We start from the raw sequence: 55,926 nt of genomic DNA, 5'->3' as shown, positions 1-55,926 counted from the left end.
GCGCGCGAGAGGAACTTCTGCGCGCCGGTCATCGACACGTCGGCCCAGTCCTTGTCGTCCTCCACCGGGCCGGCGAACGCCATGCCCACGCGCAGCGCGTCGGCGCCGAACTGCTCGAGCTCCTCCTGGAAGAGCACGAGGTTGCCCTTCGACTTCGACATCTTGTTGCCGTTCAGGATCACCATGCCCTGGTTGATCAGGCTCGAGAACGGCTCGGTGAACTCCACCAGGCCCATGTCGAAGAGCACCTTGGTGATGAACCGTGCGTACAACAGGTGCAGGATGGCGTGCTCGACACCGCCGATGTAGGCGTCGATCGGCGCCCAGCGACGGGCCTCTTCGGGGTCGAACGCCACGGTGTCGCTGTTCGGCGACAGGAAGCGCAGGTAGTACCACGAGCTGTCGACGAAGGTGTCCATGGTGTCGGCGTCGCGCAGCACCGGCTCGCCGGTGGTCGGGTCGACCGTGCGCACCCACGACTCGGCAGCGCCCAGCGGCGAGCTGCCCTTGGGCGACAGGTCGAGGCCCTCGACGCTGGGCAGACGCACGGGCAGCGCCGACTCGGCGACCGGCACGACGTCACCGGTCTCGGTGTGCAGCATCGGGATCGGGGTGCCCCAGAACCGCTGACGCGAGATCAGCCAGTCACGCAGCCGGTAGTTCTTGGCAGCACGGCCGACGCCGTCCTTCTCGAGGTTCTCGATCTGACGGGCGATCGCGGTGCGCTTGGTGAGTCCGTCCAGCACGCCGGAGTTGATCATGCGTCCGTCGCCGTTCAGCGCGATGCCCGTCTGGGCGGGATGCTGCTCATCGAGCGTCGCGACGGCCACGCCCTCGTCGTCGGTCTCGATGACCGGGATGGTGCCGGTGATCGGCGCCGTCGTATCGACGACGATCTTGACGGGAAGGTCGAAGGCACGGGCGAAGTCGAGGTCGCGCTGGTCGTGTGCGGGCACGGCCATGACCGCTCCGTGACCGTAGTCGGCCAGCACGTAGTCGGCGGCCCAGATCGGCATCCGCTCGCCGTTGACCGGGTTCACCGCGTACCGCTCGAGGAACACGCCGGTCTTCGGACGATCGGTCGACTGCCGGTCGATCTCGCTGGTCTTCTGCACCTGCTCCAGGTAGGTCTGGAAGCGCTGCTGCACCTCGCCGGAAGCACCGGCCGACAGCTCGGCGGCCAGGTCGGAGTCGGGCGCGACGACGAAGAACGTCGCGCCGTGCAGGGTGTCGGGACGCGTCGTGAACACCGTGACCGGCTCATCGCGACCCTCGATGCGGAAGTCGACGTCGGCGCCGACCGAGCGGCCGATCCAGTTGCGCTGCATCTGCAGCACCTTGTGCGGCCAGAAGCCCTCGAGCTGGTTCAGGTCGTCGAGCAGACGGTCGGCGTAGTCGGTGATCTTGAAGTACCACTGGGTGAGCTTCTTCTTCACGACCTCGGCGCCGCAGCGCTCGCAGCGCCCGTCGACGACCTGCTCGTTGGCCAGCACGGTCTGGTCGTTGGGGCACCAGTTGACCGGGCTCTTCTTGCGGTAGGCGAGACCGCGCTCGTACATCTTCAGGAACAGCCACTGGTTCCAGCGGTAGTACTCGGGATCGGAGGTGTGCAGCACGCGCGACCAGTCGAACGAGACGCCGTAGGACTTGAAGGCGGCCTTCTGCTGGTCGATGTTCTGGTAGGTCCACTCACGCGGGTCGGCGCCGCGACGGATGGCGGCGTTCTCGGCGGGCAGGCCGAACGAGTCCCACCCGATCGGGTTGAGCACGTTGTGTCCGCGGTGCCGCCAGAACCGTGCCACGACATCGCTGTAGAGGTAGTTCTCGGCGTGTCCCATGTGCAGGTCGCCCGAGGGGTACGGGAACATCGCCAGCACGTACTTGCGCGGCCGGTTGTCGTCCGCACCACCGGCGAGGAACGTCTCGTTCTCGGCCCAGTACTTCTGCCACTTGCGCTGGATGTCGTGCGCAGACATCGCCTCAGTGGACTCGGCGTGTGATTCGGACGAATGCTCGGACAAGGAACGACCAATCTGACGATGCGGGACAGCCCGGATATCGGGCCCCTCCAGGTTATCGTGACTTGTCACATCGCCGGCACGCCGGTCAGCCGCGCAGTACCGCCCATTCCGGGGGCAGCACCGCGCCCACCGCCGCCAGGGGCGCGTGCGCCTTGGTGGCCACCTCGGCCGTCTCGGCGCGCGCCTGCGAGAGCCAGGTGATGCCGCCTCCGGCGCCGACCACGGCCGCTTCCGTGTCGATCACGATCGAGCGGATCACCATCGCCAGATCGACCGAGCCGTCGAGACCGACGTGACCGAAGCACCCCGAGTACACACCGCGCGGCGCCCGCTCCAGCTCGTGCAGGATCGTCATCGCCGAGAGCTTGGGGGCGCCGGTCATGCTGCCGGCCGGGAACGCCGCGTCGCACAGGTCGCCGAAGCGCGCTCCGGGCCGCAGCTGCGCACTCACGGTGCTCACCAGCTGGTGCACGGCCGGGTACGACTCGACCTGCCAGAGCCGCTCGACCTGCACGCTGCCCGGCACGCCCACGTGCGACAGGTCGTTGCGCATCAGGTCGACGATCATCACGTTCTCGGCGCGCTCCTTGGCATCCGTCCGCAGCTCCTCCGCCAGGCGCGCGTCCTCCTCCGGCGTCGACCCGCGGGGCCGGGTGCCCTTGATCGGGCTGGTGGAGACCACCCCGCCGCTCACGGCGACGAACTGCTCGGGGCTCGCGCTCAGCAGGTGCCGCTCCCCCGCTCGCAGGTACCCGCCGTGGTGCGCGGGTGTCGCGGCGCGCAGTCGCAGGTAGGCGGAGAACGGATCGTCGGGCCGCGGCACGGTGAAGCGCGTCGTGAGGCAGAGCTGGTAGGCATCACCGCGCTCGATGGCGGCACGGCATCGCTCGACGAGCTCGCCGTACTCGGTGACGCCGTGGCGCGCGTCCGCGGTGACGGGAGCGGCGGCATCTGACTCCCCGCGCGAGACGGAGCGGATGCCCTCGGCGAGCGCGTCCCGCACGCTGTCGCACCAGGTGTCGACGTCGTCGGTACCGGCGAGCGCGTACACGGTGCCGGTGTGGTGATCGATCGCGATGGCGCGCGTCGCCGCGACCCAGACGGGTGCGTCATCGGATGCCGCGGTGGGCGCACCGCACGCCGCGGCGCCGGTCTCGTACGGGAGCCACCCGACCCACCCGCCGCGGAACGGTACGGGGGCCTCGGCTGCTCCTCCAATAGGGCGATCCAGGCGCACCGCGCGCACGCGGGCAGGATCGGTCTCGATCGCGCCGGTGCCGAGGATGCTCCAGCCGCTGTCGGCGTCGGCGCCGGCGTCGAGCCAGAACGCGGTGGAGGCGTCGCCGAACAGCCGATGGAACAGATCCGCCGCGTCGACGCGAGCCCGCTGCGGGCCATCGGCCAGTGGCAGCGCGATCAGCGGAATCGGTTCGGGCACGTTCACAGCGTAGGCCCCGGCGGCACGTTCTACGCTCGTGGGGTGGACGACTTCGTGCAATGGGCGATCGCGATGGTGCAGTCGGTCGATCCGGTGCTGCGCACCGTGCTCGCGGGCGTCGCCGTGATGCTCGAGACGAGCATCCTGATCGGCCTGATCGTGCCGGGCGACACGGTCGTGCTGGTCGCGTCGATCGGCGTCGCCTCGTGGACCGAGGGCGTCGTGCTGGGGGCCGTGGTGGTGGTCGGCGCCCTGATCGGCGAATCCATCGGATTCTGGCTGGGTCGGTGGGTCGGTCCGCACATCCGCAGCTCATGGCTCGGCCGACGCATCGGCGAGGAGCACTGGGTGCGTGCCGAGCGGTATCTGCTGCGTCGTGGCGGTGTGGCGATCTTCCTGTCGCGGTTCCTTCCGGTGCTGCACTCCCTCGTACCCCTCACCGTGGGGATGAGCGGCTACGCGTACCGCCGGTTCATCGCGTGGACGCTGCCGGCGTGCATCCTGTGGACGACGATCTACGTCGGTGTCGCCGCCACCGCCGCCGGCAACTACGACGAGCTGTCGGCCCGGGTGCACAACGCCGGGTACATCTTCGTCGGCATCATCATCGCCCTGCTGGTGGCGGTGGTCGTGGGCAAGAAGGTGCTCGCACGCATCGAGGCCAGGCACATGGCGCACGACCACCACGCCGATGCCGACGATGCGCATACCGAGGACGGCCCGCGCACCGAACCATGAAAGACTGAAGGCGATGTCACCCGCCGCCGCGGCCAAGATCCATTGGTTCGCACGCCTCGAACACCGCGTCCACGTCTGGCGCGAACGCCGCGCCCGCAGGCGCGGCCGTTCGGCGACCGCTGTGCCGTTCCCCGGGTACGGCGGCACCGGCTGGGTCCGCGTCGTCGGACGCGTGCTGATCGTCCCGCCGCTTCCCCGGCGTGCACGCGGTGAGGGCGCCAGCGTGCGCGGCTGGCGCTCGTTCGCCAGCATCCCGGTCAGCTTCGCCTCGGTGCGCATCGAGATCGGCGGGCGCAGCCATGATGTGGTGGCCGATCGCGGTGGCGTGATCGACACGGTGGTCGACGCCGAACTCGCGCCGGGCTGGCAGACGTTCACGATGTCGGTCGAGGGGCAGGAGCCCGTCGAGGCGACGGCGTTCATCGTCGCCGAAGACATTAGGTTCGGTGTCATCAGCGACGTCGACGACACGGTGATGGTCACCGCGCTGCCGCGACCGCTGGTGGCCGCGTGGAACTCGTTCGTCGTCGACGAGCACGCGCGCACACCGGTGCCGGGCATGGCCGTGCTACTCGAGCAGCTGCGCCGCGACCACCCCGGATCTCCGGTGATCTACCTCTCCACCGGCGCGTGGAACGTCGCACCCACGCTGCGACGGTTCCTCAGCCGCAACCTGTTCCCCGACGGCGCCATGCTGCTCACCGACTGGGGGCCCACGCATGACCGCTGGTTCCGCAGCGGCCGCGAGCACAAGAGCACCAACCTGCGGCGTCTGGCCGAGGAGTTCCCCGAGGTGCGCTGGCTGCTGATCGGAGACGACGGTCAGCACGACGAGGGCATCTACGCGCAGTTCCAGAAGGAGCACCCGGATTCGGTGGCCGGTGTCGCCATCCGCCGGCTGCTGCCGGCCGAGGCCGTACTGGCGGGTGGACGCGCCGCGACCGTGCCGCACCGCGCCGACGAAGCGCCGTGGGTGAGCGCCGAGGACGGCGCCGGGCTGCGTGACCTGCTCGGTGAGGTCGGCATCCTCGACGCCGAGGACTGAGCGCGGCATGATCCGGTGGGAGCGCGAGGAGTGGACGGCTCGCGCCGAGGCGCACGCCGCGCGGGCGGATGCCCTCACCGCTGCACATCGCGAACGGGCGCAGCGGCACGAGAAGCACCCCGTGCACGACTTCCTGTTCACGTACTACTCGCACAAGCCGTCTCAGCTGCGACGCTGGCATCCCGGGGCGGGCATCACCCTGCGCGACGCTCCGGAGCGCGCGGAGTGGCGCTGGTACTCCCGGGGCCCGGCACCCGACGAGGTGGTGCCCGATGCAGACGCGTTCCGCGCCGCGAAGCCCCAGCTCGCCGCTCTCGTCGAGACGATGCTGCGACGCACCGCATCCCGCCCCGCGCAGTTCGGCTGCTTCGGCCTGCACGAGTGGGCGATGGTCTACCGCACGGCCGAGCACCGGCATCCGATCCCCCTCCGACTGGGCACGGCGGGCACGGATGCCGTCGTCGAGGCGAACGAGCTGCGGTGCACTCATTTCGACGCGTTCCGGTTCTTCACCGACGACGCCGTGCCCCGCAACCGACTGGCGCTCACCCGCGAGTCGCAGCCCGACCTCGAGCAGCCCGGCTGCCTGCACGCCGGCATGGACGTCTACAAGTGGGCGGTCAAGCTCGGCCCGCTCGTGCCGGGCGAGCTGCTGCTGGACGCGTTCGAACTGGCGCGCGACATCCGCATGCTCGACATGCAAGCGGCTCCCTACGACCTGTCCGCGTGGGACGTGCGACCGGTGCCCATCGAGACCGCGGAGGGCAAGGCCGAGTACGTGCGCCGGCAGCGCGGATTCGCCGACCGCGGCGCCGCGCTGCGTCGGGAGCTGCTGACGGCGTGGCTGGGGACATCCGGCTCGTCCGCAACCTCCCGTTAGGGTTGACGGCGGAGGGATGCACGAGTGAGTCGGACCGGAGAGGCGAGCGCGCACGCTCGCGCACGCCTGCGCAGCTTCAACGGCGCGGTGACCGTGCTCGGTCTCATCAGCATCCTCGTCATCGGCATCGTCGTCTTCGCGAACACCGGCGGCGACGCCGCGGGTTCCGGCCCGGTCACCACCTCGGAGGACTACTACTCGCCGTGGGAGGACCCCGCTCCGGTCGCCGCCACCGCAGAAGGTGAGACCTGGAGCGGACGCGGTCAGCAGTACATCCCGCTGACCGGGCTGACCCCCGGCGAGCCGCTGACGCTGACCTTCCTGGACGACTCCGATTTCTCGGACTTCTTCCTCACCCCGGGAGGCCCCGGCGAGAGCGAGGCGGCCGTGTCGTTCGACAGCTACAGCGACATCGGCGACTACCTGATCCCGTCGGCCTCCGAGATGACGCTCTGGCCGCGGACCCGCTCCGCCGATCCGTGGTCGGTGCGTGTCAAGCCCGTCACGCTCGACACGGCATCGGGCGCGATCTCGGCCACTTCTGCGCGCACGTTCCTGTACACCGGTTCCGCGACGGCCGCCCGTGTGACGGTGAGCGGTCGCGCGTCCATCGAGATCGTCACGGAGCAGGGCATCGAAGACACGTACCCGTGGTTCGAGGACGGATCACAGAGCATCGCCTGGCCCGACACCAGCAGCGCGGTGTTCATCGTCGACTCCTCGGGAAGCTCGAGCTGGACGATCTCCTTCTATGAGCCCGATCCGCAGGCCACGCCGACGCCGACGCCCGCGCCGACCGAGGGCGGCGGTGCCGATGAGTGATCCCGCGCTGGCGCGCATCCGCACCTTCTCGCGCTACACCTGGATCGTCGGTGCTGTGGGCGTCATGGTCGCCGCGTTCTTCGTGGTGCCGAACATCACCCTGCTCGGAGACGGCGTCGTGGTCGCCGGCGGCAACGGCGGGTACGGTGAGCGCATCAACCCGTACTACGAGGACGACCCCGTGGAGCTGACGATGGCGGACGGCGTCATCCCGGGTGATCGGCAGGGTGGCTGGATGACGTTCGACAAGGACTCCGAACCGCTCGAACTGCGCCGCCCGGCCTCCCACGACGACACCGACCACTACGGCAACGACTACATCAGCGTGTACCAGACGCCCGGCGCTCCCGGCGAGCACCCCGCACGTGACGGTCTCCCGATGCTGGGCTCGCTGTGGGACAGCGAGGACGTCGTGTACGCGACCCCGGCGCTGACCGACAGCCGACTGTGGTTCGGCGCCATCGACGACGAATGGCAGGTGCTGGCGGAGCCGGTGCGCTCCACCGCGATCGTCGACGGCGTCGCCGAAGGCTCGGGCGATGAGATGCTCTCCTACCGCGGAGACGCGCTCAGCGCCCGGTTCACGCACACCGGCTCGGGGTATCTGCGGGTCACCGCGTTCTCGCCGGAGTTCGAGTACCGGGGAGAACCGCATGTGAACGACGTCGACGACTTCACGACCCGCGCGTCGTGGCCCGTGCCGGGCACGGTGCTGTTCCGGATCGAATCGAGCGGCGGCGAATGGTCCGTCACCGTGGACGAATGAGAGAGATGGCATGACCTTCGCTGAGACGCTCGACGAGGCCTTCAAGGCCCGCCTGCCGCTGCTGTACCTCGAGACCGGCGAGGAGGTGCGCGCCATCGAGGCGATCTCGCAGGCCGCGGCCGCGCAGCGGCATCCCCGTCCGATCTGGACCTGGACCAGTGCGCTGGGGTTGATCGGCCCCGACGGCAAGAGCGTCGCGAACACGACCAACCCGGCGCGTGCGCTGTCGCACATCGCCGGGCTGCAGGATGCCGGCGTGTTCATCTTCTGCGACCTGCACGCCTACTTCGGATCGGAGCACCGGCAGGGCGAGCCGCTCGTGGTGCGCACCGCCCGCGAGACCGCCCTGGACTTCCGGCACGGCGACGCGTCACGGCTGCTCGTGCTGATCTCGCCGGTGCGGACGATCCCGCCGGAGCTGAACGAGCTCACCCACCTGCTGGAGTTCCCGTTGCCCTCGTCCGACGAGATCCGGCAGCTGCTCGACACGATGATCGAGCGCAACTCCTCGGGCCCCGGCCGCATCCGCGTCGATGCCGACGACGCCGCCCGCGAGCAGCTCGTACATGCCGCGCTCGGGCTGTCGATGGCAGAGGCCGAGAACGCATTCGCCCGCGCGATGGTCAACGACGGAAGACTCAGCGCGGGTGACGTTCCCGTGGTGCTCGATGAGAAGGCGCAGATCGTGCGCAAGTCGGGGCTGCTGGAGTTCATGGACTCCGACATCGATCTCGATGATGTCGGCGGCCTCAACAACATGAAGCGCTGGCTGTCGCGCCGCAACGGATCGTGGATGGCCGGCGCGAAGCAGTACGGGCTGCCCGATCCCAAGGGCGTGCTGATCACCGGCGTGCCCGGCTGCGGAAAGTCGCTCACCGCCAAGGCGACCGCCGCCTCGTGGGGGCTGCCGCTGCTGCGGCTCGACATCGGCCGGGTGTTCTCGGGTCTGGTCGGCTCGAGCGAGCAGAACCTGCGCACCGCCATCGCCACCGCCGAGGCCGTCGCGCCGTGCATCCTCTGGGTGGACGAGATCGAGAAGGGCTTCTCGAACACGACCGGCAGCGGCGACTCCGGCACCTCGGCGCGCGTGTTCGGCACGTTCCTGACGTGGATGCAGGAGAAGAAGCGGCCGGTGTTCGTCGTCGCGACCGCGAACAACATCGACGCCCTGCCGCCGGAGTTCCTGCGCAAGGGGCGCTTCGACGAGATCTTCTTCGTGGACCTGCCGACGTCCGCCGAGCGCGAGGTGATCTGGCGACTGCAGCTGAGCGCACAGGCATCCGATGCGAACGGCCTCGCCGCCCTCTCCGCCGACGACGCCACCATCGACGAACTCGTCGGCCGCAGCGAGAACCACTCCGGCGCCGAGATCGAGCAGGCCGTCATCTCGGCCCTGTTCGAGGGTTACAGCGCCGGGCGACCCGTGGACGCGGCGATGCTCGAGCAGGTGGTCGACTCGACGATCCCCCTCGCCGTCACGCAGGCCGAAGAGGTGCGCCGCATCCGCGATTGGGCCGCGGAGCGCGCGGTGCGCGCCACCGGCACGGAAGACCTGGATGCCACAGAGTCCGGCTCCCGCGAGTCGGCGGGCGTGCTCTCGGCGCGTCGCGGCGGCCGTACCGTGGACTACTGAGACGCCCAGGAGCACAGGAGCAGAGCATGCAGAAGCAGCTGATCGTGAACCTACGCCCCGACGGCTCGGTCGCCGCCGAGACGCTCGGCATGACCGGGGACGAGTGCCTCACATACATCGCCGCGCTCGAGGATCTGCTCGACGCCACCACCACGTCGTCGTCTTTCACGGACGACTACGCCGGTGTCACCGCCGAGACGACCACTGCGCTGCGCGACGAGGACCGCACCGGATGATCGTGCACGCGCAGTCCCCCGGCATCGATGTGCCCACGCTGCTGGGCACCGTCGAGCCGGCACCGAGCGATGGCCCGCTGCGGTGGTCGCGTTTCCTGCCCGCCACCGAGGCGGAGGGGCCCGGTCGGCGTGCCGCGCTGTGGGTGCAGGGATGTCGCGTGCACTGCCCCGAGTGCTTCAACCCGCACCTCTGGGCCACCCGCGGTGGGGTGCTGTCCGACCCGACGGACGTCGCCGCGCAGTGGCTCGACGCCGCCCGTGCGGCCGGATCGACCGGCATCACGCTGCTCGGGGGCGAGCCGTTCGAACAGGCGGCGGCGCTCGCGCCGATCGCGCGCGTGTTTCGTGACGCGGGCATGTCGGTGATGGCCTTCAGCGGGCACACGCTCTCGGACCTCGTCCGCTGGGCCGCGCACCGCGATGACGTCTCCGCGCTGCTCGAGGCCACCGACCTGCTGTGCGACGGCCCGTATCTGCGGGAGCACCCCGACACCAGGCGCCCGTGGATCGGTTCTGCCAATCAGGGCATCCGCGCGCTCAGCCCGGCGCACGCCGAGGAGGTGCGTCGCATCGCATCCCAGGGCCGCGCCGACACGCTCGAGGTGCGCATCGGCGCCGACGGTCTCGTGAGCGTCAACGGCTGGGCATCCGACGCCGCCCTCGCGGCCCTTCTCGACGATCTCGGCGTGCGCGCCGACCGACCCCAGGAGCATGTCGCATGAGCGTCTCCCTACTCCTCATCCCCGCAGCCCTCGCCGTCGCCGGCGTCGTCGGTGGCATCGGCGTCGCGGGCGTGCAGTCGCAGTCCGGCACGGACGCATCGCAGAAGTCCGGCAAGAGCGCACCCGGCCGGGAGATCCCGGCGGATGAGACGGTGACGCCGCTGCAGGTGCAGACCCGCATGAAGAACGCCGGCCTGCTGGCATCCGCCCTGCACGATCTCGGGGCGACATCGATCGACACCGTCGACGGCGAGCTCACCGCCGTCGTCGACGATCTGTCGCTGCGCATGACGCGCGACGCCGACGGCATCTGGACCGCGCACGTCACCGGCACCGACGGGCGCGAGGCGGACGTCAGCGACGCGACCGCCCTGATGACGCGGATCGACGGCGCGTACGCCCGACGGGTGCAGCAGGAGGTCGCCGCGCGCATCCGCGCCCGCGCCGCCGACGCCGGGTTCGAACTGGTCTCGGAGTCGCGTCAGTCGGACGACAGCGTGACGATGGTGCTCAGCGTGCGCAGCGGGCTCTCATGAGCACCTCCCGCACCGCCCAGGCGCCCACCATCGGCTGGATGCTCGGCATGAGCACCTGGATGATCTCGGCGTTCATCCCCGGCTCGTACCTGGCGTGGCTGGGCTTCCTGATCGTCGGCATCGTCGGGCGGAGGATGTGGTGGACGATCGTCGGCGTGGTCCTCGGAGCGCTGGCCATCCTTGTGCATCTGCCGATCTGGGGACAGTGGCAGCCGTTGGTGGCCGCCCTGCTGTACATCGCCGGGATGCTGCTGGCGCTGATGGCCAACCCCGGGTGGCTGCGCGCGATGTGGGAGCGCCGCACGGGTGGCGGCGCGCAGGTCGCCTCACCGGCGACGGCGTCCGGCGGCAGCCGCGCGGCCCGTCGCGCGAAGGCCAGGGAAGAGGGGAAGAGGGAGGCCCGCGCGGCGCAGCAGAAGGCGGACCGCGATGCTGCCCGGAAGAAGCCGACCCGCGCGGCGGCGAAGAAGCCCGCCGCTGCATCGGCGAAGGAGCCGGCCCGTTCTCCGCGGCAGGAGCCGACCGAGGCGGATCGGCTGGCGGCGCGCGCCGGCGCCACCACCGCCGAGTTCTTCGCGCCGTCCGGCCAGCCGACCGCGCCGGCCGAGCCGGTCGACGTCAACACCGCGGAGGCCGATGCGCTGGCCACACTGCCCGGTATCTCGGCCCGGCGGGCGCGCAGACTGGTGAAACAGCGCGATGCTGCGGGCGGCTTCGCCTCGCTGGATGCGTTCGCGACCGCCGCGGGTCTGCAGCCCCATGAACTCGTGCGGCTGCGGGGCGCGGCCGTGTGCTCGCGTCCGCCGCGCGGCCCACGTCAGTTCGGTCGCCGCGTCGACTACTGACCTGGGCTATCCGTCGGGCTGGTCTGCGACCTGCATCCGCAGGGTCATGACGCGCGTGGCCGCGTCGCGCAGGCGCTCGGCCGGCAGACGGCCGTCGGCGACGGCGGCGGCGATCCCGTCGACCATCGCCGGTGCCGTCTCCGACGTGGAGCCTGCGATCATCAGCACCATGTCGCTGCCGGCGATCAGCGCGTCGACGGCGTTCTCGACCGGGTCGGCGTAGTCGGCGACGCCGGACGAGGTGAGCATGCCGAGGTCATCGGTGATGATCACGCCCTCGAACCCGAGTTCGTCGCGGGCGATCTCGTGCCAGCGCGCGGAGAGTGAGGCCGGAGCGGCGTCGACGGAGCTGTAGGCGAGGTGCCCGAACATGAGCAGTTCGGCACCCGCGTCGATGCCGGCGGCGAAGGGCTTGGCGTCGGCGTCCTGCCACTGCGCGAGGGTGAGTGCGGTGCTCGGGATGCTGTGGTGCGAATCCCCCGGTGCTGCGCCGTGCCCGGGGAAGTGCTTGAGCGTCGAGAGCACGACTCCCCGCTCCCCCTGCACCGCTGCGGCGGTGCGCTGAGCAGCCGCGTCGGGGTCGGTGCCCAGTGCTCGGGAGGAGATGAACGAGCCCGCGTCGGCGGGCACGTCGGCGACGATGCCGAAGTTGACGTTCGCCCCGCTGTCGGCCACGAGGGCCGCGCGCTGCGCGAAGGCATCCCGGGTCTGTGCGGGCTCGGCCCGCTGCAGGGCGCGTCCGGCGGGCAGATCGTCCCAGGGCATCCGAGAGACGACGCCGCCCTCCTGGTCGATCGCGATGAGCGGCGGCAGCTCGGCATCGATGGTCAAGGCGGCGGTCAGAGTGCGCAGCTGATCGGGACCGCCGGTGACGTTGGCGCCCATCAGGATGAATCCGCCGAGTCCCGTGGCCATGTACGCGCGCACCGCGTCGGGATCGTCGCCGGGGATGTGCCCCATCACGACGCTGGCGGCCAACTCGGCGGTGCTCATGCCGCTCAGCGCCGCATCGACCGGGTCGGCAGTGGGCGTCGGCGTGCTCGTCGACGTCGCCGGCCGCGAGGAGGGCGGGAGCGTGGATGACTGGGACGTCGATGGTGCTCCGCTGGGCGCGCATGCGACCAGCAGCGCGCCGGCCAGCAGGGCGGCCGCCGCAGCGCGGGTGGTTCGACGACGCATGTCTTCGAGGCTACTCGCCCTGAGTGCGTCGACAGAGGGCGGATCAGGCGAGGACCGCGTCGACCCGGTCGGACGTCGCCGAGTCACGCTGCGCAGCGCGCGTGAGGTACCGCTGCACGCCGCGCGCCGCGGTGCGCCCGGCGCGGTTCGCACCGATAGTGCTGGCTGACGGCCCGTAGCCGACCAGTTGGATGCGCGGGTCGGCGACGGCCGTGGTGCCGCGTCCGGCGCGGTCGAGTCGGATGCCCCCGTGCGGGCTGCGCAGATGCAGGGGTGCCAGGTGCGCGATGGCGGGTCGGAATCCGGTGGCCCACAGGATGACGTCGACCCGCTCGAAGCTGCCGTCGGCCCAGCGGACGCCGTCGGGTTCGATGCTCTGGAACATCTCGCGCCGTGCGGCGTAGGCGCCGAGCCGATCGGCTTCGCGCTCCTGCGGTCGCAGCATGAGTCCGGTGACGCTGACGACGCTCTCGGGCGCGAGTCCCTGCGCCACGCGCTGCTCGACGAGCGCGACGGCGGCGGCCCCTGCTTCGGGGGTGAAGTCATCAGTGCGCCATACGGGTGGCCGGCGGGTCGCCCATAGCGTGTCGGTGATCGGGGCCAGCGCTCCGAGGAACTGCACGGCGGATGCTCCCCCGCCGACGACCAGCACCCGCTTGCCGCGGAAGTGCTCCGGCCCCGGGTAGTCGGCGGTGTGCAGCTGCTCGCCGAGGAACAACTCCATGCCCGGGTAGTGCGGCAGGAACGGCCGGGTCCAGGTGCCGGTGGCGTTGACAAGGGTTCGGCTGCGCCATTCACCGGCATCCGATCGCACCACCAGCACGCCGTCCTCGTCATCGACGGTGTGCACGGTGACGGGGCGGATGACGGGCAGGTCGTTGCGGCGTTCGTAGTCGGCGAAATAGGCGGGGACGATCCGATTCGCGCGTTGCTGCGACAGGGGCGGCGCCTGTTCTCCGGGAAGCTCGGCGACCCCGTGCACGTCGTTCATGGTGAGGGCGTCCCAGCGGTGCTGCCACGCGCCGCCCGGATGCGCGTCGGCGTCGAGCACGACGTGATCGATGCCGAGGCGGCGCAGATGGTACGAGGTCGACAGGCCGGCTTGACCGGCTCCGATCACGATGCTCGACAGGATGCTCACGTCTGATCCAACGCCGACGCCGTGGCGGATGTTCCATGGCTCCGGATTGCTACACTCGCGGTAAGGCGACCCGCGGGACGACCCGCGGGCGATGTCATGAGCAGGGACGACCCCGCAGATTCGGAACCACGTGTCCGCTCTCTCCTCTCTTCGGTCATCTCTTCGCGATGTCCTCGCTCCGACGGCGATACTGCGGCTGGCACTCGGCTGGGGCGCATTCCTCGCGCTGCTGGTGTGCGCGCCGCTGCTCGACGTCGCACTGCCCACGGGCGTGCTCTGGCTGGTGCTCGGTGCCATCGTCGGAGTGATCGTCGTCTGCGCGTTCGGCGTCGTCACCGAGGCCGAGCACCTCGCCCGGCGGATGGGCGACCCGTACGGCACGCTGGTGCTCACCCTGTCGATCGTGCTCATCGAGGTGATCCTCATCTCGGCGGTGATGCTCGGTCCTGGTGAGCATGCGACGATCGCGCGCGATTCGGTGATGGCCGTGTCGATGATCATCCTCAACCTGGTCGCCGGTGTCGCGCTGCTCGTGGGCGGATTGCGGCACGGCGCGCTCCGCGCGAACCGCACCGGGGTGTTCGCCTATCTGGGGATGCTGGTGGTGCTGTTGTCGGCGGCCTTCGCCTTACCGGCGCTGATCGGCGTCGACGGCTCGTACACGGTGGCTCAGGCTGTGCCGATCAGCGTGATGACGGTGGCGCTGTACGGGTTCTTCCTGGCGCGGCAGATGGGAGCGCAGCGTGCGGATTTCCAGGAAGTGGTGACCGCGGGTGCCGGAGGCGCGGGGACTGACGCCGCGGGCGCTGGGCCGCAGGCGGATATCCGGGCTGTGCTGCGACGACACCGCGGTGAGCTGATCTCACGCACGGTGCTGCTCGTGGCGACGGTGACGCCGATCGTGCTGCTCTCGCACGACATGGCGACTCTGCTGGATGACGCCCTCGATCGTCTGGGGGCGCCGGTGGCGCTTTCGGGGGTGCTCATCGCGATGATCGTGTTCCTGCCCGAGACGATCACCACTGTGCGCGCGGCGTACACCGGTGAGCTGCAGCGGGTGAGCAATCTCTGTCATGGGGCGCTGGTGTCGACGGTGGGGTTGACGATCCCGGTCGTGCTGACGATCGGGATGCTGACCGGGCGGCCGGTCGTGCTGGGCGAGAGTGCGACATCGCTGACCCTGCTCGCTGTGACGCTGCTGCTGACTTTCGCGAGCTTCGGCAGTCGGCGCGTCGGTGCAGTGCATGGCGCGGCGCACCTGATGCTGTTCGCGCTCTATGGAATCGCGCTGTTCGCGTGACCGTGGGCGTCCCACTCTGTGTCAGAACGGTGCGGCTGACGCCTGGCCCTGTTCGGTGGATGTTGCTTCTTCGGTGAACACGACGGTGTTCTGGGGCGGGGGTCGGTCGATGTAGATCCGCCCGGCGGGGCTCGTCCACTCGACCAGTCCGTCGCCGAGCTGTTCGACATGCCAGGGCGCATGGTGTTTGAGCACGTGATGTCGTCGACACAGTGCGCCGAGGTTGTCGACCTCGGTCGCCCCGCCCAATGCGGCGTCGTGCGTGTGGTCGAGGTCGCTGTCGCGCGCCGGCATCCCACAGGTCGGGAATCGGCATCGCTGGTCGCGAGCTCTCAGATGTCGTCGCTGATACTCGCTGGGTCGGTATCGGTCGACCGCCAGCAGCGTGCCGGTGACGGGATGCGTGAGCACCCGGTCCCACCCGGACGCGGCGCCGGCGAGCAACCGCGCCGTCTGCGGATCGATCGGGCCGTGACCATCGAGTTCAGCGGGCTGCGCCGTCACACTCTCCGTGCCGATCCGGAGGCTCTCGAGCCCCATCATCGTCAGGAACGGGATCGTCACGCTCACGCTCGGTCTGATGGCCGCCAGCAGCCCCTGCTCGGTGTCGTGCCCCGCCGGGACGCCGGTCAGCAGAAGATCCAGGGCGATGTCGAACCGCCGCTGCGCCAGCGTCCGCGGATCCTGCCCGTTCGCGGCGTCATTGCCCTGAGGCGCGGCGTCGCCGGCCTGCGGACCGGTGTCGCCGTCGTGACGCTCAGCGTCAGCATCCGATGCAGCCGCGGTCGGGCCTGCCGCATGTGCCTTCGCCATCGCGGTGATCCTGTCGTAAGCGCCATGCACGAGTGCGGCCGGGCCGAACAGGTGCATCTCGGCCATGGCATCCGGATGGTCCCGCACCCACGCACCGCGCTCCTGGCGCGCCCCGTCGTGTCGCTCTTCGATCGATCGCGGCTGGTACTGCTGCGCGATCCGCTCGGCGATCGGCCGCACGCGGTTCGGCGATTCGTCGCGCGCGAATTCGAGCACACGCGCCGCGTACTCCTCGCGCGCCACGGGATCTTCGATGCGAACGCCGGCGTCGACGATCACGCGCGCATGCCCGGCCGCGATCTCACCGGCGCCCTGGGCCGCCCACACCGACGGGAACCGCTCGACCAGCAGCTCGGCCCCCGCCATGCGACGCTGCACCGTGCGGTCGCTCACACGCAGTGCCGTGGCGAGCTCTGCGGCCACGGCGCGATACGAGATGTCGGCCTCATCAGCATCCGACGCTGCATCAGACGCCCAGCGCGCCGCCAGCGCGAGCACGCCGTCACGCGCGGCCATCATGCCGCTGATCGAGCGCTCCAGTGACTGCGCGAGGTCGACCAGCTCGTCGAGCGTGGCCACCTGCTCCACCGTCACATCCATCAGCGCCGTCATGCCTTCAGTACACCAGCGACCACCGACATTCGAACTAAGATACGAGCCGATCTTGGGGGGCAGAAGATCACGGCTGCATGACGAACACCGGTCACTCGGCGGCTCACACCTTCAATCGATGGCTTGGGCCTCGACCCTCCGATTGTGGACGGCGATGACGACCAGCGTGGCGATCGGGCCGGCCAGAACGACGACGAAGGGCCAGTACCAATCCACGGTACCGAGCAGCGCCGCGCCAAGAACAGTGAGGCCCGCACCACCGGCGCGCATCCCGACGGATCCGACAGGAATGATCTCTGCGTTTCGGTAGAACGGCATTCGGGCGGCCGGATTGGCCCGCATCGTCATCGTGAGCGCCACATGGAACAGCACCACGCCCGCCACGGCAGCGATCCACCCGAACATGAGCATGTCGCCGACCCTACCAACTACGGCTTCTGATCAACGCCCCGGTGGCGTGAATCGAAGCATGTTCGTCTCCCGTCGCACGAAGCCCACCGACTCATACAGCCGCAGCGCTGACTCCCGCGAGGGTCGCGATGTGAGATCGAGGGTCCGCATCCCTCGTTCGACAGCGAGTTCGGTCATGCGCACCAGCAAGGCCCGAGCGATCCCCCTCCCGCGCAGCTCCGTCGCGTCATGTGCGACGATCGTCTCCAGACGGGACCTCAGCGGCCTGCTCCGAAGCCCGTGCTCGCAGCACCCCGTCGTGCAGCTCGAAGACGCGGTCGGCGCGCGCCAGCATCGCCTGATCGTGGGTGGCGACGACCGCTGCGGTGCCGCGCTCGTGGACCAGCCGGGCGATGAGGTCCATGATCTGCGCGCCCGTCTCACTGTCGAGCTGCGCCGTGGGCTCGTCGGCGAGCAGGATGGCCGGCTGCATCACCAGTGCCCGCGCGATGCCGACCCGCTGCTGCTGTCCGCCCGACAGCTCGCCGGGACGCTGCCTGGCAGCATCCGACAGCCCCACATCGCGCAGCGCCTCGGCGACGCGACGATCACGCTCGGCGGGGTCTACCCGACGGATGCGCAGCGGCACCTCGACGTTCTCGGCCGCCGAGAGCACGGGGATCAGCCCCGCGGTCTGGAAGATCGAGGCGATGCGCGAGCCGCGCAGCGCGGGAACATCCGTGGCCGGGTCGGCGAGGTCGGCGCCGTCGATGAGCACCCGCCCCGAGGTCGGTGCGTCGAGTCCGCCGAGCATCGTCAGCAGCGTCGTCTTCCCGGCGCCGGAGCGACCTGCGACGACGACCAGCTCACCCTGCGCGACGGCCAGATCAGCGTCGCGCACAGCCACCACATCGCCCGCCGCGCTCGGGAAGACCCGCGACACCGTCTCGGCCCGCAGCACCACGGTCATGCCTGCTCTCCGTCCTCGACCGGCGACGACTCCCCCGGCGCCACGCGCACATGGTCGGGCTCGAGCGTGAGTCGCACCCGCTCGCGCAGGTCGAGTGCCGAGACGAAGTCGCTGGGCAGCTGCATGCGGCCGGCGCGGTCGAGCACGGCGTATTCTTCGGCGGTGCGCACGGCGCGTCCTTCATCGTCGGTGTCGGTGCGGCGCAGGGTCTCGGTCGATGTGCGTCCGTCACGGATGCGCACTGTGCGCCCGACATGCTCGGTGACGCCGGCGTCGTGCGTGACGATCAGCGTCGTCACGCGCCGCTCACGGTTCACCGTCTCCATCGCGGCCAGCACCTCGGCGCTGGTGTGCTCGTCGAGCTCGCCGGTCGGCTCGTCGGCGAGCAGAACGCGGGGACGGTTCGCGAGGGCGACGGCGATGGCGACGCGCTGGCGCTGCCCGCCCGACATCTCAGCCGGACGCCGATCGGCCACCTCTGCCGCGCCCAGCAGGGACAGCAGTTCGTCTCCCAGCGCTGCGCGCTCCGCACGCGGCACGACCCCGGCGACCTCGTGCACCATCGTGATGTTCTCGCGCGCCGTCAGGTACGGCAGCAGATTCCGGTCGGACTGCTGCCACACGAATCCGACGCTGCTGCGCCGGTACTCCAGACGCTCCGCGCCTTTCATCGTCACGAGGTCGTGGCCGGCCACGCGCGCCGAACCGGCGGTGGGGCGGTCGAGTCCGGCGAGGATGCCCAGCAGGGTGCTCTTGCCCGACCCGGATGCCCCGACCAGCGCGACCATCTCGCCGGTCGTCATCCGCAGGTCAAGGCCCTGCAGCGCCTGCACCTCGACGCCCTGCGCGGTGAAGATCCGCACGAGCCCCTCACAGACGATCGCCCCATCAGCCATGTCCGCCATCCTCTCGCGCGTCCCGCTCTCGTGCATCCGCTTCTCCCGCCTCACCACTCCCGCTCCTCCCCCGCGTCGATCGCCGCCGCGGCTCCGAGACGCGACGCGAGGGCGGCTGCGGCGGCCACGGCGGCCGCGACGACGGCCCCGAATGCCACCATCACGAGCACCGGCCACACCCCGCCCAGCACCAACGGCGGCTGGTCCGAACCGCCGACGAATCCGCGCAGATCCAGCCGCGGGATCACCAGCCACGCCATCGCCACGCCCACGCCGACCCCGAAGGGCAGCGCGAGCAGCAGCGCCGGCGACACCTCCCACGCGACGAGACGGCGCGCGCCACGGCTCGGATGCCCGAGAGTGCGCAGCACCGCGAGCATGCGCACCCTGGCGGGCGTGCCGAGCATGAGCGTCGCGACGACGGCGACACCCAGCAGCGCCGCGACGATCCCGCTCGCCGCGAGCAGCGCGCCCTGCACGACGCGGAACGCGGGGTCCGCCGCGTATCCCGCGGCGATGGCCGCGGGAGTCTCGAACGCCGCTGCTCCCCCCCAGCACCCGCACCGTCTCAGCGCCCACCGCGTCGGGGTCAGCGCCCGGCGCGACGGCGAGATAGAGCTGCGACATCCCGCTGCCGCGCTGCCCGAGCGCCGCGGCGTTCGCGGGGTCGACGATGACCCACTGCTCGGCAGCGCCGAACGGCACCTGAGGCGGCGCTGTTGCGACGATGCGCACCGGCGTGCCGTCGATCTCGACCTGCTGTCCGGTGGGATCTGCGACATCCAGCCGCTGGAGCAGTGCCTCGGATGCCACGACGGGAACAGTCCGATCGCCCACGTCCGCCACCTCGGTCAGCTCCTCGGGCAGCGGCAGCGCGGCTGGGGAGTCACGTTGGGCCGCGGTGAACTCATCACGGTGGATCGTGTACACGTGCGCGCGGGCCCGCTGGGCACCCGTGGTCGCCTCCACCGAGAAATCTCCGCGCAGTGCGCCGAGCTTCTCCACGCCGTCGATGGCCGCGACGCGGTCGGCCGCCGCCTCGTCGACGTATGCACCGTCGACGCGCACATCGGCCCCGACCGTGATCGACGCCGCGCGGACGATCCCGCCCGAGACAGTGGCGGCGAACGCGACCGAGAAGACCGCGACCCCCAGCCCCACCACCACGGCGAGCACCGGCGCCACGCGCACGACAGGGTCGCGCAGCGCCCGCGCGGGCCCGAGCAGCGCCACCAGAGACGTGCGGGGTCGGCCGCGGCGCTCGGCCGCCCGCAGAACCAGAGGCAGCAGCCTGAGTGCGAGAATACTGCCGGCCGCGCCGAGCAGAACGGGAAGGACGAGCAGCAGCGGATCCGCAGCGCCGAACCCTCCGCGCGTGACCACGAACACGGACAGCAGTGCGGTCACGACGAGCACCACGGCTTCGCCGGATGCACGCAGAAGGCCCCGCGATCGCGGCTCGCCGAGATCGCTGCGTCCGCGACGGCGCGCGTCGGTCAGCACTCCCCAGGGCAGCACCACCGCGGGCACCGCGGCCAGCGCGAGTGGAACGACGACCACCGGCGACCCCGCCCAGCCGACCACCATCGCCCCGATCGCGGCGCCGAGCGCGGCGCCGATCAGTCCGAGGATGCCACCCTCGCCGCCCAGCAGGGCGATCAGCCGGCCCGTGGATGCGCCACGGGCACGCAGCACCCTGGCGGCCGATACTCGCCGAACGGCGATCAGACGGCCGACCAGCGCGAGCACCACCACCGCGACCGCGATCGGCCCGATGGCGGCTACCGCGACGACCGTGGTCATGGCGTCGGCACGCGCCAGACCGACGTCGATCGCGCGCGGCGCCACGGAACTGAACGTCAGGCCCCGGTTGAAGAACGTATCGGTGAGCATCGGCACGTCGATCGGATCAGCCGCGAGCAGGCGCAGCTGGGCCGCCGTGCGCTCGGCGTTGGCGGCATCGACCCCCTCGGCGTCGAACGGGAACCAAGCGGTGATCTTGAATTCGTTGATGCGGTCGCCGAGGGCTGTCGGCTGATCGACGTGCATGAACGCGGTGGCGATGAGCACACGATCACCGCTCGGGCTGACCTCGACAAGAGGATCGATGGAGCCGCTGATGAACGCCCAGTCGGTGGCATCCCGCTCCGACGGCGTCACGATGCCCGTGAGCAGCAGCCGCGTGTCCTCCCACATCCGATCCTCGCCCACCCGCCAGGCGAGCTGCTCGGCGATCGACGTGGTGAGCGCGATCTCGATGCCCTCGACAGGGTCGGTGACCCGCGGAAGGCGCCCCTCGACGAGATCGGAGCGATCGGCGAACCCGGGGTCCGATGTGATCCCGACCCTGTTGTTCGGCACGGTGGTGACACGCTCGGGATCGTCGTCGATCGTCGTCGCCGGGTCGATCGTGGTGATCATACGCGGAGTGCCCAGCATCGAGCGCAGCGGCTGCGGCTGCGCACGCCGTTCGGCATCGAGCAGGTCGAGCGTCGACGTCCAGATACCGGCCGCGCCGTCGGCGCTCCGGTCGATCGCCGGCAGTCCCGGTGCCGTGGCGCTCGGCCACCGGCTTCCGTCGGGCAGGGTCTGAATCGCACGCTGCACGGTGGCGGTGCGGCCCTCGACGATCAGCGCCGGTGCGGCGACGCCGGCGAACGAGAGCGCGGCGATCACCACGACCAGGAAGACCGACAGACCGGGTGTCGTCGTCGCACCGCGCAGGAGCACCCCGAGCCGGCCGCTCACGATCCCATTCCCAGCACTGTCGGCAGCACCAGCTCTGCCACGGCTGCGCCGAGCACGGCGCCGACGATCACCGAGTACGCAGCGACGGCGACATGCTCTCCGATGCGCAGGGCGCGCTGCCGTCCGGTCGGCAGTCCGAGCGCGCGCAGCACGATCTGCTCACCGCGCCGGGCACGCGCAGCCGCCGAGGAGGCGGCGAAGAAGCCGATGAGCCCCAGCGCCGCGGTCACGAGAGCGCCCGCCGTCAGCAGCATGGGCGCGGCCGACGCGACCGGGGCGGCGCTCACCTGCGAGGCGGTGAGGATCCGCACAGGATCCGTCGCCTGCTCGCGCAGCTGAGCGGCCGTCTGGTGCGGGGTGTCGCTGCGCAGCCACAGCTCGTTCGGAGGCACCTCCGCGCCGGCATCCGACAGGGCCGTCGGGTCGGTCGCGACGCCGAGTCCCGCCCCCACTCCCGGCAGGCCCTCGACCACGCACGCGACCTCGAAGGTGGCCGGGCGAGCGACCGAGCGGATCCGAGCAGTGAAGGTCGTGCCCGTCGTGGCGCCCAGGCGTTCCGCCAGCGTGCGAGTGATGCATGCGGGGATGGCGGCGGCGGTGTTCGGCGGCAGCGGCTCGTCGAGGCCGAGCGCCTCCGGAAGCGCGGCAACCAGCAGCGCTGTGTCGGATCCGATCGTCATGCTGGTGCGCAGCACCTCATGAGCCCCGGTGACGCCCGGCAGAGTCGCGACGTCGCCTGCGGCCACGTCGAGCCCCTCCTCCGCGATCATGCGCACGTCGCCGCCCAGCCGCGCGAGGAGAGCCTGCTGCTCTGCAGCTCGGGCTGCTGAGGGCGCCGCGAGGACGAGCGCGGCCGATGAGGCGGCGAGCGTCAGACACAGGATGGCGACGGCCGTGCTGCCCATGCGTCGCGCGAGCTGCCGCAGCGGCAGGATCGGTGCGATCCCCGCCGTGCGCCGCAGCGCGTGTTCGCCGATGGATGCCATCGGGCCGGCGGCCATCGCCGCCAGCATTCCGGCGGCGATGAGCAGCAGCGCCGGTGCGGCGGTGGCGAGGGGATCCGCCGCACCGCCCGGCCCGGTGACCCCACCGAGCGCGAACAGCTGCCAGGTCGCCAGGGCTCCCACTCCGGTCACCAGCAGCGTCGGCGGCAGCAGGGTGCGGCACGTGCGCGCACCGGCATCGCTGCGCAGATCCTCCGCGCGCACGACGTCGGCACCCGTCGCGACGCGGGCGGTGAGGATGCCAGAGACTCCGGATGCCAGCACGACCGCCGGCCCCGCCGTGAGCCATGCGGCCGGCGTGACCCCGACAGCCTGCGTGATCGCACCGAGGCCCGCGACGAGAGCGAGACCGACGACCGCTCCAGCAGCGGCGATCAGCCCCGTCTCGACGGCAGCGGAGCTGCCCAGGCGGCGGACGGATGCCCCGCGCGAGCGCAGCAGCACCGTCTCTTCACGACGGGCGGCCACCAGCGTTGTGAGCACCGTGCCCACCACCAGCACGCCGAGCAGTGCCATCAGCATCAGCGGGGCCGTGAGCAGCCCCCGTGTGGCAGCGACAGCGTCCGCTTGACGCTGCAGCGTCTCGCCGAGGTCTCCCCGCACACGCGTGTTGTCCTGCCGCTTCGGGTCGACGTCATCGGGCAGCGCGTCGAGCGTGGTGAGCGCACGCTGCAGGAGCGGGATGGCGGCGAGGTCGAACGTGGCGGGCGTGATCTGCCACGTGACGGTCGGCGACGCGGAGGCCACGTCGAGCGAACCGCCCAGCACCACCGCGGGGCCGAACGCCCCGTCGCTCTCGCCGGAGACCACAGATGGGTCGCCGAGCCACGCCGTGTCGAGCGGATCCCGGGCGCTCCAGAAGCCGACCAGCGTGAGGCTTGCGTCCTCAAGCCCGCCGTGCGTGAGTGTGAGCGTGTCGCCGATCGCGATGCTGAGGCGCTGCGCGGCGGCCTCGGTCAGCGCGAGCTCGCCCGGACCCTGCGGCCAGGAGCCGGACGTGAGGTCGGCAAGTTCGGTGATCCGCTCGTCGTCGAGCACCCGCAGGGTGATCTCCTCGTCGGCGGGCGTGATCACGGCCAGGTCATCGGTCGTACGGCGCGCGACATCGACCTCGGATCCCGAGAAGGCGCTCGCGATGGCATCCCGGATCTGCGCGTCCTGCGCAGCCGCGTCATCGGCCTGAGCGGCCACCACACGAACGCTGCGTGCGCCCGGTTCGGCGTCGGCGAGCATGCGCGAGGCGCCGGCGGTCAGCATCCGATCGCCGAGGGCGTCGATTCCGCCGACGCCGGTGACCACGAGCAGGACGACGAACGCGAGCAGCGAGAGTCGACCGGCGTGCTGTCCGGCCCGCCGCACTGCAGACGTCATCGTTCGCCGTTCAAGGCGCGCCGACACTGCGCGCTGCAGAACATCTTCGTCTCCCGGGTGGCCCTGGGCAAATCACGACATACGGTCGAAGGGGCGCGGAGTACGCTGGGCCGGGTCGACGGTCGGCAGAGCCGGCCACCGCCGACCGGAGGAGGTGGACGATGGCCGCATTCGCACTGATCCACGGCGGCGGTGACGTCGGCTGGTCGTGGCATCTCGTCGAACACGAGCTGCGCCGCCTCGGTCACCGCACGGTGGCACCCGATCTGCCGGGCGACGACCCGCATGCGACTCTCGACGACTACGCGGATGCCGTGGTCGATGCACTCGCAGGTCACCGGGAACCCGTCGTGGTAGGTCACTCGTACGGTGGCTTCACCGCGCCGCTGGTCGCTGCCCGCACACACGCGAAGGCGCTCGTGATGGTCGCGGCGATGATCCCCGCGCCCGGTGAGACCGCTGCGGACTGGTGGCAGAACACCGGGTACGGCGCGGCTGTGAGCGAGCAGGCCGCCCGCGACGGCGGCATGACCGGCGCGGAGGATCCGCTGGTGAGCTTCTACCACGATGTGCCTCGCCCGCTCGCCGACGAGGCCGTGCGCCGCACCGCCGACCGGGACGAGTCCGAGGCCGCCTACAACCAGCCATGGCCGTTGCCGTCATGGCCCGCGATGCCCACGAGATTCATCGTGTGCACGGAGGATCGGTTCTTTCCGGCGGTCTTCCTGCGCCGGGTGGCCGCGGAGCGGCTCGGCATCACCGCTGAAGAGATCGCCGCCGGCCACTGCGTGGCGCTCAGCCGTCCCAGGGAACTCGCGGCGATGCTGCACCGCAGCGCGGTCTCATGACCGCGCTGCGGTGCAGCAAGCACAAACGAAGAAATCCCGCGATCTCTCGCGGGATTCTCTGGTGGACCTGAGGGGACTCGAACCCCTGACCCCCTGCATGCCATGCAGGTGCGCTACCAGCTGCGCCACAGGCCCAGATGTCTTCGAGGCGAACCGCCTCGGCAACCTGATCAGCATACTACGGACCGCCGATCGCTCGCGAATCGCCGCCGTAAGCCGGGTGTGTCGCACGCATTAGCGCGCGGCCGGGCGCGCGTCAACGGCCTCTGTCACGTGCGCCTGGGCGGCTAAGGTGCGCAGAAACCGCAGCGAGAGGATGCTGAGATGTCGAACCCCACGCCGAACTTCATCCCGCCCGACCCCGACGTCGAGCCGGAGGACGACCTCGCCACACGCGAGGTCGACGGAACGACCGAGATCGATCCCGACGCCGACCCCGACCTCATCGAGAGCGCCGAGGCCGACAGGCTCGCCGCGGGTGGCGACGAGGATTAGCGTCTACTCCCCCGCGACGGGCTGCGACAGTTCGATCGGCACGACCGGGCAGTCCTTCCACAGCCGCTCCAGGCCGTAGTAGACGCGTTCTTCGGCGTGGAAGACGTGCACGATCAGGTCACCGAAGTCGAGCAGCACCCAACGCGCTTCGGCACGACCCTCGCGACGCACGCGCTTATGGCCCGACTCGATGAGCTTGTCCTCGATCTCATCGGCGATGGCGGCGACGTTGCGCTCGCTGCTGCCGGTGACCAGAAGAAAGATGTCGACGAGCGGCAGCGGTCCGGACACGTCGAGCGCGACGAGGTCCTCACCGCCCTTCGAATCGGCCGCATCGGCGGCGATCTGAAGCATCTCGACAGCGGACTGTGGGGCTTGCATCAACCGAAGACTCTCGTTGTGAAGGCGATGATCAAAGCGGCGGCCAGCGCGAGCGCCAGACCTCCGGCGACGATCGCCAGGGTGATCATGAGTTTGCTGCCCTTGTCGGGCGCCGGGGGCCGGATGACCTCACCGGCGGGCTTGGAGGTCGCCACCGCCGAGCTGGCGGCGATCGGGGTGGGCGATGACGCCGGGGCGAGCTCACCGTCGATCAGCACGGCGTCAGCCTCCTTGCCATCGGTGGTGCCGATCGCGTGTCCTCGCGAACCGAGTCCTTCCGGCAGTGAGTAGGTTCCCGTCATGAGCAGCTCGCCGGTCGAGGCGATCGGGCCACTGAGCGAGCCCGCGCCGGGCGACGGAGTGAAGATGAGGGTGCTCGGCGCCCTGTGCGATCCGCTGGAATCGCCCCCCAGCAGATCATCGAACCGGGCTGGGTGAGCCGGCTTCTCGGCGCTCCTGACACCGATGCCGAACGCGGCACCCACCTTGGGGCGCTCTTCCGCCGGCGCCGGTGTCGGCACCGCGGTCGGGGTGGGCTCTGCCGCCGGGGTCGGTGTCGGCGTCGCTTCCGGTGTCGACGTCGGCGTGGGCGTCGCTGCCGGTGTCGGCGTCGCGACGGGAGTCTCGACCTGGGCCGACGCCGGTGCATCGGCCGGCGGGACCGCGAGTCCCGCGGCGGCGACGCGCGCTTCGAAGATCTCCTTGAGGGACTGCTCCTGCGTCGATACGCGCTCGGCGTCAGGCACTGCGGCGGGCGTGCTGCCGGACGCCGGAGAGCTCTCGAACTGCGGACGGGCGGCGGGAGCGGCCGGCTGCTGCGCACCAAACGACGGAAGCCCCGAAACCAGCGCCGGTTCCGCGGACTCGCGTGATGGGGTCGGCGAAGGCTGCGGCGCAGCATCCGACGTCTCCTGTACCGGCAGCGAGCCGGTGCGGATGCGCTCCTGACGACGCGCCTCGCGCCGTGTCATCGGCGCGGGCTCGTCGGCGGCAGGCGACGGAGGCGCGGGCGAGGTGGGAGTCGAGGGCTGCGGGTCGGGGGCCGTCTGCTGTGGCGCCGGCGTCGCGGGTGGCTGCGCGGCGGCTTCTGCGGCTTCTGCGGCCTCATCGTCGGTGATGACCGGCGTCGAACCGGTCAGACGGATCTCACGCAGCTGCTTGCGCGTCAGCCGTGCGGGTCCGTCCTGATCCGATGTGCTCATGTCCTACTCCGATACAGGTGATGCTTCGCGATGTACTGAACCACCCCGTCCGGCACCAGGTACCAGACGGGTTGGCCGTCGGCCACTCGCTCACGGCACGCGGTCGATGAGATCGACAGTGCCGGCACCTCCAGTTGACTCACGTTTTCTGTGGGCAATCCATCGGTGCTCAGCACATGTCCAGGTCGGGAGACTGCGACGAAATGGGCGAGATCCCACAGTTCATCATGATCCCTCCAACTGAGAATCTGCGCTACGGCATCCGCACCGGTGATGAAGAAGAGCTCCGCATCGGGACGCTCGCGCTTGAGATCACGCAGCGTGTCGATCGTGTACGTCGGGCCCTCGCGGTCGACATCGACGCGGCTGACCGTGAAGTCGGGGTTGGATGCTGTCGCGATCACCGTCATCAGATAACGGTGCTCGCTGGGCGACACGTCCTGCTTCTGCCAGGGCCGGCCAGTCGGCACGAAGACGACCTCGTCGAGATCGAAGGAGTGCGCGACCTCGCTCGCCGCGACCAGGTGACCGTGATGGATGGGGTCGAAAGTGCCACCCATCACGCCGATGCGCGGTGCCCGAGCAGTGGATTCGTGCATGCGGTCCTAGTGGCCGTGGCCGCCCTTACCGTGCTTCTCTGCGTAGGCCTCGGCCTTGGCCGAGTGGCGGTTCGCGACGTGACGGTACGACAGGCCGACGACGGCCATCGCCGCGAAGACGAGCGCGGCGAGCACACCGTAGATGAAGGTTTCGGCCGCCACGTTGCCGTGTTGCTCCGTCTCGGCTGCAGCCATCGCGATCTGTGCGACGAGGTTCATCCTGACTCCGTTTCTGACCTGACAAGCGAACGCCTGTCCAGTCTAGTCCTCAGCCGCGCGTCTGGCCCGACCCGCGCGCCAGCCATTTCGTGCTGGTGAGCTCGGCCAGGCCCATCGGTCCGCGGGCGTGCAGCTTCTGCGTCGAGATGCCGACCTCGGCACCGAAGCCGAACTCCGCGCCGTCGGTGAACCGCGTGGAGGCATTGACCATCACGACGGCCGAGTCCACCTCGGCCAGGAATCGCTCGGCGTTGAGGGCATCGGTCGTGATGATCGACTCGGTGTGCCCCGTGCTGTAGCGACGGATGTGATCCAGCGCATCATCCAGCGTGTCGACCACCTTGATCGCGATGTCGAGGCTGAGGTACTCGGCCTCCCAGTCCTCCTCAGTGGCGGGGATGACCTGAGTGACGAGTCCCTGAACCATGTCGTCGCCATGGATGGCCACTCCCTCGCTCTGCAGGGCGCTCGCGACGACCGGGATCAGCTGCGGCGCGGCCTGGCGCAGCACCAGCACTGTCTCAACCGCGTTGCACACACTCGGGCGCTGCACCTTCGCATTCACCACGATGTCGCGCGCCCAGTCCATCGGCGCCGACTCGTCGAGCACGATGTGCACGACGCCTGCACCGGTCTCGATCACCGGAACCGTGGACTCGGTCACCACCGTCTCGATCAGCGCGGCGCTGCCGCGCGGCACCAGCACGTCGACGAATCCGCGGCCGTGCATCAGCGCCCTGGCCCCGTCCCGTCCGAAGTCGTCGACGGTCTGGATCGCCTCGGGGTCGACGCCCGCGTCGTCCAGCGCATCCCGCATGATCTGCACGAGCACCGTATTGGATTCCCGAGCGGCACTGCCGCCGCGCAGCACCACCGCGTTGCCTGAGCGCAGTGCGAGGGCGGCGATGTCGACCGTGACGTTGGGACGCGCCTCGTAGATCGCCCCGACCACGCCGAACGGCACGCGCACCTGTTCGAGGGCGACGCCGTTCGGCATCCGATGCCCACCGACGACCTGCCCGACGGGGTCGGGCAGAGTCGCGACCTCGCGCACGGCGGCTGCGAGGGATGCCACTCTGCGATCGTCCAGTCGCAGCCGGTCGATCAGCGCGTCGCCGATGCCGTCAGTGCGTCCGCGATCGATATCGAGGGCGTTGGCTGCGACGATGCGCTCGGCTCCCGTCTCGATGGCCGCGGCGATCGCCTCCAGCGCGCGGTGCTTGTCGTCACTGGTGAGCCGTGCGACCGCCCGCGATGCCGTCTTGGCGCGCGACAGGCGATCCTGCACGGTGTCGACGGGGGTGTCGACACCGCTGTCGACGGGTGCCTCGGTGGCGATGGAAGTGCTCATCCGGTCAGTGTATCCAGGCGGCCGGCCAGCCGGGGCCGTATGACCGTGCGGTGATCAGCCCTGTGTCGTCGGTTCGAACCAGGTGCCCACCGGCGAGCCCTCGAGCGCCTTGCCGACCAGGTCTGCGCTGGTGACCAGCACGCCGATCCCCGAGCCGGCCGCCATGCGGGCCGCCGACACCTTGGTCGCCGCTCCCCCGGTGCCGACGCTGTTGACGACGGATGCACCGAACTCGAGCCCCGCCAGGTCGGAATCCGCGCCGATCACGTCGATCGGCCGTGCTGCTGGATCCGTGGGGGGCTTCGTGTACAGCGACTCGACGTCGCTGAGCAGCACCAGCGCATCGGCGCCCACCAGCTGCGCGACCAGCGCCGCGAGGCGGTCGTTGTCGCCGAAGCGGATCTCCTGGGTCGCCACGGTGTCGTTCTCGTTGACGATCGGCAGGATCCGCAGCGAGAGCAGTCGGTCCATCGCACGACGGGCGTTGCTGCGCGAGGTCGCGTTCTCGAGGTCGCCCGTGGTCAGCAGCACCTGCCCCGCGACGATGCCGAACGGGCGCAGGGCCTCCTGATAGCGGAAGACGAGCACGTTCTGCCCCACCGCCGCGGCGGCCTGCTGGGTCGCCAGATCGGTCGGCCGCGCTTCCAGCGCGAGAAACGGGATGCCCGTGGCGATCGCCCCCGACGAGACGAGGATCACCTCCGCACCGCGACGGTGCGCGGCCGAGAGCGCCTGGACGATCATCGGGATCCGCCAGGAGGCCTCACCGCTGATCGAGGAGGATCCGACCTTGACGACGATGCGCGTCGCGGACGCGAGGTCCGCGCGGGTCTGCGCCGTCATTCCTCACCCTCGCGGGAGGCCCGACGCTGGGCCTCGAGCTCATCGCGGGCGGCAGCCTTGGCATCCATTCGCTCGTGGTACTGCTCACGCCGCTCGTTGGTGGTGCGTCGGGCGCTGCCGCCGACGCGGATGTCGGTGCCGCGCGGCGAACCGACCAGCTCGGCGGTCGACGCGATCGACGGCTCCCAGTCGAACACCACGCTGTTGTCACCCGTGCCGATGACGACCGTGGACCCGGGGGTCGCGCCGGCCTTGAACAGCGCGTCCTCGACACCGAGCCGCTCGAGACGATCGCCGAGGTAGCCGACCGCCTCCTCGTTCTGGAAGTCGGTCTGCTGCACCCAGCGCACCGGCTTCTCGCCGAGCACGCGGTAGATGTTGCCGTAGGTGCCGCCCTCGACCTTGATCTCGAACTGCGCCTGTGCGCCCTTCGGGCGGATCACGACGCGCTCGGCGGGAACCTCGACGGCCGTCGCCGCGCGGTGCGCGTCGACCAGCTCTCCCAGCGCGAAGCTCAGCGGACGCAGTCCCTCGTGCGAGACCGTCGAGATCTCGAACACGCGGAAGCCGCGCGCCTCGATGTCGGGACGGACCATCTCGGCGAGGTCGCGGGCCTCCGGCACATCGATCTTGTTCAGCGCGACCAGCTGCGGGCGCTCCAGCAGCGGCGTCTGTCCCTCGGGAACCTCGTAGGCGGCGAGCTCGGCCAGGATGACGTCGAGGTCGGACAGCGGGTCGCGCCCCGGCTCGAGCGTCGCGCAGTCGAGCACGTGCAGCAGGGCGCTGCAGCGCTCGACGTGGCGCAGGAACTCGAGCCCCAGGCCCTTGCCCTCGCTGGCGCCCTCGATGAGTCCGGGCACGTCGGCGACCGTGTAGCGGCTGTCGCCGGCCTGCACGACGCCGAGATTGGGGTGCAGCGTCGTGAACGGGTAGTCGGCGATCTTCGGCCGCGCGGCGGACATCGCCGCGATCAGACTCGACTTGCCCGCCGACGGGTAGCCCACGAGCGCCACGTCGGCGACGGTCTTCAGCTCGAGCACCACCGAGCCCTCGTAGCCGGGCGTGCCCAGCAGGGCGAATCCCGGGGCCTTGCGCTTGGGCGAGGCCAGGGCGGCATTGCCCAGCCCGCCGCGACCGCCGGCAGCCACCACGAACCGCTCACCGGGGGTGATCATGTCGTGCAGCACGTCGCCGCCGACCGACTTCACCACCGTGCCCAGCGGCACCGGCAGCTCGAGCGTCTCACCGGCGGCGCCGGCGCGCAGGTCGCCCATGCCGAAGCCGCCGTTGCCGCCGTTGCGGTGCGGCGAATGGTGGTAGGACAGCAGCGTGGTCACCTGCGGGTCGCCGACCAGCACGACGTCGCCGCCGTCGCCGCCGTTGCCGCCGTCGGGGCCGCCGAGCGGCTTGAACTTCTCACGGCGCACGGAGACGCAGCCGTTGCCGCCCTTGCCGGCACGCAGATGCAGGGTGACGGTGTCGACGAAGGTGACCATTTCGCTGCTCCTCCTGTGGGGGCTGACGCCCACGAGGGGCGGATACGCAGACGGGGCGAGCCGAAGCCCGCCCCGTCTGCAGGCCACCGAATCGGTGGCTGAGTTTGTCGAAGCCTACTGAGCGGCAGCGACGATGTTGACGACCTTGCGGCCGCCCTTCGTGCCGAACTCGACAGCGCCCGACTCGAGAGCGAACAGGGTGTCGTCGCCGCCACGGCCGACGCCGGCGCCGGGGTGGAAGTGGGTGCCGCGCTGACGGACGAGGATCTCGCCGGCGTTGACGGTCTGACCGCCGAAGCGCTTCACGCCGAGTCGCTGTGCATTGGAGTCACGACCGTTGCGGGTCGAGCTCGCGCCCTTCTTATGTGCCATGTCTGAGCCTCTTCCGTGCTTACTTGATGCCGGTGATCTTGACGCGCGTGAGCTCCTGGCGGTGGCCCTGACGCTTCTTGTAGCCGGTCTTGTTCTTGTACTTCTGGATGACGATCTTCGGGCCACGGAGGTCGCCGAGGACCTCAGCCGTGACCTTGACCTTCGCCAGCTTGTCTGCGTCGGTGGTCACCGTGGAGCCGTCGACGAGAAGCACGGCGGGAAGCTCGATCTTCTCGCCCTGGGAAGCCTGAACACGGTCGAGCTGAACGATCGTGCCGACCTCGACCTTCTCCTGCCGTCCACCGGCGCGCACTACTGCGTAAACCACTTCATACCTGTTTCGTTGGGGAGCGGGTCGCTCCGAGAATCTCACGGGAAGACTGTTGCTTGCGTACACCGCCTGTGCGACGCGTGCAGACGCAAGACTTCTCCTGCGACCGCCGTCAGCGGGCAGGGGCCTCGCACCAAAGGACAACTTTACCGGATGCCGACCGATGCCGCAAAGTGGGCCGGGCGCCGTGTCGTCGCCCTAAGCTCACCGTATGACCATACTCGTCGACGATCCCGTGTGGCCGGCGCACGGCCGCCTCTGGGCTCACCTGGTCAGCGACGAGAACCTGGCCGAGCTCCACGCGTTCGCCGCGGCACAGGGCATCCCCCCGCGCGCCTTCGATCGCGACCACTACGACGTCCCAGGAGACGCCGTGCCGCGACTGACGGCAGCCGGTGCGCAGCACGTCGGCGGCAAGGAGCTCACCCGGCGGCTGATCGCCTCAGGACTGCGAGTCCGAGCCCGCGACCGGCGCTGAGTCCGACGAGCTCGCAGCATCGCCCGAGGTGTTCGGGGTCAGCATGGCGGTCGTGACGCGGCGGCGGTTGCGCCCCTGTCCCGGTGCCTTCGGCTCGGGCAGGGCGTCGAGCACCGAGTCCAGCAGCTGCTCAGCCTCACTGCGGGGGCCCTTGCGCTCGCTGCTGCGCTTCTTGCGCGACTTCTTCGGCCGCTCGGCCGCAGGGGTCTCCGCGGCTGCGGGCTGCGACTCTTCAGCAGGGGCCTCGGCCACCGGCACGATCGTCGACGCCGCGATCGCCGCGAGGGCCGACTTGGCGCCCTCGGTGATGCTGTGGGTGCCGCCGTTCGTAATCGCCGGCTGCGAAGAGGAACTGCTCGACTGCTGCGGCGACGACGCGCCGCCGCGCGAGCGGCGTCCCTGGCCGCCGTTCGAACCGCCACCGCGGTGCTTGACCACGGGATCGTGGTGCACGATCACGCCGCGACCGGCGCAGACGTCGCACGGCTCGCTGAAGGTCTCCAGCAGACCCAGACCCAGCTTCTTGCGGGTCATCTGCACGAGGCCGAGTGAGGTGACCTCGGCGACCTGGTGCTTCGTGCGGTCACGGCTCAGGCACTCGACCAGGCGGCGCAGCACAAGATCGCGGTTGGACTCGAGCACCATGTCGATGAAGTCGACGACGATGATGCCGCCGATGTCGCGCAGGCGCAGCTGACGGACGATCTCCTCAGCGGCCTCGAGGTTGTTCTTGGTGACGGTCTCCTCGAGGTTTCCGCCGGAGCCGACGAACTTGCCCGTGTTGACGTCGACGACGGTCATCGCCTCGGTGCGGTCGATCACGAGCGAACCGCCCGAGGGCAGCCAGACCTTGCGGTCGAGCGCCTTCTCGATCTGCTCGGTGATGCGGTGCGCATCGAACGGATCGACATCGTCGGTGTACGTCTCGACGCGCTCCAGCAGGTCGGGGGCGACGCTCTCGAGGTAGGCGCGGATGGTGCGGTGCGCGTCATCGCCCTGGATGGTCATGCGCGTGAAGTCCTCGTTGAAGACGTCGCGCACGATCTTGACCAGCAGATCGGGCTCTGCGTGCAGCAGCGCCGGGGCCTGCTGCGATGCGACCTGCTTCTGGATGTGCTCCCACTGCGAGGTGAGACGCTGCACGTCGCGGGTGAGCTGCTCTTCGGTCGCTCCCTCTGCTGCGGTGCGCACGATCACGCCGCTGGACTCGGGCAGCACCTCCTTGAGGATGCGCTTGAGGCGCGCGCGCTCGTTGTCGGGCAGCTTGCGCGAGATGCCGTTCATCGAACCGCCGGGCACGTACACGAGGTAGCGACCGGGCAGCGAGATCTGGCTCGTCAGGCGGGCGCCCTTGTGGCCGACCGGGTCTTTCGTGACCTGCACCAGCACACGGTCACCGGGCTTGAGCGCGAGCTCGATGCGACGGGGCTGATTGCCGGTCGAGACGCCCTCCCAGTCGACCTCGCCCGAGTACAGCACGGCGTTGCGGCCACGGCCGATGTCGACGAAGGCGGCCTCCATGCTGGGCAGCACGTTCTGCACGCGACCGAGGTAGACATTGCCGATCAGCGAGGCGTCCTGGTTGCGCGCGACGTAGTGCTCGACCAGCACGTCGTCCTCGAGGACGCCGATCTGGGTGCGCCCGTTCTTGGCGCGGACGACCATCATGCGGTCGACGGACTCGCGTCGGGCGAGGAACTCCGCCTCGGTGACGACTGCACGGCGACGACCGGCATCGCGTCCGTCACGACGGCGCTGCTTCTTGGCCTCGAGGCGGGTCGAGCCCTTGATGGCCTTCGGCTCGGTGATGTACTCGACCGCGCGCTGACGCTGGCGCGGTTCGTCGCGACCCTCGTCGCCGTCCGAACCGCGACGTCGGCGACCGCGGCGGGAACCCGGCCTGTCGTCCTCGTCATCGTCGTCCGAGCGGGCCGGCAGCACGGTGATCTCGGGTGCGTGGAAGTGCAGCTGCGTGGAGACCTTCGACACGAAGACCTCGGGAAGCAGACCGAGGCTCACCGCGGTCACCGGCTGCGGCTCCTCCGGCACGGCGGGAGCCTCAGCGGGCTTCTCGGCCTCGACCGGCTTGTCCGCGGCGACCGGTGCCTCCGCCTCGGCGGGCGTCTCCGGCTCGGCGGGCGTCTCCGGCTCGGCGGGCTGCTCAGCCTCGGCGGCTGCCGCGGGCGCTGCCGATGTCTCGGCGCCGCTCAGGGTCTCGGCGCCGCTCACGTCCGTGACCGTCTCTGCGACGGCATCCGATCCTCCCGCGCCGGGCGCGACAGCGCCCTCGACTACCGGCTGAACCGGCGTCGTGTCGGGAGTGGGGGTGTTGGTGTCATGGTTCTCGTCGGCCATCTCTGGCTTGCTCCCTGCGCGGGCACTGCGTGCTCCGCGAAAACTCGTGCGGCGAACTGCGCCGCGAACTCAATCGGCTTGCGATCCGCACGGTGGCTGGACCGCGTGGGGCATGCGGCCCCGAAGTCTTGTCGATTCGGTCGCGACTGCTCGCGACGTCTTCTCCAGTCATTATCGCACCTCGCGGGCGCACCCGCGGCATCCGCTCGCCGACACGCCCGGCATGCGCCGCACCGGACGCATGGCGCACCCATAGGAGCCGCTGGGATAATCGCCGCATGACCACGCAGCGTCCACGGTATCTCGGTTACGGAATATGGCTCATCGTCGCGGCCGTCCTGGGGTGGTGGGCGGCCTTCCAGCTCACGCTCGAGAAGATCTTCCTGCTCGAGAATCCGGGCGAGCAGACGAGCTGCTATGTCAGTGTGATGCTGCAGTGCGACAAGAATCTCGGCTCCTGGCAGGGCGAGGTGTTCGGCTTCTCGAACCCGATCCTCGGCCTCACCGGCTGGATGGCGGTGCTGGTGATGGGGGTGGCCGTCGTCGCCGGTGTTCGCTTCCCCCGCTGGTTCTGGGCGCTGTTCGGCGTCGGAATCACCGGCGCGTTCGTGTTCGTCTGCTGGCTGATCTTCCAGAGCATCTACAGCCTCTCGGTGCTCTGCCCGTGGTGCATGGCCACCTGGGCGGTCACCATTCCGACCTTCATCGCAACGGTGGTGCACCTTCTGCGCAATGGCACGCTGACGACCTCGTCGCGGGTGCGACAGAGTGCAGGCCGGCTGATGGCCTGGGTGCCGCTGATGACGATCGTCGCCTACGCGATCGTCGTCGCGATGGCACAGCTGGCGGGCCTCGACCTGCTCGGCGAGGTCGCCGGGATGCTGTTCTGAGCTGACCCGCACAACAGAGAAGAGGGGACGTCCTGCAGGACGTCCCCTCTTCTCTGTCAGCTCTGGGTCAGAACCAGATGCTGAGCTCGCGTGCCGCCGACTCGGGGCTGTCCGAGCCGTGCACGAGGTTCTGCTGCACCGCCAGGCCCCAGTCGCGCCCGAGGTCGCCGCGGATCGTGCCGGGCGCCGCCGAGGTCGGGTCGGTCGTGCCGGCGAGCGAGCGGAAACCCTCGATGACGCGGTTGCCGGCGAGGCGGATCGCCACCGACGGGCCCGACATCATGAACTCGAGGAGCGGCTCATAGAACGGCTTGCCCTCGTGCTCGGCGTAGTGCGCCGCAAGGCGGTCGCGGTCGGGCTCGACGAGCCGCAGGTCGACGAGCGCGTAGCCCTTCGCCTCGATGCGGGCGAGGATCTCTCCCGTCAGGCCGCGGGCGACGCCGTCGGGCTTGACGAGGACGAGGGTTTCTTCAGTGGCCATGTCATTCGCTCTCTGTGTGAGTTTCTGCCGGCGAGCCCGCCGCACCGTTTCGGTCGATTCGGGCCCCACCGATCGTCGCATATCCCCACATGCCGCCGAAAATCAGCGCGACGATGAGGATGGCCGGCACGATGAACCCCGCCAGCGCGATCACCAGCTGCAGAGTCCATCCGGCGGCGATCGCCCATGGCCGCGTGATGGCTCCGGCGACCACGATCAGCGCGACCGCGACGATCAGCCCGCCGACGATGCCCCACCACTGGGGCAGACCAACCGGCACGGCGCGCAGCCCGAAGACCGTCAGCCCGGCGAGCACGACGACGATCGCCTCGGAACCGAGCACGATGGCACCGAGCTTCTGCACGAGGGTGCGCGGCGGTCGCGCGGCGCGGCCGCTCATGCGCGCCACCCCGACTTCCAGTCCTCATCCTCGGACATCAGCAGCGCCTCGCCGGCGAGCACGATCGATCCGGCGATCACCACGGCGCGACGGTCGGCGGACGCCGCCCACTCGCGCGCGGCGTCGGCGGCCTCGGCGAGGGTCGGATGCACGCTGGCGCGGCGCCCCCGCTCCTCCACGAGGTCGGCGATGGCGTCCGCGTCCTGCGCGCGCGCGGAGTCCGGCGCCGTCGTGAAGACCTCCGTGACCGCGGGCAGCAGCGCGTCGACGATTCCGGCCGCATCCTTGTCGGTGAAGACACCGATCACGAGCGCCCACTCGTCGAAGTCGAAGCTGTCATCGAGCGAGCGCGCGAGCGCGGCGGCGCCGTGCGGGTTGTGCGCAGCATCCACCACCACGGTCGGCGCGATGCCGACCAGCTGCAGGCGCCCCGGCGAGGTGGCGCCCTGCAGACCGTCGGTGAGGATGTCTGCGGGGATCGCACGCTCGGCCGCCCCGATCAGCGACTCGACCGCCGCGACCGCGAGGGCGGCGTTGTGTCCCTGGTGCGCGCCGTACTGCGGCAGGTACTCGTCGACGTACTCGCCGGCGAGACCCTTGATGGTCAGCTGCTGACCGCCGACGGCGAGCTTCTGCGCGGCGAGACCGAAGCCCTCGCCCTCGAAGGCGATGCTCGCGCCCTTCTCAGCGGCGACGCGGCGCAGCACCTCGGCGACCTCGGTCTGCTGCTCGGCCGAGACGACGTCCGCGCCGTCCTTGATGATGCCGGCTTTGACCTCGGCGATCTCGACCAGGGTCTCCCCCAGCCGATCGGCGTGGTCCATGTCGATCGGCGTGAACACCGCGACGTCGCCGTCGGCCGTGTTGGTCGAGTCCCAGGACCCGCCCATCCCGACCTCGAGCACGAGAACGTCGACCGGTGCGTCGGAGGCCGCCACGAACGCGAGAACGGTCAGCAGCTCGAAGAAGGTCAGCGGCTCCTCGCCCCCGGCCTCCAGCTCGGCGTCGACGATGCCGATGAACGGCTCGATCTCATCCCACGCGTCAGCGACGGCGGCATCGTCGATGGGCTCGCCGTCGATCATGATCCGCTCGGTGAAGCGCTTCAGATGCGGACTGGTGAACAGGCCGGTGCGCAGCCCATGTGCGCGCAGCAGGCTCTCGATCATCCGGGCCGTCGAGGTCTTGCCGTTGGTGCCGGTGATGTGCACGACCCGGTAGGTGCGCTGCGGGTCGTCGAGCAGCATGAGGATGCGGGCGACCCGCTCCTTGCGCGGCTGCACCCAGCGCTCCCCCGCCCGCTCCAGCAGCTTGTCGTAGACCGCGTCCGCGCGCTCGGTGTCCCTCATGAGCTGATCCCCTTCGCATCGGTGGCGTCGATGGTCACGATGACGGCGGCCTTGCTCGCGCCGAGCGCGTGTGCGCCCGAGACGAACACGCCGTCGCCGGGGCTTCGCACCTCGTCGACGACCGCGTCGATGTTCTCGGTCGATTGCACGGCGAAGCCGACGGCGAGGGTCTCCTCCGCGATGAGCGCCGCGTGCTGCTCAAGCGCGGCGGCTTCTGCGGCACCCGCGTTGAGGGCGAGCACGATCCGGTCGCTCACATCCAGACCCGCGTTCTTGCGCGCCTCCTGCACGACCCGGATCGCGTCGCGGGCGATGCCCTCTGCCTCCAGTTCCGGTGTGGTGGTGGTGTCGAGCAGCACGAATCCGCCGTTCGGGACGAGCGCGAGCGCCTCGCCCTCGGGACGGCCCGAGGTCTCGAGCACCAGGTCGTACTCGTGCGGCTCCAGCACGATGCCGTCAGCAGTCACCACGCCGTCCTGTTCGGTCCAGAAGCCTTCCTTGGCGGCGCGGATGACCTTCTGCACCTCCTTGCCCAGACGCGGGCCCGCGGCGCGGGCGTTGACGCTGAGCCGGTGGCTGATGCCGTACTCGACCGCCGTCGTGTCGGTCAGCTGCACCAGCTCGACCGTCTTCACGTTCAGCTCCTCGCGCAGGATGCCCTCGAACTGCGCGAGGTCCGCCGCGAGCGGCGACACCACGGTGAGACGAGCCAGCGGCAGGCGCACCCGCAGCTTCTCCTTCTTGCGCAGCGCGTTGCCCACGCTCGAGAGCTCGCGCACGGCATCCATCGCCCCGCGCACGTCGTCGGCAGAGGGGAACGCGTCGACGTCCGGCCAGTCGGTCAGGTGCACGCTGCGCCCGCCCGTCAGGCCCTGCCAGATGCGCTCGCTGATCAGCGGGACGAGTGGTGCCGCGACCCGGGTGAGGGTCTCGAGCACGGTGTAGAGCGTGTCGAACGCGTCAGCGCCCGCACCGGTCGACGGGTCGACGCCCTCCCAGAACCGGTCGCGCGACCGACGGATGTACCAGTTGGTGAGCACCTCGGCGAAATCGCGCAGGCCCGCGGATGCCGTCGTCGAGTCGAGCCCCTCGAGGTCGGCGCGCACCTCGCGGACGAGGTCGCCGAGGCGGGCCAGGATGTACCTGTCGAGCACGTCGGTGGAATCGGTACGCCACTTCGCCTGGTAGCCGCCGTCGCCGGAAGCATTCGAGTAGGTCGCGAAGAAGTACCACGAGTTCCACAGCGGCAGCAGGAACTCCCGCACCCCGGCGCGGATGCCCTCCTCGGTCACGGCCAGGTTGCCGCCGCGCAGCACCGAGCTCGACATGAGGAACCAGCGCATGGCATCCGATCCATCCCGATCGAGCACCTCGCTGACGTCCGGGTAGTTGCGCAGCGACTTCGACATCTTGTAGCCGTCCGAGCCAAGCACGATGCCGTGACAGCTGACGCCGGTGAACGCCGGGCGGTCGAACAGCGCGGTCGAGAGGACGTGCATCACGTAGAACCAGCCGCGCGTCTGACCGATGTACTCCACGATGAAGTCGGCGGGGGCGTGCGAGTCGAACCACTCCTGGTTCTCGAACGGGTAGTGCACCTGCGCGTAGGGCATCGAGCCCGAGTCGAACCACACATCGAAGACGTCCTCGATGCGGCGCATGGTGCTCTTGCCTGTCGGGTCGTCGGGGTTCGGTCGCGTCAGGTCATCGATGTACGGACGGTGCAGGTCGACCTCGCCTGCGGCGTTGCGCGGCAGCGTGCCGAAGTCGCGCTCGAGCTCCTCGAGCGAACCGTACGCGTCGACGCGCGGGTACTCCGGGTCATCGCTCTTCCACACCGGGATCGGCGAGCCCCAGTACCGGTTGCGGCTGATCGACCAGTCGCGAGCGCCCTCGAGCCACTTGCCGAACTGCCCGTGCTTGACGTTCTCGGGCACCCAGGTGATCTGCTCGTTGTTCGCGAGCATCTTGTCCTTGATGTCGGTGACCCGGATGAACCAGCTCGACACCGCCTTGTAGATCAGGGGGTTCCGGCAGCGCCAGCAATGCGGGTACGAGTGCACGTAGCTCTGCTCGCGCAGCATCCGACCCTCCGCGCGCAGCAACCGCACCAGCGGCGTATTCGCCTCCATCCACAGCGTGCCGGCGACGTCGGTGACGTGTGAGAGGAAGCGTCCGCCGTCGTCGAGCGAGATGATCGTCGGGATGCCCGCGGCGCCGACGACCCGCTGGTCGTCCTCACCGTAGGCCGGCGCCTGGTGCACGATGCCGGTGCCGTCGGTGGTGGTCACGTAGTCGTCGACGAGGATGCGCCAGGCGCGCTCGGTACCCCAGGTCTCGGCATCTGCGTAGTAGTCAAACAGACGGTCGTAGGTCACGTCCGCGAGCTCGGCCCCGCGCAGCGTCTGCGAGACCGCGGCGAGCGCGTCGTCGGCCGATTCGTAGCCGAGGTCCTTGGCGTAGCCGCCGACGAGGTCGCGCGCAAGCAGGTAGCGGTGCGCGGCGCTCTCGGCGATGTCGTCGCCCGGCACGATGTCGGCCGCGCCACTCGGGCCGGCGGGCAGCACCACGTACTCGATGTCGGGTCCGACGGCGAGCGCGAGGTTGGTGGGCAGGGTCCACGGCGTGGTCGTCCAGGCAAGTGCCCGCACGGCCGTGAGTCCCAGCGACTCGGCCTTGGCGCCGGTGAGCGGGAAGGTCACCGTGACCGAGGGGTCCTGACGGTCCTGGTAGACGTCGTCGTCCATGCGCAGCTCGTGCGCCGACAGCGGGGTCTCATCACGCCAGCAGTACGGCAGCACCCGGTAGCCCTCGTAGGCGAGGCCCTTGTCGTACAGGGTCTTGAACGCCCACAGCACGCTCTCCATGTAGCCGAGGTCGAGCGTCTTGTACCCGCGCTCGAAGTCGACCCAGCGGGCCTGACGGGTGACGTAGTCCTGCCATTCGCGCGTGTAGGTCAGCACCGAGTCGCGCGCCTTCGCGTTGAAGACGTCGATGCCCATGGCCTCGATCTCGCTCTTCTCGGTGATGCCGAGCTGCTTCATCGCCTCGAGCTCGGCGGGCAGTCCGTGCGTGTCCCAGCCGAACACGCGATCGACCTTCTTGCCGATCATCGTCTGGAAGCGCGGGAAGACGTCCTTGGCATAGCCGGTGAGCAGGTGGCCGTAGTGCGGCAGCCCGTTGGCGAACGGAGGGCCGTCGTAGAAGACCCACTCGTCGGCACCGTCACGCTGCGAGATCGACGCGCGGAAGGTGTCGTCGTCGTTCCAGAAGTCGAGCACCTCGCGCTCGATCTCGGGGAACCGCGGGCTCGGAGTGACGGCGGCGGGACCGAAGGAACTCCGGGTCCCTGAGCTTGTCGAAGGGCGTGGGTAGGTCATGTCGTCTCGCAGGGATCGTGTCGGATGCTGCTGCGAGGACGACCCGTGCTGACGCGCGGACCGCGGTACCACCTCACCTGCCCGCCTCACGGAGGGCCACTCTCACTGCGGCGATGACGGGCCTGCCCCGCTCGGTTCTAGTTGCCCCGCCGAGGCGGAGGGTTCTTCCGAGAGCTCCCCGGTGATGGCCGGATCACAGCTGATCGCACCAGTCTACGTGGTCGCGCGCGCGGCAGCATCCGCTCCCCGATCCGCTGTCGCGTACGCTCCGCGCGGATTTGTACTCCTGCCGCGGATGGATTCCGGGCATCCGTCCGCGCGAAGCGCACATTCCCGCGCGAGGTGTACACCCGCACGTCGCGACGCACGCCACTGCCGCACGCCGCGCGGTCAGTCCTCCCGGTGGTAGCCGTGCAGGTCGTCCTGGGTGCCGTTGATCCAGACCTGCGGGTGGGCGACGCGGATCGTCCGCGCCCAGGCCTCGTCGACGACGGATGCTGTGAAGCCGGCATCCGACAGCGACGCGGCGAGCGCGTCGAGATCCCCTGTCGCGAGCAGGCTCAGCCCGATCCCCTCGCCGGTGCCGTCGCTGCGGCCGGAGGCGGAGTGGATGCCGACGGAACCGCCGCCATCGGCGTGCATCTCGACCCAGCCGCCGCGGTCGGCGGCGATGCCGGCGCGCAGGCCGAGCGCTTCGAGGATGCTGCGCGCCTCGGAGATGTCGTCCTGGAACCAGATCGGCTGTACGCTAACGGCGCCGTGCGTCGTGCGGGCGCCGGTCGACACGCTCACCGTCACCCCGGAGCCGGCCCGCACGATCAGCATGTCGCCGATGCCGTCCATGTGCATGCGAGTCGTCTCGTACCCGGCGAGCGCGCGCTCAGCGGCGTCGAGGTCGTCCACCAGCAGGTGCAGGTCGGTGGTGCCGTCGCCGTGATCGCCGGTCTCGGTGTGCACGGCGAGCACTCCCCCGCCGTCGAACTCCGCCCAGTCCTCGTCCGGCGGGTACGGTGCCGCCATCCCCAACGCGTCGGCGAGCGCGTGCCAGCGCTGCGGGTGCCGCGCATAGACGATCTGCTGCACGGTGACCCTCGCGGCGACGCTCATGATGCGCTTCTCTCGAGGTACTCGCGCAGGGCGCGCTCGACCATCGCGGACAGGCTGGATTCCTCATCGATCGCCCGGTGCTTCACCTCACGCACCAGACCCTGCGGCAGGTACACATTGAACTGCACTTTCGCCTCGTGTGACGGCATGCTAGCAATCTAGCGCACGATGGCCGCCGTATCCAGCAGGTCAGCCAGCCGGCCCAGAGCCTCCGCCCCGGTGAGCTCACCCGCCACCAGAGGGATCTCCACCAGGTCGACTCCCGGCGCATGCGCCCGCACCCGTCCCAGCTGCGCATCCTCGGCGACCCGCCGCTCGCGCAGCAGCTCGCCGGCGTCGGCGGGCGAGCGTCGATTGGCGATCAGCGCCGCCACCTCGACGTGCATGGCGCGCAGGCTGTCGACGACCTCGAGGGTCTCGGCGACCGGAAGCGCCTCGGCGGTCAGCACCACGACGAAACCCGTCCGCTGCGAGTCGGAGATCGCCTGCTGCAGAGCATCGAAACGCTCCCTGCGCCGCTGTAGCGTGCGTCGCAGGTCGGCCTGTGCGTCGGCTTGCGGGTCACTGCGCCCGGTGAGCCCGCGCATCGCCGCGGAGAAGCGCTCAGAGCGGTCGCGGTTGCGCAGCAGGGTGTCGGTCCAGCCGGCCAGCTGCCCTGGCAGCGCGAGCAGGCGCAGGGTGTGCCCCGAGGGCGCGGTGTCGAAGATGACCGCGTCGTACTCGGCCTGCCCGACCTCCGCGAGTTCCGCGATGCGCTCGAGCACCGCGGATTCGTGGCTGCCCGGCGCATCGCGCGCCCGCTCGAGGTGCGCACGGGCCGGGGCATGCTGCCGTTCGGGCAGCAGCCGCAGCATCGTCTGCTCGACCGCGGCGAGGTGCCGCTCGATCGTCGCAGCCGGATCGATCTCGACGCCGTCCAGCACGCCGTCCAACCCGCCGCCATCGCCGAATTCGGCGAGCCGCGCCGGCCGATCGCCGACCTCGCGGCGCCAGAGGTGGCCGAGATTGTGGGCGGGGTCCGTCGAGACCACCAGCACCCGCTCGCCCGCACGGGCACGGGCGAGGGCGAGGGCGGATGCCAGTGAGGTCTTGCCCACACCCCCCTTTCCGCCGACGAACAGCATCCGGCGGCGGAGAGCGTCTAACAGCATGTGACGTGGTCCAGAGGGGATCGGGGCATGCCCATGCGGCGATGCCAGTCGTGGAAATCGGTGGCCAGCAGCGGCATCAGCTCGGCGCTGTAGTACGCCGCAGGGTCGGGCACCCCGAGCGCCTCGCCCAGCACGATGAGCGCGAACAGGTCGTCCTCATCGCGCCGCTCGCGGGCCAGGGTCTGCCGGTAGGGGCCCGCGTAGTACTCCGCGAGCCCCTCCCGGATGGCGGTCCAGCGGCTCCTCAGCCGCTGGACCGCCTCTGCATCGAGCACTGGTCAGACCTCTTCGCGGACCGCCTGCAGCTCGGCATCCTCGTTCTCATGCTCGGGCGGCGCGGTCGCCGCCCTGCGCATGGCGATGATCGCCTCGACCGCGACCCACACACTGGACGCGATGATGATGACATCCAGGGCGAACAGCAGCCAATCGGCGTTCGCCGGGTCGGCGAACGAGGCGAGCTGCTCGATGGCCGCCCAGAACGACAGCACGAACACGACCACCAGCGGGATCATCGCCGGCAGCGGGTTGCGCCGCTTGCGGATCAGCATCACCGCGATGATCGACAGGGTCAGCGACGCCATCAGCTGGTTCGTCGTGCCGAACAGCGGCCAGATGCGCAGGCCCCCATCGCCGCCGAGTCCCTGCGAGAAGGTGAGGCCGAGTCCCACGACCACGACGATGATCGTCGCCGGGAACTTGGTGATGCGCACCTTGAACGAGTCGCCGATCTCCTGCACGACGAAGCGCAGCAGGCGCATGCCGGTGTCCATCGTGGTCGCCGCGAACAGCACCGCCATGGTGGCGAGCACCGTCGCGCTGAGCGAGGCAGGCAGGCCGATGCCGGCCTCCATGATCGCTCCACCGCCCTGCACGAACGCCGTCACGCCACCCGCACCGAATGCGCTGTAGACCTCGTCCCATTCGGCCACGGTGCGGAAGCCCGCGATGACGGCGAGGATCGTGCCGAGCGAGAGCAGTCCCTCGCCCACCGCGCCGAAGTAGCCGACGAACCGGGCGTCGGGCTCCTTGTCGAGCTGCTTGGAGCTGGTGCCCGACGACACCATGCCGTGGAAGCCCGAGATCGCACCGCAGGCGATGGTCACGAACAGCAGCGGCACCATGCTGGGTGTGCCTTCGGGCACGGCCGTGTTGATCGCGGGAGCCACGATCTCGAGCCCGTCCGCCGAGAACAGCGTCGCGGTCAGCACCGAGCCGAACAGCAGGATCAGTCCGATGAACAGCTGCACGCCGTTGATGTAGTCGCGCGGCTGCAGCAGTACCCAGACCGGCAGCAATGAGGCGATCGCGCCGTAGATGAACAGCGCGAGGATCCAGAACGTCGCCGGACCCATGCCCAGGAAGTCGTCGGGCAGCACGACGGGAACCTGGTCGCCGAGGACGATCAGCGAATACAGGGCGATCACGCCGACGATCGTGACCCACAGCAGCGGCCAGCGCAGCCGGTAGACGGCGACGCCGACGAGCAGTGCCACGACGATCGCACCCCACGTGGGGATGACCGCGCTCGGGGTGGAGATCAGCAGGTTCTTGATGACCACTGCGAACGCCGCGATCACCATCAGCAGCAGCAGGAAGATGACCACGAGGAACAGGCTGGCGCCCCGCTTGCCGATGTAGCGCTCCGACAGTGCGCCGATCGAGCGGCCCTTGTTGCGGTTGGAGGCCCACAGCGCACCCAGGTCGTGCATGCCGGCGAAGAACACCGTGCCGATCGTGACCCAGAGGAATGCGGGCACCCAGCCCCAGATCACGGCGATCGCCGGCCCGACGATGGGCGCGGCGCCCGCCACCGAGGTGAAGTGGTGCCCCCACAGGATGAATTTGTTGGTGGGCACGTAGTCCACGCCGTCGTTCAGTTCGTGAGCGGGCGTCTTGAACGCGGGATCGAGTTTGAACACGCGTCTGGACAGGTATCGGGAATAGAAGATGTACCCGGCTGCGAAGATGGCCAGCCCGATGAACATCAGGAGTACAGGGGACATGGGGAGTTCTTCCTTTCCTGCGGTGACGTCGTCGTCACCGTGGCCCCCACGCTAGCAAGTCTGGGAGACACCTGGGAGTCTTCGGCGTCGGATGCCCGGCATAGGCTCCAATGCATGGCTCGCACCTCGGACTCGCTCATCACCCCTCGCGTCTCCCCGCCCGATCTGCCGGACACCCTCGGCACGGGCACTCCGTCACGCGCGACCGATCTGCTGGCCGCAGAGGTCGCGCTGCGCGGCGACGTCGATCTGGCGCATTCATCGCTCGAGCAGTGCCGGCTCGTCGCCGACGCCGAGTCCGTCGACCTCACCGGATCGACGCTGATGGATGTCGAGATCGTCGCGCCTCGCGTGGCTGCGCTGACGATGCGGGATGCCACCGTGCGACGCCTCAGGATCGCCGGCGGCCGGATCGGCACGCTCGACCTCAGCAGTGCGCGCATCTCCGAACTGGAACTCGCCGACGTGCGCATCGACTACCTCACCTTCGGGGCCGCCCGCACCGAAGACGCGCTGATCATCGGCTGCACCCTGCGCAGCCTCGACGTGCCGCATGCCGAACTGACCAGGGTCCGCGTCGAGGGCAGCCGAGCGGGCGAGGTCGATCCGCGCGGCATGCGCGCGACGCACGTCGACCTGCGGGGGCTCGATGCCGAGGCCTTCCTCGACGTGAACAGCCTGCGCGGCGTGACCATGTCGCCCTTCCAGGTGCAGCTGCTCGCTCCCGTGATGGCGGCCGGTCTCGGCATCCGACTGCGCGACTGAGCGAGCGCGCGCGAGCGCCGGTAGACTGGGCCGACAACCCACACTCAGGCACGCTCACACAGTGCCGCACACATCGCTCGAGGAGACCTCCATGTCCAGCATTCCCGACAAGCCCGCACTCGAAGGCCTCGAAGCGAAGTGGGGTGAGCGGTGGTCAGAGCAGGGCACGTTCCTGTTCGACAGGGCGCGCGCGACGGCATCCGGCCGCGACGGCGTCTACTCGATCGACACTCCTCCGCCGACGGCGTCGGGCAGCCTGCACATCGGCCACGTGTTCTCGTACACGCACACCGACATCAAGGCGCGCTTCGAGCGCATGCGCGGCAGCAACGTGTTCTACCCGATGGGCTGGGACGACAACGGCCTGCCCACCGAGCGCCGCGTGCAGAACTACTACGGCGTGCGCTGCGACCCCTCGCTGCCCTACGACCCCGACTTCACTCCCCCGTTCGAGGGCGGCAGCAACAAGTCGTCGCGCGCGGCCGACCAGCTGCCCATCAGCCGGCGCAACTTCATCGAGCTCTGTGAGAAGCTCACCGTCGAGGACGAGAAGCAGTTCGAGGCGCTGTTCCGCCAGCTCGGGCTGAGCGTGGACTGGACCCAGACCTACCGCACCATCTCCGACGACACGATCCGGCAGAGCCAGCTCGCGTTCCTGCGCAACCTCGAGCGCGGCGAGGCGTACCAGTCGCTCGCCCCGACGCTGTGGGACATCGACTTCCGCTCGGCGATCGCCCAGGCCGAGCTCGAGGATCGCGAGCAGCAGGCCGCCTATCACACCATCGAGTTCCCGTTCGCGGACGGCTCCGGGTCGATCGCGGTCGACACCACCCGCCCCGAGCTGCTGCCGGCGTGCATCGCGATCGTGACGCACCCCGAGGGTCCGCACAAGCACCTCATCGGCACGAAGGTGCGCACGCCGTTCTTCGGCGCCGAGATCGAGATCCACGGTCACCACCTCGCCCTCGCTGACAAGGGCACCGGCGCAGCGATGGTCTGCACCTTCGGTGACGTGACCGACATCGTGTGGTGGCGCGAGCTGCGCACCACCGCCGGCGACTCGCTGCCGAACATGACCACGATCGGCCTGGACGGCCGCTTCCTGCCCGAGGCGCCATCGACCGTGGCGAGTTCCGAAGCCCGCGACTGGTACGCCGAGAGCATGGCCGGCAAGACCGTGTTCAGCGCCCGCAAGGCGATCGTCGAGCAGCTGCAGGCCACCGGCGACATGACCGCCGTCGGCAAGCCGTTCAACCACGCCGTGAAGTTCTTCGAGAAGGGCGACCGTCCGCTCGAGATCGTCTCGACGCGGCAGTGGTACGTCCGCAACGGCGCCCGCGACGCCGAGCTGCGCGACAAGCTCATCGAGAACGGCAAGGAACTCGCCTGGCACCCCGACTTCATGCGCGTGCGCTACGAGAACTGGGTGGGCGGACTCACCGGCGATTGGCTGGTGTCGCGTCAGCGCTTCTTCGGCGTGCCGATCCCCGTCTGGTACGGGCTCGATGAGAACGGCGAGCGCGACTACGACCGCGTGATCACGCCCGCGCACGACCTGCTGCCGATCGATCCCACCAGCGACGTGCCCGCCGGCTACACCGAGGACCAGCGCGGCGTGCCCGGCGGTTTCGACGCCGAGCAGGACATCTTCGACACCTGGGCGACCTCCTCACTCACCCCGCAGCTGGCCGGCGGCTGGCAGCGCGACGAAGAGCTGTGGAACCTGGTCGCGCCGTTCGACCTGCGCCCGCAGGGGCAGGACATCATCCGCACCTGGCTGTTCTCGACCATGCTGCGCTCCACCCTCGAAGACCAGCGATCGCCGTGGCGGAACGCCGCGATCAGCGGCTTCATCGTCGACCCCGACCGCAAGAAGATGTCGAAGTCGAAGGGCAATGTGGTCACCCCGGCCGACATCCTCGACAAGCACGGCTCCGATGCGGTGCGCTACTGGTCTGCCTCGAGCCGCCTCGGCATGGACGCCGCCTTCGATCCGCAGAACCCGACGCAGGTGAAGATCGGTCGTCGTCTGGCGATCAAGATCCTCAACGCCGCGAAGTTCGTGCTCTCGTTCCCCGTGCCCGAGGGCGCGCAGGTGACCCACGCGCTCGATGCCTCGATGCTGACCGCTCTCGACGACGTCGTGCGCGAGGCGACCAAGGCGTTCGAGAACTACGACCAGGCCAAGGCGCTCGAGGTGACCGAGGCGTTCTTCTGGACGTTCTGCGACGACTACCTCGAGCTGGTCAAGGAGCGCGCCTACGATCAGACCGACGTGGGCCAGGCATCCGCCGCCCTCGCACTGCGCCTGGCGCTGTCGACCCTGCTGCGCCTGCTCGCTCCGATCGTGTCGTTCGCGACTGAAGAGGCGTGGTCGTGGTTCGAGCAGGGTTCGATCCACACGTCCGAGTGGCCGGCTCCGCTGGGCATCGAGGGTGACACCGCGGTGCTCGCCGCGGCGAGCGAGGCGCTGATCGGCATCCGCCGGGCGAAGACCGAGGCGAAGGCCTCGCAGAAGACGCCGGTCGACTCGGCGACCATCGCGGCTCCGGCGGCGAAGGTCCAGGCGCTCCAGGCGGCCGCCGACGACCTGCGCGCCGTGGGTCGGATCGCCGAGCTGTCGTTCTCGGATGCTGACGAGCTGACCGTCACGGACATCGTGCTCGCGCCGGTGGAGGCGTGATGCAGCTCGGCACCCGCTGGGCGACGGGGTCGCAGCCGCCGGCATCCGTGCCGGCCGAGCTGCGCCCCGCGATCGCCGAGGTCGAGGCCCGCGGCCTGCAGGGCCATTGGACGCTCACCTGGCTGGAGGGCCGCCCGATCGCCGAGCTCGATGCCGGCTGGGAGGTGCTGCTGACGGCATCCGGTGAGGTCATCGCCCGTCCCTTCCAGGACTGACCTCGGCGCGTCAGGGACGCGGCCGTGAGCCGATCGACAGCAGCGCGACGTCGAGGGCTCGGGGGTCGTGCCGACGTGCCTGCTGCTCGCGCAGCAGGTCGAGCGCGATCTCTCGGCGTTCGGCACGAGCGGCGATGCGGCTCTCGACGTAGCGATCGAGTCGGTGCGCGAGGGCCTTCAGCCCGCGCTCGAGACGGGTGGGGGCTGCGATCTGCAGTGCTGCTGCGGTCATGATCACTCCTGATCCATGGTGCTGCGGCTGTTCGCCACGGGAAGGTCGAAGACCTCGGCGCGCAGTGTGACGCGCCGGGTGCCGGGCAGTGTCTCCTGCCCCTGGTAGCGCTCGATCGCGGCGTCGACCACCGCACTGAGCTCGCGCTGCAGGTCGGCCATCTGCTCGGCCGTGATGTCGAGCATCGTCGTCATGACGAGGCCGGCGTCCTTCCAGCCCTCAGGCTGCTCGGACTCCGGGCGGTTGATGTAGTCCATCAGCGTCTGATGGCGCAGCCGGAGGAAATCCGATGTGACGATCTGCGCCGCAGCCCTGCTCGAGGGTGTCATGGCGTCTGCCGGCCCCGGCAGATTGACGCGGCCCTTCGGGCGCTCCCACCACCGCTCCCGCCCGGTGCCGCGTCCTGGCACCTCGCGGATGAGGTCCTGGGCGGCCAGTGCCCGCAGATGGTAGCTCGTGGCGCCGGAGGTCTCGCCGATCAGAGCGGCGAGGGTGCTCGCGGTCTGCGGGCCGCGCTCGCTGAGCAGATCATAGATCCGCACCCGCAACGGGTGCGCCAGCGCCTTCAGTGCTCCTGGTTCGAGCGTGCGGCCCTGTTCGTTCTCCATGCATGCAAAGATACCCTTGCAAAGCTTTCTTTGCAAGCACCCCTTTGCAACCACTTCTTTGCAACTGCTTCTGCACAGCTTTCGCCGAGACCCCGACGTGCTGCCGAGACCCCGTGCTGCAGGCGTCTGCAGCACGGGGTCTCGGCACTATCACGGGGTGTGGGCGTCAGTCCACAGCGTCCCGCGCCGCGACGAAGGCCGCCACGCAGCGCTCGATCTGCTCCGGGGTGTGCGCGGCTGAGAGTTGCACGCGGATCCGCGCGAGCCCCCGGGGCACCACCGGAAAGCTGAACGCCGTCACGTACACGCCCTGCTTCTGCATCTCGTCCGCGATGCGCGCGGTCCGCGCGGCGTCGCCGAACATGACCGGAACGATCGGGTGCTCCCCCGGCAGCAGCTCGAAGCCCTCCTCGGACATCCCGCGCCGGAACAGGGCGGCGTTCTCGGTCAGACGCGCACGCAAGTCGGCAGACCCCTCGACCAGGTCGAGTGCGGTCAGCGTGCCGGCCACGATCGACGGGGCCAGCGTGTTCGAGAACAGGTACGGACGTGACCGCTGGCGAAGCAGCGCGACGATCTCGCGGTGCGCGGCGACGTACCCGCCGGAGGCGCCGCCCAGCGCTTTGCCGAAGGTGCCGGTGTAGATGTCGACCCGATCGGACACCCCGCACAGCTCGGGTGTTCCGCGGCCGTTCTCCCCCACGAAGCCGACCGCGTGGGAGTCGTCGACGAACACCAGGGCGTCGTATCGCTCGGCGAGGTCGCAGATCTCCCGCAGCGGGGCGATGTAGCCGTCCATCGAGAAGACGCCGTCGGTGACGATGACGCGGAAGCGCGCGTCATCGGCCGCCCGCAGCTGCTGCTCGAGATCGGTCATGTCGCGGTTGCGGTAGCGAAGGCGACGGGCCTTCGAGAGTCGGATGCCATCGATGATCGACGCGTGGTTGAGCTCATCCGAGATGATGGCGTCCTCGGCGGTGAACAGCGTCTCGAACACCCCACCATTGGCATCGAAGCACGATGAGTACAGGATCGCGTCGTCGGTGCCGAGGAAGGCCGCGAGGCGGCGCTCGAGTTCGAGATGCTGATCCTGAGTGCCGCAGATGAAGCGCACACTCGCGAGACCGTAGCCCCATTCGTCGAGCGCCCCCTTGGCCGCCGCCAGGATGCGCGGGTCGTCGGCGAGGCCGAGATAGTTGTTAGCGCAGAAGTTCAGCACCTGCTGGCCGCCGGTGGTGATCTCGGCCTGCTGGGGTCCGGAGATCCCTCGCTCACGCTTCGTGAGTCCTGCCGCATCGATCTCGGCGAGCTCGGCGGCGAGGTGGGTCTTGAAGGTCGCGTACATCAGAGTTCCGTCCAGTCGAGGATGATCTTGCCGGTGCCCGCCGCCTCAGCCGCGGCGAAGCCGCGCTGCCAATCGCGGGCGGGGATGCAGTCGGCGATCACGCGAGTGATCGCGTCGCGCAGGGTCGCGCTGGTGTGCAGCATGGCACCCATCGCGTTCCAGGTCTCGAACATCTCGCGCCCGTAGATGCCCTTGATGGTGAGCATGTGCGTGACGAGCTTGCCCCAGTCGATGTCGAAGCCCATGCTGGGCAGGCCCAGCATGGCGATCTGGCCGCCGTGCTTCATGTTGTCGATCATCGCCGGCAGCGCCGTGGGCGCCCCGCTCATCTCGAAGCCGATGTCGAAACCCTCGCGCATGCCCAGCGCCGTCTGCGCCTCGTGGATGTCGTGCTGCTTGACGTCGACGACTTCGTCGGCGCCCATGAGTCCGGCCATCTCCAAGCGGGGTGCGCTGACATCGGTGGCGACGATGTAGCGGGCACCGGCGTGCCGGGCCACGGCGATCGACATCAGGCCGATCGGCCCGCACCCGGTGACGAGCACGTCCTCACCGACGACGCGGTAGGTGAGGGCCGTGTGCACGGCGTTGCCGAGCGGGTCGAAGATGGCGCCCAGCTCGGGGGTGACGTCCTCGTGATGCACCCACACGTTGGTCGCGGGCAGGGAGAGGTACTCGGCGAAGGCGCCGTCGCGCTGCAGGCCGAGACCGATGGTGCGGATGCACATCTGCCGGCGTCCCGCGCGACAGTTGCGGCACGTGCCGCAGACGATGTGGCCCTCGCCCGAGACGCGATCGCCGACCGCGATGTCATGCACGAGGGGCCCCACCTCGACCACCTCGCCGTAGAACTCGTGACCGGGGATCAGCGGCGTGTCGATGGCGGATGCCGCCCAGTCGTCCCAGCGGTGGATGTGCAGATCGGTGCCGCAGATGCCGGTGCGCAGCACGCGGATGACGACCTCACCCGTGCCCGCCACCGGATCCGGGCGGTCGACCAGCTCGAGTCCTGCCCGCGGACTGCTCTTGAACAGTGCCTTCATACCTCGATCACACCGCAGCGGATCTTGTAGAGCAATCACCATCTTCTGCACGGTTGATTAAGCCGGATCTAAACTGTGTGAATGGAACTCCACCAGCTGCAGATCCTGCGCGAACTGGGCACCCTGGGCAGCGTCACGGCCGTCGCAGAAGCTCTGCGAGTGACGCCCTCGGCGGTGTCTCAGCAGCTGGCGGCACTGCAGCGCGGATTCCGCACGCCGCTCACCCGCAAGCAGGGGCGCACGCTCGCCCTCACGGCGGCGGGCGAGGTGCTCGCCGCAGCAGGCGCCGATGCGATCGACGCGATGGCCGCCGCACGCAACGCCCTCGACGAATTCGAACACGACCGTTCGGGCGGGGTCAGCATCAGCGGATTCCACAGCGTGGGACAGGCGCTGTTCGGCGCCCTGCTGCGCGAGCTTGCGGCGACCCCGCATCCGCCCGTCGTGCAGCTGACCGATGAGGACGTCGCACAGAGTGAGTTCCCCGCGCTCACCGCCCGGTACGACCTCGTGCTCGCACACCGGATGGAGCACTCCCCGCCGTGGCCTGCCCGCGGCATCCGCAGTCTCACGCTGGTGCGCGAGCCGCTCGACGTCGCCGTCGCCGCTTCTCACCCACTCGCCCGGCGCCCCTCGGTGACGCCGGCCGACGTCGCCGGCGAGCGCTGGGTGACCAGCCGCATCGGGTACTCGCCCGACGACGTGCTGCGGGCGATCGCCGCGGTCGCGAACCGCACGCCGCAGGTGCAGCACCGCATCAACGACTACGGCGCCGTCGCGGCGGTCGTCGCCGCCGGCGGTGTGATCGGGATGCTGCCGCGGTACACCTCGCGCAGCGTGGACGACCGAGACATCGTGCGCCTCCCCCTGCACGGCGTGGGCAACCACCGCATGATCGATCTGCTCGCCCGCCCCGAGACCCTGCGGCGACGCAGCGTGCGCATCGTCGTCGACGGTCTGCGAGGGGTGATGGCCCGGTTGAGCGGCTGACGGGCACGCCTCCGGGGACCCGCGACCTGCGCCGTAGACTCTCTGGATGACCGTGGCCACGAACCCGCTCCTGTCCGCCTCTTCGCTCCCCTACGGAATGCCCGACTACCGGGTGATCCTCCCCGAGCACTACATGCCCGCGTTCCGCGAGGGCTTCGCGCAGCAGCTGGCCGAGATCCGGGCACTGACGGTGGTCCGATCGATGCCGACGTTTGAGAACACGATCGAGGCGCTCGAGCGCAGCGGTGAACTGATCGACCGGGTCGCCCACGCGTTCTACACCGTCAGCTCCGCCGATGCGACGCCCGAGATCCAGGCGATCGACGAAGAACTCGCCCCGCTGATGGCCGCGCACCAGGATGCGGTCCTGCTGGACGCGCAGCTGTACTGGCGCGTGTCTCAGGTGCATGAGCACCTCGACGAGCGATCCGATCTCACCGCCGAGCAGCGCTACCTCGTGCAGCGGCACTTCCGCGAGATGACCCATGCCGGGGCCGCACTCGATGACGCCGCGAAGGAGCGGCTGACCGAGCTGAACCAGCGCCTGTCCACGCTGAGCACGACGTTCGAGAAGAACCTGCTCGGCGACACGAACGACCTCGCGGTGATCTTCTCGGATGCCGCCGAGCTCGACGGCCTCTCCGCCGGCGAGCTCAGCGCTACCGCACGGGCCGCCGCGGATCGTGGACTGGAGGGGCAGTACCTGGTCTCGCTGCCGCTGTTCAGCGGGCATCCGTACCTCGCCTCGCTCACCGTGCGCGAGAGCCGCCGCCGCATCATGGCAGCCTCGCTCTCTCGCGCCACGCGCGGCGATGACCACGACAACAGCGCGGTGCTCACCGAGATCGTCACGCTGCGCGCCGAGCGCTCGGCGCTGCTCGGCTACGCGTCGCACGCCGCATACATCACCGCCGACGAGACGGCCGGCTCCCCCGAGGCGGTGGAGCGGATGCTGCGCGAGCTGGCGATCCCGGCCGCGCGCAACGCCGAGAGCGAGCGAGCGGCGCTGCAGGAGATCATCGACAGCACCGAACCGGAGCCGTTCGCCCTGAAGGCGCACGACTGGGCGTTCTACACCGAGAAGGTCCGCCGCGCTCAGTACGACATCGACACCGCGGCGCTGCGTCCGTACTTCGAGGCCGAGCGGGTGCTGCACGACGGTGTGTTCTTCGCGGCGACGCAGCTCTACGGCATCCGCTTCACCGAGCGCACCGACATCCCCGCGTACCACCCGAGTGCGCGGGTCTTCGAAGTGCACGATGCAGACGGCTCCCCGGTGGGGCTGTACGTGCTCGATCTGTACACGCGCGACACCAAGCGCGGCGGCGCCTGGATGAACCCGATCGTCAGCGAATCCGCGCTTCGCGGCACGCTGCCGGTCGTGGCGAACAACCTCAACGTCTCGCAGCCGGGCGACGGTCAGCCGACCCTGCTCACGCTCGATGAGGTGACCACGCTGTTCCACGAGTTCGGGCATGCGCTGCATGGGCTCTTCGCCCGCGTCACCTACCCGCACTTCTCGGGCACCAACGTGTTCCGCGACTTCGTCGAGTTCCCCAGCCAGGTCAACGAGATGTGGATCCTGTGGGACGAGGTGCTGCAGAACTATGCGCGCCATCACGAGACCGGAGAGCCGCTCGACCCGGCGGTCGTCGAGCGTCTGCGCGCCTCGGAGACCTTCGACCAGGGCCACGCCACCAGCGAGTACCTGGCCGCGGCCTGGCTCGACCAGGCCTGGCACCGCCTGCCGGCTGGCGCCGAGGCGGGCGACGTGGCAGCCTTCGAGGCCGCCGCGCTGGCCGACATCGGTCTGCGGAACCCTGTGGTGCCGACCCGGTACTCGTCTACGTACTTCGCGCACGTCTTCTCGGGCGGCTACAGCGCGGGGTACTACTCGTACATCTGGAGCGAGGTGCTCGACGCCGATACCGTCGAGTGGTTCAAGACGAACGGCGGACTCACCCGGGAGAACGGCGACCGGTTTCGGCAGCGCCTGCTGGGCGTCGGCGGGTCGAAGGACCCGCTGGAGGCCTACCGCGACTTCCGCGGCCGGGATGCCGAGATCGCGCCGCTGCTGAAGCGCCGCGGCCTCGATGTCTGAGCAGCTGGACGCGATCCGGGATGCGTTCGACCGGCGCGCACCCGTGTACGACGAAGATCTGATGCACCAGGCGGTCGCACGCGCGGCGGCTGAGTTCGCCGTTC

Annotated in this window: 55 protein-coding genes, 1 tRNA gene and 1 pseudogene (2 of these 57 running past the window's edge); 21 read left to right on the top strand and 36 right to left on the bottom strand. The window is 69.8% G+C overall.

What is annotated here, in order from left to right; translation table 11 throughout:
• Positions 1–1,976, bottom strand: the 5' portion of a protein-coding gene (gene leuS / locus WDU99_RS01085; RefSeq protein WP_337330585.1) for a leucine--tRNA ligase. The gene continues 550 nt to the left of window position 1, outside the view; 1,976 of the gene's 2,526 nt are visible here — the first part of the coding sequence; its start codon is at positions 1,974–1,976; the stop codon falls past the left edge of the window.
• Positions 1,977–2,106: 130 nt separating this feature from the next.
• On the bottom strand, positions 2,107–3,459 hold the full coding sequence (pabB, locus tag WDU99_RS01080) for an aminodeoxychorismate synthase component I (protein WP_337330584.1): 1,353 nt from the start codon (positions 3,457–3,459) through the stop codon (positions 2,107–2,109).
• 42 nt (positions 3,460–3,501) lie between these two features.
• On the opposite strand from pabB, the gene WDU99_RS01075 reads away from it, so the two are divergent.
• The 10 genes from WDU99_RS01075 to WDU99_RS01030 are packed head-to-tail and all read left to right on the top strand — an operon-like array spanning position 3,502 to position 11,682.
• A complete protein-coding gene (locus WDU99_RS01075) occupies positions 3,502–4,197 on the top strand; it encodes a DedA family protein (RefSeq protein ID WP_337330583.1) in 696 nt (231 codons plus the stop codon).
• 13 nt (positions 4,198–4,210) lie between these two features.
• On the top strand, positions 4,211–5,242 hold the full coding sequence (locus WDU99_RS01070; RefSeq protein ID WP_337330582.1) for an App1 family protein: 1,032 nt from the start codon (positions 4,211–4,213) through the stop codon (positions 5,240–5,242).
• A gap of 7 nt (positions 5,243–5,249) precedes the next feature.
• Positions 5,250–6,122, top strand: coding sequence for a 3-methyladenine DNA glycosylase (locus WDU99_RS01065; RefSeq protein WP_337330581.1), 873 nt, complete (start codon positions 5,250–5,252; stop codon positions 6,120–6,122).
• Positions 6,123–6,146: 24 nt separating this feature from the next.
• Positions 6,147–6,944, top strand: a complete 798-nt coding sequence (locus WDU99_RS01060) for a hypothetical protein (protein WP_337330580.1) — start codon at positions 6,147–6,149, stop codon at positions 6,942–6,944.
• The gene (locus WDU99_RS01055; protein WP_337330579.1) at positions 6,937–7,710 is read left to right on the top strand and encodes a hypothetical protein; all 774 of its coding nucleotides are present in this window, start codon (positions 6,937–6,939) and stop codon (positions 7,708–7,710) included. The genes WDU99_RS01060 and WDU99_RS01055 overlap by 8 nt, the downstream gene beginning before the upstream one ends.
• Positions 7,711–7,720: 10 nt before the next feature.
• Positions 7,721–9,343, top strand: coding sequence for an AAA family ATPase (locus WDU99_RS01050; protein ID WP_337330578.1), 1,623 nt, complete (start codon positions 7,721–7,723; stop codon positions 9,341–9,343).
• A gap of 26 nt (positions 9,344–9,369) precedes the next feature.
• Positions 9,370–9,579 carry a DUF2997 domain-containing protein gene (locus tag WDU99_RS01045; RefSeq protein WP_337330577.1) on the top strand — a complete coding sequence of 70 codons (210 nt, stop codon included), beginning with the start codon at positions 9,370–9,372 and terminating at the stop codon, positions 9,577–9,579.
• Positions 9,576–10,301 (top strand): 4Fe-4S single cluster domain-containing protein, encoded by a 726-nt coding sequence (locus tag WDU99_RS01040; RefSeq protein WP_337330576.1) that lies wholly within the window; start codon positions 9,576–9,578, stop codon positions 10,299–10,301. Before WDU99_RS01045 ends, WDU99_RS01040 begins: the two co-directional genes overlap by 4 nt.
• On the top strand, positions 10,298–10,837 hold the full coding sequence (locus WDU99_RS01035) for a hypothetical protein (RefSeq protein WP_337330575.1): 540 nt from the start codon (positions 10,298–10,300) through the stop codon (positions 10,835–10,837). The genes WDU99_RS01040 and WDU99_RS01035 overlap by 4 nt, the downstream gene beginning before the upstream one ends.
• A complete protein-coding gene (locus WDU99_RS01030) occupies positions 10,834–11,682 on the top strand; it encodes a ComEA family DNA-binding protein (RefSeq protein ID WP_337330574.1) in 849 nt (282 codons plus the stop codon). The genes WDU99_RS01035 and WDU99_RS01030 overlap by 4 nt, the downstream gene beginning before the upstream one ends.
• Positions 11,683–11,688: 6 nt before the next feature.
• Here the strand turns inward: WDU99_RS01030 and WDU99_RS01025 are convergent, their stop codons facing one another.
• Both WDU99_RS01025 and WDU99_RS01020 read right to left on the bottom strand, forming a co-directional pair.
• The gene (locus WDU99_RS01025) at positions 11,689–12,861 is read right to left on the bottom strand and encodes a glycoside hydrolase family 3 N-terminal domain-containing protein (protein WP_337330573.1); all 1,173 of its coding nucleotides are present in this window, start codon (positions 12,859–12,861) and stop codon (positions 11,689–11,691) included.
• A gap of 43 nt (positions 12,862–12,904) precedes the next feature.
• The gene (locus WDU99_RS01020; RefSeq protein WP_337330572.1) at positions 12,905–14,002 is read right to left on the bottom strand and encodes an NAD(P)-binding domain-containing protein; all 1,098 of its coding nucleotides are present in this window, start codon (positions 14,000–14,002) and stop codon (positions 12,905–12,907) included.
• 130 nt (positions 14,003–14,132) lie between these two features.
• On the opposite strand from WDU99_RS01020, the gene WDU99_RS01015 reads away from it, so the two are divergent.
• Complete coding sequence (locus WDU99_RS01015) at positions 14,133–15,302, top strand: calcium:cation antiporter (protein WP_337330571.1); 1,170 nt, start codon at positions 14,133–14,135, stop codon at positions 15,300–15,302.
• Positions 15,303–15,323: 21 nt separating this feature from the next.
• Here the strand turns inward: WDU99_RS01015 and WDU99_RS01010 are convergent, their stop codons facing one another.
• From WDU99_RS01010 to WDU99_RS00985, 8 genes and pseudogenes are all read right to left on the bottom strand, one after another.
• Entirely contained in the window at positions 15,324–16,727 is a 1,404-nt protein-coding gene (locus WDU99_RS01010) for an HNH endonuclease signature motif containing protein (protein WP_337330570.1), read from the bottom strand.
• A 111-nt stretch (positions 16,728–16,838) separates the two neighbouring features.
• On the bottom strand, positions 16,839–17,138 hold the full coding sequence (locus WDU99_RS01005; protein ID WP_337330569.1) for a hypothetical protein: 300 nt from the start codon (positions 17,136–17,138) through the stop codon (positions 16,839–16,841).
• A 30-nt stretch (positions 17,139–17,168) separates the two neighbouring features.
• The gene (locus WDU99_RS17245; RefSeq protein ID WP_420063969.1) at positions 17,169–17,354 is read right to left on the bottom strand and encodes a GNAT family N-acetyltransferase; all 186 of its coding nucleotides are present in this window, start codon (positions 17,352–17,354) and stop codon (positions 17,169–17,171) included.
• Between the two features lie 10 nt (positions 17,355–17,364).
• Positions 17,365–18,087, bottom strand: a complete 723-nt coding sequence (locus tag WDU99_RS01000) for an ABC transporter ATP-binding protein (RefSeq protein WP_337330568.1) — start codon at positions 18,085–18,087, stop codon at positions 17,365–17,367.
• On the bottom strand, positions 18,084–18,992 hold the full coding sequence (locus tag WDU99_RS00995) for an ABC transporter ATP-binding protein (protein WP_420063968.1): 909 nt from the start codon (positions 18,990–18,992) through the stop codon (positions 18,084–18,086). Before WDU99_RS00995 ends, WDU99_RS01000 begins: the two co-directional genes overlap by 4 nt.
• 41 nt (positions 18,993–19,033) lie before the next feature.
• Positions 19,034–19,390, bottom strand: a complete 357-nt coding sequence (locus WDU99_RS17240; protein WP_420063967.1) for an FtsX-like permease family protein — start codon at positions 19,388–19,390, stop codon at positions 19,034–19,036.
• A 169-nt stretch (positions 19,391–19,559) separates the two neighbouring features.
• Positions 19,560–20,570: pseudogene (locus tag WDU99_RS00990) on the bottom strand (ABC transporter permease); the annotation flags it as partial.
• Between the two features lie 1,157 nt (positions 20,571–21,727).
• Complete coding sequence (locus WDU99_RS00985) at positions 21,728–24,106, bottom strand: FtsX-like permease family protein (RefSeq protein WP_337330567.1); 2,379 nt, start codon at positions 24,104–24,106, stop codon at positions 21,728–21,730.
• Between the two features lie 161 nt (positions 24,107–24,267).
• Between WDU99_RS00985 and WDU99_RS00980 the strand changes: the two genes are divergently transcribed.
• A complete protein-coding gene (locus tag WDU99_RS00980; RefSeq protein ID WP_337330566.1) occupies positions 24,268–24,954 on the top strand; it encodes an alpha/beta fold hydrolase in 687 nt (228 codons plus the stop codon).
• 59 nt (positions 24,955–25,013) lie between these two features.
• Here WDU99_RS00980 and WDU99_RS00975 read toward each other — a convergent pair.
• Positions 25,014–25,089: transfer RNA gene (locus tag WDU99_RS00975), tRNA-Ala, on the bottom strand.
• Between the two features lie 189 nt (positions 25,090–25,278).
• On the opposite strand from WDU99_RS00975, the gene WDU99_RS00970 reads away from it, so the two are divergent.
• Positions 25,279–25,449: a hypothetical protein gene (locus WDU99_RS00970; RefSeq protein ID WP_337330565.1), complete on the top strand. Its 171-nt coding sequence runs from the start codon at positions 25,279–25,281 to the stop codon at positions 25,447–25,449.
• A 3-nt stretch (positions 25,450–25,452) separates the two neighbouring features.
• On the opposite strand, the gene rsfS is transcribed toward WDU99_RS00970, so the two are convergent.
• From rsfS to rplU, 9 genes are all read right to left on the bottom strand, one after another.
• Positions 25,453–25,830, bottom strand: coding sequence for a ribosome silencing factor (gene rsfS, locus WDU99_RS00965; protein ID WP_337330564.1), 378 nt, complete (start codon positions 25,828–25,830; stop codon positions 25,453–25,455).
• On the bottom strand, positions 25,830–27,032 hold the full coding sequence (locus WDU99_RS00960; RefSeq protein ID WP_337330563.1) for a hypothetical protein: 1,203 nt from the start codon (positions 27,030–27,032) through the stop codon (positions 25,830–25,832). Before WDU99_RS00960 ends, rsfS begins: the two co-directional genes overlap by 1 nt.
• Complete coding sequence (nadD, locus tag WDU99_RS00955) at positions 27,029–27,631, bottom strand: nicotinate-nucleotide adenylyltransferase (protein ID WP_337330562.1); 603 nt, start codon at positions 27,629–27,631, stop codon at positions 27,029–27,031. Before nadD ends, WDU99_RS00960 begins: the two co-directional genes overlap by 4 nt.
• A 6-nt stretch (positions 27,632–27,637) precedes the next feature.
• The gene (locus tag WDU99_RS00950; protein ID WP_337330561.1) at positions 27,638–27,850 is read right to left on the bottom strand and encodes a hypothetical protein; all 213 of its coding nucleotides are present in this window, start codon (positions 27,848–27,850) and stop codon (positions 27,638–27,640) included.
• A 49-nt stretch (positions 27,851–27,899) separates the two neighbouring features.
• Positions 27,900–29,201 carry a glutamate-5-semialdehyde dehydrogenase gene (locus WDU99_RS00945; RefSeq protein ID WP_337330560.1) on the bottom strand — a complete coding sequence of 434 codons (1,302 nt, stop codon included), beginning with the start codon at positions 29,199–29,201 and terminating at the stop codon, positions 27,900–27,902.
• A 54-nt stretch (positions 29,202–29,255) separates the two neighbouring features.
• Positions 29,256–30,044 carry a glutamate 5-kinase gene (proB, locus tag WDU99_RS00940; RefSeq protein WP_337330559.1) on the bottom strand — a complete coding sequence of 263 codons (789 nt, stop codon included), beginning with the start codon at positions 30,042–30,044 and terminating at the stop codon, positions 29,256–29,258.
• Positions 30,041–31,540, bottom strand: a complete 1,500-nt coding sequence (obgE, locus tag WDU99_RS00935; protein WP_337330558.1) for a GTPase ObgE — start codon at positions 31,538–31,540, stop codon at positions 30,041–30,043. Before obgE ends, proB begins: the two co-directional genes overlap by 4 nt.
• Positions 31,541–31,654: 114 nt before the next feature.
• Entirely contained in the window at positions 31,655–31,912 is a 258-nt protein-coding gene (rpmA, locus tag WDU99_RS00930) for a 50S ribosomal protein L27 (RefSeq protein WP_179410600.1), read from the bottom strand.
• Positions 31,913–31,931: 19 nt separating this feature from the next.
• Positions 31,932–32,240 carry a 50S ribosomal protein L21 gene (gene rplU / locus WDU99_RS00925; protein ID WP_337330557.1) on the bottom strand — a complete coding sequence of 103 codons (309 nt, stop codon included), beginning with the start codon at positions 32,238–32,240 and terminating at the stop codon, positions 31,932–31,934.
• Positions 32,241–32,454: 214 nt separating this feature from the next.
• Here rplU and WDU99_RS00920 point away from each other — a divergent pair, with 214 nt between their 5' ends.
• Entirely contained in the window at positions 32,455–32,721 is a 267-nt protein-coding gene (locus WDU99_RS00920; RefSeq protein ID WP_337330556.1) for a DUF4031 domain-containing protein, read from the top strand.
• Here WDU99_RS00920 and WDU99_RS00915 read toward each other — a convergent pair.
• On the bottom strand, positions 32,686–35,076 hold the full coding sequence (locus tag WDU99_RS00915) for an Rne/Rng family ribonuclease (RefSeq protein WP_337330555.1): 2,391 nt from the start codon (positions 35,074–35,076) through the stop codon (positions 32,686–32,688). The two genes, WDU99_RS00920 and WDU99_RS00915, sit on opposite strands and share 36 nt — an antisense overlap.
• 278 nt (positions 35,077–35,354) lie before the next feature.
• Between WDU99_RS00915 and WDU99_RS00910 the strand changes: the two genes are divergently transcribed.
• On the top strand, positions 35,355–35,966 hold the full coding sequence (locus WDU99_RS00910; protein WP_337330554.1) for a vitamin K epoxide reductase family protein: 612 nt from the start codon (positions 35,355–35,357) through the stop codon (positions 35,964–35,966).
• 67 nt (positions 35,967–36,033) lie between these two features.
• Here WDU99_RS00910 and ndk read toward each other — a convergent pair whose 3' ends face one another.
• The 9 genes from ndk to WDU99_RS00865 form a co-directional block, all read right to left on the bottom strand.
• Positions 36,034–36,447 carry a nucleoside-diphosphate kinase gene (gene ndk / locus WDU99_RS00905; RefSeq protein WP_337330553.1) on the bottom strand — a complete coding sequence of 138 codons (414 nt, stop codon included), beginning with the start codon at positions 36,445–36,447 and terminating at the stop codon, positions 36,034–36,036.
• Between the two features lies 1 nt (position 36,448).
• Positions 36,449–36,847, bottom strand: a complete 399-nt coding sequence (locus WDU99_RS00900) for a DUF4233 domain-containing protein (RefSeq protein WP_337330552.1) — start codon at positions 36,845–36,847, stop codon at positions 36,449–36,451.
• A complete protein-coding gene (locus WDU99_RS00895) occupies positions 36,844–38,196 on the bottom strand; it encodes a bifunctional folylpolyglutamate synthase/dihydrofolate synthase (protein WP_337330551.1) in 1,353 nt (450 codons plus the stop codon). Before WDU99_RS00895 ends, WDU99_RS00900 begins: the two co-directional genes overlap by 4 nt.
• Positions 38,193–41,576 (bottom strand): isoleucine--tRNA ligase, encoded by a 3,384-nt coding sequence (ileS, locus tag WDU99_RS00890; protein ID WP_337330550.1) that lies wholly within the window; start codon positions 41,574–41,576, stop codon positions 38,193–38,195. Before ileS ends, WDU99_RS00895 begins: the two co-directional genes overlap by 4 nt.
• Before the next feature lie 390 nt (positions 41,577–41,966).
• Positions 41,967–42,683, bottom strand: coding sequence for a hypothetical protein (locus WDU99_RS00885; protein ID WP_337330549.1), 717 nt, complete (start codon positions 42,681–42,683; stop codon positions 41,967–41,969).
• Entirely contained in the window at positions 42,680–42,832 is a 153-nt protein-coding gene (locus WDU99_RS00880) for a ribbon-helix-helix domain-containing protein (protein ID WP_337330548.1), read from the bottom strand. Before WDU99_RS00880 ends, WDU99_RS00885 begins: the two co-directional genes overlap by 4 nt.
• A gap of 9 nt (positions 42,833–42,841) precedes the next feature.
• On the bottom strand, positions 42,842–43,834 hold the full coding sequence (locus tag WDU99_RS00875) for an ArsA family ATPase (RefSeq protein WP_337330547.1): 993 nt from the start codon (positions 43,832–43,834) through the stop codon (positions 42,842–42,844).
• Positions 43,825–44,109 (bottom strand): cory-CC-star protein, encoded by a 285-nt coding sequence (locus tag WDU99_RS00870; protein WP_337330546.1) that lies wholly within the window; start codon positions 44,107–44,109, stop codon positions 43,825–43,827. The genes WDU99_RS00875 and WDU99_RS00870 overlap by 10 nt, the downstream gene beginning before the upstream one ends.
• Positions 44,110–44,112: 3 nt before the next feature.
• Positions 44,113–45,840, bottom strand: coding sequence for a carbon starvation CstA family protein (locus WDU99_RS00865; RefSeq protein WP_337330545.1), 1,728 nt, complete (start codon positions 45,838–45,840; stop codon positions 44,113–44,115).
• 114 nt (positions 45,841–45,954) lie between these two features.
• Here WDU99_RS00865 and WDU99_RS00860 point away from each other — a divergent pair, with 114 nt between their 5' ends.
• The 3 genes from WDU99_RS00860 (at position 45,955) to WDU99_RS00850 (ending at position 49,503) form a co-directional block, all read left to right on the top strand.
• Positions 45,955–46,605 (top strand): pentapeptide repeat-containing protein, encoded by a 651-nt coding sequence (locus tag WDU99_RS00860; protein ID WP_337330544.1) that lies wholly within the window; start codon positions 45,955–45,957, stop codon positions 46,603–46,605.
• Between the two features lie 91 nt (positions 46,606–46,696).
• Positions 46,697–49,288 carry a valine--tRNA ligase gene (gene valS / locus WDU99_RS00855; RefSeq protein WP_337330543.1) on the top strand — a complete coding sequence of 864 codons (2,592 nt, stop codon included), beginning with the start codon at positions 46,697–46,699 and terminating at the stop codon, positions 49,286–49,288.
• A complete protein-coding gene (locus tag WDU99_RS00850) occupies positions 49,288–49,503 on the top strand; it encodes a hypothetical protein (protein ID WP_337330542.1) in 216 nt (71 codons plus the stop codon). The genes valS and WDU99_RS00850 overlap by 1 nt, the downstream gene beginning before the upstream one ends.
• 10 nt (positions 49,504–49,513) lie before the next feature.
• Here WDU99_RS00850 and WDU99_RS00845 read toward each other — a convergent pair whose 3' ends face one another.
• From WDU99_RS00845 to tdh, 4 genes are all read right to left on the bottom strand, one after another.
• Entirely contained in the window at positions 49,514–49,735 is a 222-nt protein-coding gene (locus WDU99_RS00845; protein WP_337330541.1) for a hypothetical protein, read from the bottom strand.
• 2 nt (positions 49,736–49,737) lie between these two features.
• Positions 49,738–50,343: an ArsR/SmtB family transcription factor gene (locus tag WDU99_RS00840; RefSeq protein ID WP_337330540.1), complete on the bottom strand. Its 606-nt coding sequence runs from the start codon at positions 50,341–50,343 to the stop codon at positions 49,738–49,740.
• 166 nt (positions 50,344–50,509) lie between these two features.
• A complete protein-coding gene (locus tag WDU99_RS00835; protein WP_337330539.1) occupies positions 50,510–51,688 on the bottom strand; it encodes a glycine C-acetyltransferase in 1,179 nt (392 codons plus the stop codon).
• Positions 51,688–52,731, bottom strand: a complete 1,044-nt coding sequence (gene tdh, locus WDU99_RS00830) for an L-threonine 3-dehydrogenase (RefSeq protein WP_337330538.1) — start codon at positions 52,729–52,731, stop codon at positions 51,688–51,690. Before tdh ends, WDU99_RS00835 begins: the two co-directional genes overlap by 1 nt.
• A gap of 81 nt (positions 52,732–52,812) precedes the next feature.
• Between tdh and WDU99_RS00825 the strand changes: the two genes are divergently transcribed.
• The 3 genes in view from WDU99_RS00825 to WDU99_RS00815 are tightly spaced (at most 46 nt apart) and all read left to right on the top strand, a layout consistent with a single transcriptional unit that may run on beyond the window.
• Complete coding sequence (locus WDU99_RS00825) at positions 52,813–53,721, top strand: LysR family transcriptional regulator (RefSeq protein WP_337330537.1); 909 nt, start codon at positions 52,813–52,815, stop codon at positions 53,719–53,721.
• 46 nt (positions 53,722–53,767) lie between these two features.
• Complete coding sequence (locus WDU99_RS00820; protein WP_337330536.1) at positions 53,768–55,822, top strand: M3 family metallopeptidase; 2,055 nt, start codon at positions 53,768–53,770, stop codon at positions 55,820–55,822.
• On the top strand, positions 55,815–55,926 hold the beginning of the coding sequence (locus WDU99_RS00815) for a class I SAM-dependent methyltransferase (protein ID WP_337330535.1). The gene runs 521 nt beyond the window's last position; 112 of the gene's 633 nt are visible here — the first part of the coding sequence; it begins with the start codon at positions 55,815–55,817; its stop codon lies beyond the right edge, outside the window. Before WDU99_RS00820 ends, WDU99_RS00815 begins: the two co-directional genes overlap by 8 nt.

Origin of the sequence: Microbacterium bandirmense (assembly GCF_037204185.1) — a bacterium.
Lineage (GTDB): Bacteria > Actinomycetota > Actinomycetes > Actinomycetales > Microbacteriaceae > Microbacterium > Microbacterium bandirmense.
The sequence above is the reverse complement of the archived record's forward strand: the minus strand, read 5'-3'. Positions and strand labels throughout refer to the sequence as shown.

Excerpts from the sequence above, each read along its gene's own strand:
- WDU99_RS00980 (WP_337330566.1), top strand. The coding sequence starts at position 24,268 with ATGGCCGCATTCGCACTGATCCACGGCGGCGGTGACGTCGGCTGGTCG.
- WDU99_RS01035 (WP_337330575.1), top strand. The coding sequence starts at position 10,298 with ATGAGCGTCTCCCTACTCCTCATCCCCGCAGCCCTCGCCGTCGCCGGC.
- WDU99_RS01030 (WP_337330574.1), top strand. The coding sequence starts at position 10,834 with ATGAGCACCTCCCGCACCGCCCAGGCGCCCACCATCGGCTGGATGCTC.
- WDU99_RS00895 (WP_337330551.1), bottom strand. The coding sequence starts at position 38,196 with ATGAGGGACACCGAGCGCGCGGACGCGGTCTACGACAAGCTGCTGGAG.
- WDU99_RS01065 (WP_337330581.1), top strand. The coding sequence starts at position 5,250 with ATGATCCGGTGGGAGCGCGAGGAGTGGACGGCTCGCGCCGAGGCGCAC.
- WDU99_RS00865 (WP_337330545.1), bottom strand. The coding sequence starts at position 45,840 with ATGTCCCCTGTACTCCTGATGTTCATCGGGCTGGCCATCTTCGCAGCC.
- WDU99_RS00995 (WP_420063968.1), bottom strand. The coding sequence starts at position 18,992 with ATGGCGGACATGGCTGATGGGGCGATCGTCTGTGAGGGGCTCGTGCGG.
- WDU99_RS00910 (WP_337330554.1), top strand. The coding sequence starts at position 35,355 with ATGACCACGCAGCGTCCACGGTATCTCGGTTACGGAATATGGCTCATC.
- WDU99_RS00985 (WP_337330567.1), bottom strand. The coding sequence starts at position 24,106 with ATGACGTCTGCAGTGCGGCGGGCCGGACAGCACGCCGGTCGACTCTCG.
- WDU99_RS00945 (WP_337330560.1), bottom strand. The coding sequence starts at position 29,201 with ATGAGCACTTCCATCGCCACCGAGGCACCCGTCGACAGCGGTGTCGAC.
- WDU99_RS01025 (WP_337330573.1), bottom strand. The coding sequence starts at position 12,861 with ATGCGTCGTCGAACCACCCGCGCTGCGGCGGCCGCCCTGCTGGCCGGC.
- WDU99_RS00950 (WP_337330561.1), bottom strand. The coding sequence starts at position 27,850 with ATGAACCTCGTCGCACAGATCGCGATGGCTGCAGCCGAGACGGAGCAA.
- WDU99_RS01050 (WP_337330578.1), top strand. The coding sequence starts at position 7,721 with ATGACCTTCGCTGAGACGCTCGACGAGGCCTTCAAGGCCCGCCTGCCG.
- proB (WP_337330559.1), bottom strand. The coding sequence starts at position 30,044 with ATGACGGCGCAGACCCGCGCGGACCTCGCGTCCGCGACGCGCATCGTC.
- WDU99_RS01045 (WP_337330577.1), top strand. The coding sequence starts at position 9,370 with ATGCAGAAGCAGCTGATCGTGAACCTACGCCCCGACGGCTCGGTCGCC.
- WDU99_RS01010 (WP_337330570.1), bottom strand. The coding sequence starts at position 16,727 with ATGACGGCGCTGATGGATGTGACGGTGGAGCAGGTGGCCACGCTCGAC.
- WDU99_RS00885 (WP_337330549.1), bottom strand. The coding sequence starts at position 42,683 with ATGAGCGTCGCCGCGAGGGTCACCGTGCAGCAGATCGTCTATGCGCGG.
- nadD (WP_337330562.1), bottom strand. The coding sequence starts at position 27,631 with ATGCACGAATCCACTGCTCGGGCACCGCGCATCGGCGTGATGGGTGGC.
- WDU99_RS01005 (WP_337330569.1), bottom strand. The coding sequence starts at position 17,138 with ATGCTCATGTTCGGGTGGATCGCTGCCGTGGCGGGCGTGGTGCTGTTC.
- WDU99_RS00835 (WP_337330539.1), bottom strand. The coding sequence starts at position 51,688 with ATGTACGCGACCTTCAAGACCCACCTCGCCGCCGAGCTCGCCGAGATC.
- WDU99_RS00900 (WP_337330552.1), bottom strand. The coding sequence starts at position 36,847 with ATGAGCGGCCGCGCCGCGCGACCGCCGCGCACCCTCGTGCAGAAGCTC.
- valS (WP_337330543.1), top strand. The coding sequence starts at position 46,697 with ATGTCCAGCATTCCCGACAAGCCCGCACTCGAAGGCCTCGAAGCGAAG.
- WDU99_RS00850 (WP_337330542.1), top strand. The coding sequence starts at position 49,288 with ATGCAGCTCGGCACCCGCTGGGCGACGGGGTCGCAGCCGCCGGCATCC.
- WDU99_RS00915 (WP_337330555.1), bottom strand. The coding sequence starts at position 35,076 with ATGGCCGACGAGAACCATGACACCAACACCCCCACTCCCGACACGACG.
- WDU99_RS00875 (WP_337330547.1), bottom strand. The coding sequence starts at position 43,834 with ATGCTGTTAGACGCTCTCCGCCGCCGGATGCTGTTCGTCGGCGGAAAG.
- WDU99_RS00970 (WP_337330565.1), top strand. The coding sequence starts at position 25,279 with ATGTCGAACCCCACGCCGAACTTCATCCCGCCCGACCCCGACGTCGAG.
- WDU99_RS00960 (WP_337330563.1), bottom strand. The coding sequence starts at position 27,032 with ATGAGCACATCGGATCAGGACGGACCCGCACGGCTGACGCGCAAGCAG.
- WDU99_RS00825 (WP_337330537.1), top strand. The coding sequence starts at position 52,813 with ATGGAACTCCACCAGCTGCAGATCCTGCGCGAACTGGGCACCCTGGGC.
- rpmA (WP_179410600.1), bottom strand. The coding sequence starts at position 31,912 with ATGGCACATAAGAAGGGCGCGAGCTCGACCCGCAACGGTCGTGACTCC.
- WDU99_RS01070 (WP_337330582.1), top strand. The coding sequence starts at position 4,211 with ATGTCACCCGCCGCCGCGGCCAAGATCCATTGGTTCGCACGCCTCGAA.
- tdh (WP_337330538.1), bottom strand. The coding sequence starts at position 52,731 with ATGAAGGCACTGTTCAAGAGCAGTCCGCGGGCAGGACTCGAGCTGGTC.
- rsfS (WP_337330564.1), bottom strand. The coding sequence starts at position 25,830 with ATGCAAGCCCCACAGTCCGCTGTCGAGATGCTTCAGATCGCCGCCGAT.
- WDU99_RS01040 (WP_337330576.1), top strand. The coding sequence starts at position 9,576 with ATGATCGTGCACGCGCAGTCCCCCGGCATCGATGTGCCCACGCTGCTG.
- ndk (WP_337330553.1), bottom strand. The coding sequence starts at position 36,447 with ATGGCCACTGAAGAAACCCTCGTCCTCGTCAAGCCCGACGGCGTCGCC.
- WDU99_RS00845 (WP_337330541.1), bottom strand. The coding sequence starts at position 49,735 with ATGACCGCAGCAGCACTGCAGATCGCAGCCCCCACCCGTCTCGAGCGC.
- WDU99_RS00840 (WP_337330540.1), bottom strand. The coding sequence starts at position 50,343 with ATGGAGAACGAACAGGGCCGCACGCTCGAACCAGGAGCACTGAAGGCG.
- WDU99_RS00880 (WP_337330548.1), bottom strand. The coding sequence starts at position 42,832 with ATGCCGTCACACGAGGCGAAAGTGCAGTTCAATGTGTACCTGCCGCAG.
- WDU99_RS00920 (WP_337330556.1), top strand. The coding sequence starts at position 32,455 with ATGACCATACTCGTCGACGATCCCGTGTGGCCGGCGCACGGCCGCCTC.
- WDU99_RS01055 (WP_337330579.1), top strand. The coding sequence starts at position 6,937 with ATGAGTGATCCCGCGCTGGCGCGCATCCGCACCTTCTCGCGCTACACC.
- WDU99_RS00820 (WP_337330536.1), top strand. The coding sequence starts at position 53,768 with ATGACCGTGGCCACGAACCCGCTCCTGTCCGCCTCTTCGCTCCCCTAC.
- WDU99_RS00860 (WP_337330544.1), top strand. The coding sequence starts at position 45,955 with ATGGCTCGCACCTCGGACTCGCTCATCACCCCTCGCGTCTCCCCGCCC.
- ileS (WP_337330550.1), bottom strand. The coding sequence starts at position 41,576 with ATGACCTACCCACGCCCTTCGACAAGCTCAGGGACCCGGAGTTCCTTC.
- WDU99_RS17240 (WP_420063967.1), bottom strand. The coding sequence starts at position 19,390 with ATGCTCGGCACGCCCGCCAGGGTGCGCATGCTCGCGGTGCTGCGCACT.
- WDU99_RS01000 (WP_337330568.1), bottom strand. The coding sequence starts at position 18,087 with ATGACCGTGGTGCTGCGGGCCGAGACGGTGTCGCGGGTCTTCCCGAGC.
- obgE (WP_337330558.1), bottom strand. The coding sequence starts at position 31,540 with ATGGTCACCTTCGTCGACACCGTCACCCTGCATCTGCGTGCCGGCAAG.